This is a genomic window from Rhizobium sp. NPDC092011, assembly GCF_044756305.1.
GTDB lineage: Bacteria > Pseudomonadota > Alphaproteobacteria > Rhizobiales > Rhizobiaceae > Rhizobium.
Map to the genome: position 1 here is coordinate 1,121,727 of NZ_JBIVSO010000002.1, position 55,345 is coordinate 1,177,071.

The following is a 55,345-nucleotide window of genomic DNA, read 5'->3' on the forward strand; positions in this document are numbered from 1 at the left end:
ATGAGCAAATTGCAGCCGTTCAGGATGGCTGCTGCAATGAAGGGAAGCCGCAGCCAGTAGTCGCCGAGCAATCCGCCGAGAACTGGGCCGACGATGAAGCCAACGCCAAACATTGCACTGAGAAGACCGAAGCGGCGGGCCCGCTTGTCTTCCGGCGAAATGTCAGTGATGTAAGCCGTTGCCACGGAGATATTGGCGCTCGTCAGGCCGGCGACGGCGCGACCGAGTAGCAACATCCAAAGCTGCGGTGCAAACGCCATGATGACATAGTTGACGGCAGCGCCCGCCAGCGAAATGAGCAGCACAGGTCTCCGACCGAGATTGTCGCTGAGCGCACCGAGCACGGGCGCGAAGACGAACTGCATTGCGGCATAGAGCGCAGTCATGATGCCGATATAAGGCGCGATGTTCTGAGTGTGGGTCACCTGCTCGAGGAGCCGGGGAAGAATGGGGAAGATCAGGCTCATGCCGACTGCATCGAGGCAGATGGCGGCAAAGATGACGATAAGGGGCTTGTTCATGGTCAGTTTTAATCCGGTGAAATAATGAGCTTGCCCATCACGCGACCTCTGGCGCTGATGTCTTGCGCGAGCGCCGTCTGTTCAAGCGGGAAGGTCTGCTCCACATGCAGGCGGAAAAGAGCCTCCGAGCAAAGTCGGGCTACATCGGCGAAGATCAGCTCCGGATCCTTCGGAGGGCCGTGAGAAAATTTCGCGCCGTATTCCTCTGCCGAAAAATCGGCAACGGAGAGAACGCGCGCGGGGTTACCGACGATCGCGATCAATTCCGGGATCACCCCCGAGCCCGCCAGATCGAGCGCAGCATCGATGCCATTTGGCGCGAGTTTCTTGACGCGTTCCGCGATCCCCGGTCCGTACGTCGTCGGCAGAGCGCCGAGAGCGCGCAAATAGTCGTGTTTGGGTGCGCTTGCCGTGCCGATGACGGTAATCCCGCGCAGGCGAGCCAGCTGAACCACGGCCGAGCCAATTCCGCCCGCAGCACCGCTCACCAGAAGCGTTTGACCGGATGCGATACCGACCTCATCCAGGGCGCGCGTCGCCGTATCGACGATGACAGGCAGCCCACCGGCAACTTCGAACGACACGCCCTCCGGCTTATGCACCCAATGCGAGAGGATCGCATACTGGGCCATCGTATTCTCGCCAAAGCCGAAAACGGCGTCTCCGACCGAGACATTGGAAATGCCGTCGCCAATCTCGTCCACGATTCCCGAGGCCTCGACACCGAAGCCCGCGGGAAAGGAAACCTCCTCGAAATCGCGATATTGCCCATCCCGACGCTTCCAATCGGAGGGATTGACGCCAGCCGCGCGGACAAGGATGCGCACCTGGCCAGGGCCAGCATGCGGTTCATCGACCTCGACAATACGAACGACTTCCAGACCGCCGTATTCGTTGAACTGCACTGTTTTCATGATTCACTCCTCGTTTTCATGATTCACTCCTCCAGCCCGTCATTCGAGAAGGCGCTGAATTATTCGTATTAAGTCCAAATGTATATCCAGTACATATTTAAATATGACTGAACGCGACATAGGTCAATAAGAAATATGTATTCAGTACAAAAACGATGCTATCGATGCGGCATGACAACGACGATCGACCGCCGAACCCGCAAGCGCCTTGCCACACGGCAAAACATTTCCAATGTCGCCACCCGCCTCTTTTTCGAGCGTGGCTTCGATCACGTGACGGTGGACGAAATTGCCGCTGCCGCCGATGTCGGGCGGATGACGGTCTTCAATCATTTCCCCCGCAAGGAAGACATGTTCTTCGACCGCGACGAAGAGGCGAGGGAGATGCTGCGCGAGGTTTTGCGGCAGCGAGACGTCGATGTCGCGCCCATCGAGGCATACCGCTTGCTCGCACATCGGCTCGTTGCGGAGCAACATCCTGCCGTCAATTTCTCTGCCCGCAGCCAAGGCTTTGTCGAGACGATAGAGGGGAGCGAAACCCTCAAGGCCAGGGTGAGGGCGATACGCGACGAGATCGCTGATGTCGTCATGATGGCGCTATCGGAAAGTGTAGGGCGAAACCCTGCCGATCCCGATGCCAAACTGGCGGCGAGCCTCCTTCTGGCGACCTGGACCGTGGCCTTCATCCAGGCGCATCAGACGTTTCGGCAGGAGCGCGACACGAAGAGGGCCACGGATGCGTTCCTCGCCATCATCGACAAGGGCGCAATCGGCCAGAAAGCAGCTCTGAACGGCACGCCTTACGCCTGATGGCGCGACGCGGGCGCAATACATGCCTCTCGCATGAAGTATTATTGACAAAAGATAAGTCGGACTTATTGTTAGCATGCTTCAGTCAGCTTTGACCCCTGACCTGGCAAATGTGGCCTGACCGTCTCCAGCGGTCGGGCCACTCTATTTTTGCGCCTAAGACGTGTCGCACCGCCAAATACTAAAGCGCGCCGCGATCTTTCAGATCCGCTTCACGCGCTTTAGCTCTTTGATTTCACGCATGTCGTAGTCGCAAAACCGCTGCACACTTTTGCGCGACATGCTCTAGCCCCGATTTTGCAGATGATTGACCAGGGCTCGCAGCTTCGGCGCCATGTGACGACGGCTCGGATAGTAGAGGTAGAAGCCGGAAAAGCGTGGGCAGAAGCTTTCGAGAATGGCCACAAGCTCACCCCGTTCGATGTATGGACGGAAACTTTCCTCCATGCCGAAGGTGATCCCTGCGCCGGCGACGGCGAGCTTGGTCATCAACGCCATGTCGTTCGTCGTAATCTCCGGCGCAACGGCGACGCTGTAATCCTTGCCATTCTCGGCGAATTCCCAGCGATATGGCGCGACCTTCGGCGCGGGACGCCAGCCGATACAACGACGGGCGACAAGCTCGCGAGGATGAGCAGGCGCGCCGAAGCGTTGCAGATATCGTGGCGAACAAACGGCCAGTTGCCGCTCATCGCCGGCGACGGACAGCGCAATCATGTCCTGCTCGATCACTTCGCCAAGACGAACGCCCGCATCGTAGCCCTCGGCAACGATGTCGAACTCTTCGTCCGTTACCGTGATATCAAGCTGGACCTCCGGATTCGCCTCGGCAAAGCCCGCAAGCAAAGGGCCGGAGAGAAATCGCTCAGCAATGGATGAAACGGCGAGACGTAATTGTCCGCTTGGCGGTCCTCGCAAGTTTCCGGCGACTTCCGCTGCTGTGCGCATTTCCGCAATCGCGGGTGCGATGTCGCCAAAAAGTCTTTCACCAGCCTCGGTGAGACTTACGCTGCGGGTGGTGCGCAGTACCAGTGCGATGCCAAGCGTCTCCTCCAGCCGCCGGATCGTCTGGCTGACTGCCGATCTTGTGATGCCCATGCGTTCTGCCGCTGCGCGAAAACTTCTTTCTTCGGCGACGAGCGCAAACACGGCAAGCGTATTGAGATCCGGCTGCATTGGTTATTTCAGCTTTCCATTGAGGTAACGAATGGTCGTCTTATCATAACAATGGGGCGGATCTACCTTCCTGACAACTGCCACGGCAGTTCGAACAACAATCAGGAAGGAAATGATTATGTCCCTCAACAAAGTCGTCCTGGTCACCGGTGCATCAAGCGGCATCGGCGCCGGCATTGCCCGGGAACTCGGCAGGGCCGGAGCCAAGCTGATGCTGGGTGCACGGCGTACAGATCGTATCGAAGCGCTGGCAAAAGAGATCCGCGAAGGCGGCGGGGAGGCTGCAACGCAGCGCCTCGATGTGACCGACCGCCTGGATGTTGAAGCCTTTGCCGAGGCGGCGCGCCGAAACTTCGGCCGCGTCGACGTGATCGTCAACAATGCCGGCGTCATGCCGTTGTCGCTGATGGCGTCCTTGAAGGTCGACGAATGGGACCGGATGGTCGATGTCAACATCAAGGGCGTGCTCTACGGCATCGCCGCAGTCTTGCCCGAGATGACGACCCGAGGTTCCGGCCATATCATCAACATTGCGTCCGTGGGAGCGCTCTCCGTGTCGCCCACGGCTGCCGTCTATTGCGCCACCAAATATGCGGTGCGTGCCATCTCGGACGGCTTGCGGCAGGAGAATGAAAACATTCGCGTCACCTGCATTCATCCCGGCGTCGTGGAAAGCGAGCTCGCCGAGACGATCACCGATCCTGTCGCCGTGGAGGCGATGAAGACCTATCGCGCCATTGCGCTTCAGCCCGACGCGATCGGACGAGCGGTCCGCTACGCGATCGAACAACCGGACGATGTCGACGTCAACGAGATCGTCATTCGCCCGACCCGCACGCGATGAGGCGGAGGCAGCGGCGAGCCGTCGCTTGGTTTGCTTTCAGTGCCGGAATTCTTGCCGGCACCACTATCATATTCCCCATACAGAAAGGTCACGCAGAGATGAGCGTCGAACGAAATTCGGATACGCAAACGCCGGAAAACCACCCCTATGTCGGACTATGGGTTACCGCCGATGGCTATATCCGCCACAACCTGCTTGCGAATGGTCGCTATGACGAGGCGCGCGGCACGCGGGAGAGCGCCTATCAAGGGCGCTACGCTGTCCGGGGCAATCACATCGATTATTGGGACGACACCGGCTTCACTGCCGATGGAACATTCATCGATGACGTGCTCCATCATGCGGGCATGATCCTCTACCGGCGAAAGTAGACATAGCGCCGCCGACCGCCCAAGCCTCCAAGTTGAGCGTTCGGCTGCCCTCTCGACCTTGGTGGAAAAAAAACGACGGGGCATGTCACAGATGGATCTTCTGGCTTGTCTTATCCTTCGCAACACCATTTTCGAAGGAGACAACAATGGTCCGTCAACGTATCGCAATCGTCTATCACACGGGTTACGGACATACAGGCCGCCAGGCAGAGGCCGTCGCGGCAGGGGTCGAACAGGTCGCCGGTGTCGAAGCCATGCTGCTATCGGTCGACAAGGTGGAGCGGCATTGGGACGATCTTCATACCGCCGAAGCCATAATTTTCGGTTCGCCGACCTATATGGGCACCATCTCGGCGTCGTTTAAGGCGTTTCAGGAAATGACGTCGAGCGCAGTCCTCGCGAAAGGCTTTCTTTGGAAGGACAAGATCGCCGCCGGCTTTACCACCTCCGGGTCACGCTCCGGTGACAAGCTTTCGACCCTCATCCAGCTGGCGATTTTTGCCGCACAGCATGGAATGCACTGGGTCGGCCTGGATCTGCCGCCGGCAAACTGCTCGTCAACGGGCTCGGAAGCGGATATGAACCGGCTTGGTTTCTGGCTCGGCGCGGGTGCCCAGGCAAATGTCGATGAAGGTCCGGAGACGGCACCACCCGAGTCCGATCTTGCCACGGCGCGTTATCTGGGAAGACGCGTCGCGTTGACGACGCTACAATTCGTTCGCGGCCGCCAAGCCGTTGCCGCCTCTTCTCAATACGCTCTCGCGACCCAATGACCGAAACAAACGCCGATCCGACCCTCTCAGAGCTGCGACCGCGCCTTGTCCGGCTTGCCTATCGGATGCTCGGATCGGTGGCGGATGCAGAAGACATTGTGCAGGAAGCTTGGCTGCGCTGGCTTGCGACCGACCATGCGTCGGTTCGCGAGCCAGCCGCATTCCTGCGCACCATCGTCACCAGACTTTGCTTGAACGAACTGAAATCGGCTCGACGCCGGCGTGAGACCTATGTAGGACCTTGGCTTCCCGAGCCGATCTTCGATCCGCAGGACGATGATGCCGCAGATGACGTGACATTGCCGCTGATGCTTGCGCTTGAGCGCCTGTCGCCGCTGGAGCGCGCCGCGTTCCTGCTGCACGATGTCTTCGGCATGGATTTCGAAGAGGTAGCTCTGACGATCGATCGCGAGGCAGCTGCCTGCCGCAAGCTGGCGAGCCGGGCGAGGGCACATATCGTCGATGCCCGCCCTCGTTTTGCGATCGGACGGGAGCAGGGGCTCAAATTCGCCGCCGCCTTCTTCACCGCATCACGCACCGGCGACATGGCCGCGCTTCGCACCATGCTTTCGGAGGAAGTCATCGCCTATGCGGATGGAGGCGGCAAAGTGCCGGCGTCACGGCAGCCGCTCATCGGGCTCGACGCTGTCATGCGGCGTCATGAACAGATGGCGCGTGGCTTCCGAGTGCAGCCATCGCAACTCATTCGCTATGCTCTCATCGACGGCTTGCCGGGCTTCGTAACGATGGAGGGCGGCAATGTCGTGCAGACGACGGCGCTGCATGTCGAGCAGGATAAGGTGATTGCCATCTACTGCACGCGCAACCCCGACAAGCTGCAACATATAGCAGGCGCCACGACACATTGATTGTTGACCTGGCGAGGGGCGAGGTGCGAGATCGCGTCTCCACAGTCGTTATGAGCGCATTCGCCTGAAAGGAACAGCCATGCAGCGCTTCAGCATACACCGCCTGGAGCGTGGCGATGCATCCGCATTCCGCGATATCCGTCTCGAGGGACTGTCTCGCCATCCCGAGGCCTTCGGCGCCTCCTATGAGGACGAGCTGCAATATAGCGAAATGCAGATCGGTGACCGTATTGCCAACAATTTCATCTTCGGAGGCGTCTGTGAGGACAGAGCGCTTGCGGGTGTCATTGCCGTCAACAAATCCCACGGCGCGAAGATGCGGCATATCGCTTCGATCTGGGGGATGTATGTCCGGCCGAAAGCACGAGAGACCGGTCTTTCGCGCCTCCTGATGAGCGCGGCCGTCGATGAGGCGAAAACCACGTGTCGTTCGATACGTCTCAGCGTCGTTTCATCCAACGGGGCAGCTATCCGCCTTTACGAATCCTTCGGCTTCAAGGCGTGGGCTACGGATACCGAGGCGCTCAGAGTCGGCGATGTCTATCACGACGAAATACTGACGAAATACTGATGCGCCTCGATACGGGCAACTGAAGGACTGTCCCATTTCTTGCTTGCAGCATTGGGGCAACAGCAAGAATTCGGCTTCAACTGTCCCATGTTCGGACCGCGTCAACGATCGGGAGGCAGCGGAACCGCGCTATTCTAGGCGGTTCGCCGGATCTGTGGAATTTTACTTTGCATTAACCACGATCTTCAGAATTTTCCCAGTGCGCTCAATTTGCATCGCAAAATCGCCAAACTCCAATCATGATTAAAGTACCGTTAGGTGATTGAGGCGTAGCAGAATACCGGAACGAGGGAAGTACCGGTCAGCAGACCTCCGTCAAAGTAATGAGTAGCGGCGTGGGACAGATGAAATTCGAAAATCGTGCGATGACATACGCAACGGGTATGCGTTGGTTTGCTCTCTCACTGATGTGCGCAACCATCACGGCCTGCGGAACGACTCAGAAGGTCGCGACCAAGCGCCAGCACGGCAAGGAATATTTCTCCGAGAAGGAATATGGCGTCAAAGCCAGCCCTCGCGTCGTCAACAACGGTCCGGTGCCGAAGGGCGGCGGTCGCTTCATGGTCGGCAATCCCTACCAGGTGAAGGGCAAGTGGTATTATCCCAAGGAAGATTTCGGCTATAACAAGGTCGGCATCGCATCCTGGTACGGCTCGGCCTTCCACGGCCGCTTGACAGCAAATGGCGAAGTCTACGATCAGCAGTCGCTGACTGCTGCGCATCCGACTTTCCCGCTGCCCAGCTATGCGCGCGTCACCAACGTCGAGACCGGCTCTTCCATTATCGTTCGCGTCAACGATCGCGGCCCTTACCATCCCGGCCGCATCATCGACCTTTCCAACAAGACGGCGCAGATGCTCGACCTGCAGCACAGCGGCACGGGTGACGTGCGCGTGCAGTATGTCGGCCGCGCCCGCATGGACGGCCATGACGATCCCTATCTGATGGCGTCTTACATCCCGAAGGGTTCACGCCTGCCGAGCATCAATCCCGGCGGCCAGATTGCGAGCGGCGTGATGGTCGCGTCTGCTGGCCGGATGACGGCCGATCAGCTGCCGGATTCGGATTCGTATACACCAACCCCGACACGCGCCACGCGTGGGCAGCGTAGTTTCGAGTCGACGCCGGCGATTGCTCCTATTCCGCGCCAATCGCCTTATTCGGCAACGGCTTTCGCCGATGCTCCGAAAGCGGCCTCCAATGGCGACAAGCGCAACAATCTGCCCCCGATGACCTGGAACGGTGGCCCGATGCCGACAGCCGAATCCGCAGAGCCGGTCATGGTTGTTCTGCCGCAGATCGGACCGATCCCTTATGAGCGGCCGGGTTCCTCGCATCGCATGGCAAGCCTTGGTGATCAATCGCTTGGTTCTACGGTTGCTGCCTATCAGAATACCCCGGTCAAGACGGTCTATGTCGACCTGGCTTTCGATGCCGTCATGGTCCGCAACGACGGGCTGACTCAGGAATCGATCCTCTCGGCTTATCGCCGCCAGCATCAAGGCACGACGCAGACCGATTGATCGGCGTCATTGCCTGAATCTTCACCTATCACTAAAATAATGGTGCGGTGATCGGATTGCGGGGACGGTATGCCAAAGCGCTTGATTCTTTTGTTCCTTTTTGTCCTTGGCATCGGCCCTGCAGTTGCTGAGGCGCAGCCCGCTGTTCCCGGCGCTTTCGATACGAAGGCCGCGCAGGCTTTCATGATAGAGGGCTCGACCGGTACGATCCTCCTCGCCAAAAACGAAGATCAGCCGATCTCTCCCGCCTCGCTTGCGAAGCTGATGACGCTGGATGTCATCTACGATGCCGTCGGGCGAGGGGAGATTTCACTCGATACGGAGTATCCTGTCTCGGAAAACGCTTGGAGAACAGGTGGTGCGCCCTCGCGCGCATCGACGATGTTTGCGGCGCTGAAATCTCGTATCCGCGTCGGCGATCTCATTCAGGGTGTTGCGGTTCAGCAGGCAAATGACGCCTGCATCGTGCTGGCCGAAGGTATTTCAGTGAGCGAGCGTGAATTTGCCCGACGCATGACGGCGCGCGCGCGTGAGATCGGCATGTCGCGGGCGACATTCACGAATTCCACCGGCCTGCCCGACGCAAACGATCCGAACAGCGGCGGCAAAGTCTCGATGCGCGAACTGGTGACACTGGCGCAGGACCTGCAGCAGAAGCATGCGGACCTCTACAAGTATTTCGGCCAGGCGGATTTCACCTGGAACAAGATCTACCAGCGCAATAAGAACCCTTTGCTGCTGCTGAATATCGGCGTTGATGGCCTCGGACTTGGTTTCGCAGACGGCGAGGGATTTTCCATCGTCGCCTCGGTGGAGCGCGATGGGCGCCGGCTTTTTCTGGCGCTCGGCGGTCTGAAGAGCGACAAGGAACGTACGGAAGAAACCCGCCGCGTGCTCGAATGGGGTCTCAGCAATTTCAAGAGCCAGCGTATCTTCGCTCAAGGAGAGGCGATCGGCGATGCCAGTGTCTATGGCGGCGCCCAATCCACCGTCAGCCTTGAAGCGAAAGTTCCTGTCGATGTCTATGTGCCGGTCGATACGCCGGATCGCCTCTCGGCGCGAATCGTCTATCGCTGGCCGCTGAGCGCGCCTATCGCAACCGGCTACGAAGCCGGAACATTGCGTGTGTTCCTGGGCGCGCGACTGGTTCGCGAACTGCCACTTTACACAAAGGAATCAGTTGCTCAGGGCACGCTCAGCCGCCGGGCTTTCGACGCCTTCATGGAACTGGCCGAATCTCTGCTGTTCTCCTGGCTGTGGGATAAGCCCTTGCCAAGCTGATGGCTGTGCCGCTCGCGAAATCCCTGTTTACACCCCATATAGAGTGCTATGCGCCGATAGATGCACGGTTCCACCCCGGCACGTCTTGGGTTAAACAGGATAGGTATCGCAGGCTACAGCGCCGTGCGTCATATGTGACGTGCAAAGGTCGTCGTAGAGTTTCAGGTCTGCTGCATAATTCCTGAAATCGATTTCGATTTCAGGAATTATGCAGTAGGCAGGCGAAAAGTGCAGGACACGATCATTGGCTGATGCAAACGGACTATTCGTAAGCTTCGAAGGCGGGGAAGGGGCGGGGAAATCCACCCAGATCCGCCGGTTGGCCGAGCGCTTGCGTGAGCGCGGCCATGATGTACTCGTGACGCGCGAACCCGGTGGATCGCGCGGGGCCGAAGCCGTACGCCATGTTCTGCTTTCGGGGGCTGCCGAGGTTTTCGGCACCCGGATGGAGGCCATTCTTTTCGCCGCAGCACGCAATGACCATGTCGAGGAAGTCATTCGCCCGGCACTGTCGCGTGGCACTATCGTCCTTTGCGATCGCTTCATGGACTCGTCGCGTGTCTACCAGGGCGTGACCGGCAATCTCGAACCCGACTATATCGAGGCGCTGCAAAGGGTTGCCGTCAATGGCGTCATTCCCGATTGCACGCTTATCCTCGACATCCCTGCGGAAGTCGGGCTTGAGCGGGCGCGCAAGCGCGCCTCCACGCTCGCCACGCCCGATCGTTTCGAAAAGGAAGAGATGCAGACCCACGAGAAGCGCCGGGAGGCTTTTCTCGACATTGCCGCACGCGAACCGGAGCGCTGCCACGTCATTGATGCGCAGCGTTCGGAGGATGAGATTGCCGGTGAAATCGCTGGAATCGTCGACCGGCGGCTTGGACCTGCTGCAGAGGTTGCTGCCGAAAGATCGGAAGCGGCACAATGAGCGAGGAACGACCCGGTGTTCTGGACGGCGCAATCGCGCCGCAGGACAACCCCAGGCTCTTCGGCCATGAGGATGCGGAAGCCTTTCTCACGCAGTCCTACCGCTCCGGCAAGGGCCATCATGCCATCCTGATCGAAGGTCCGGAGGGGATCGGCAAAGCGACACTTGCCTTTCGCTTCGCCAACTATGTTCTATCGCACCCCGATCCATTGTCTGCACCCGAGATCATGCCGGATCCGGACTCCGCATCCGCCATCAGTCGGCAGATTTCGAGCGGCGCATCCCACAATCTTCTGCATTTGAGCCGGCCGGTCGACGACAAGACAGGCAAGGTGAAGTCTGCGATCACGGTGGACGAGGTACGCCGTGCCGGAAAATTCTTCTCGCAGACCTCGGGGACGGGCAACTGGCGTATCGTCATCATCGACCCGGCGGACGATCTCAATCGGAATGCAGCCAACGCAATTTTGAAAATCCTTGAGGAGCCGCCGAAACGCGCGCTGTTCCTCGTATTGTCGCATGCGCCGGGCCGGCTGTTGCCGACGATCCGTTCGCGCTGCCTGCCCTTGAAGCTAGCGCCGCTCGAGAACGAACCCTTGCGCTGGGCGCTCGAAAATCTCGGCGTACCGCCGGGGCAGGGGAACGAACTGCTTCCGGCAGCCAAGGGAAGTGTCAGCGAGGCGCTCAAGCTGCTGAACTATGGTGGCGGAGAAATCATCGATGCTTATCGGCAGGTGCTTTCGGCGGAGGGACCTGCAGCGCGCAAGGCCATGCACCGCCTCGCCGATGCGCTTTCCGGCAAGGACAGCGATACGATCTTCGGCTTCTTCCTGTCTCATATCGGTGACGATATCGTCGAACGGGCAAGGGCTGCCGCGCTTGATGGATCTCTCGCTACTGCCGAGAGGCTGGCGCGTCTCCATTCGGAGACAACCGAGCGGCTCAATATATCGCAAGCCTATAATCTCGATCGAAAACAGACGCTCATCACCATTCTGGGCGAACTCAAGCAACAGCTTTCGGCATAGATCGATTGTGCAGCGCAAGCTGGAAAGCCGCCAACAGGCGCTTCAGGCCCATTGCGGAGTTGCAAGCGCTGCTGAGCTGAAACAGCGCCTGTGGTGATGCTTGCGCGAAAGCAGTCACGTCACAAAAGGCATTACATCCACCCCGTCACCGGGAAAAATGGTGATGTGCGGGTGATCCTCGAACAGGCGGGCAGCGGCATCAGCGCTCTCCGCTTCGACCACCAGATAGCCGCAGAATGAATTCGTGGCATTTACGACCCCGTCCTTGGTCATGCGTGTCGTCTTGCCCACCATTCCGCCACGATCAAGGATGGATGAAGCATTCTTTTCCTCCCATGCTGCCCACTCTTTGACACCGGCGGCGTCCACCGCGTCCTGCTCGGCTTTAGGCCGGGTTCGAAACGACGCTAGATCCTCGGGATTCATGGTGTAAACAGCAAGAAAGCGGGGCATCGGCAGATCCTCCATGTGTCTTGAAGGCTGCCAACTTACACGCCTCACCTCGGAAATCACACTCCGACAAACAGCGTGGACATGGAAAGGCACCTTATGGTGCAACACAGCCGATCCGGCAATCGACCTAGCTGGCAGCGCCTCCTGCGTAACGTCGCGCTACGCATGGCGCTGTTTCAGGGGAAGATGAGCTTCCAGGCAACGACGGCCAGCGTTACCGCCAGGATGATGCGCACGGAGCGCTCATGCAGGCGCGGCGCAAGCAGACTGCCTGCCACGATGCCGGGGATGGAGCCCACCAGCAGGGCGAACAGCATCGTCCAGTTGATCTCACCGATGAACCAGTACCCCATGCCGCCAATCAGCGTCAGCGGCACGGCATGCACGATGTCCGAGCCGACGATCTCGCGAACATCGAGATGTGGATAGAGAACCAGCAGCACGGTGACGCCCAGCGCGCCGGCCCCGACCGATGTCATGGTGACGAGAACGCCGAGAGTGAGGCCCAGAATGATCGTCAGCAATGCGATGGTCCGCGGTGTCATCTTTCCGCGTTCACCGCGCCATTTCCTTATAGCATCGAGGATCTGGCCGCGAAAAATCAGCATCAACGCCGTCAGTAGCAGCAGACAGCCCAGCGAGAGGGTGATGGCATGTGCGACCGATGGGCTTTCGCGATTGACGCCGGCCATGATCCACAGCATGGCCAATGCTGCCGGGACACTGCCTGATGCCAGCAAGCCCACAACTTTCCAATTGACGCGCCCATGCATGCCGTGGACGGCAGTACCCGCCGTTTTGGTGATCGCGGCATAAAGCAGGTCCGTGCCCACTGCGGTCGCCGGATGCACGCCGAACAGCAGAACCAGCAACGGTGTCATCAACGACCCGCCGCCAACGCCGGTGATCCCGACCAGCATGCCGACGAAGAAGCCGGAAAAGGAATATAGCGGCTGAAAGGAACCGAATAAACTCAAGGCAGCGGCCCCTTGAAGCCCTCAGACAGGCCTACTAAAAATTCTTTGAAATTCACGGCCATCTCTGTCCTGCATTCCGGTCTTCGAAGGGGTAAAGGCGAGGCGGGAGCGAGTCAAGCAAGGCCCGCTTGTCGACATGCTATTGCTGCACCCGCGAAACTTGGTGTTTCGCTCCCGGCCAACATGCGCTAAAGCGAGCGGAGCACGCATAATGAAGACGCAACCGTAAAAACGGACCCTTGCCCGATATGACCGAAAAGACCCCATTCTACATCACCACCGCAATCGCCTATCCCAACGGCAAGCCGCATATCGGCCATGCCTACGAGCTGATTGCTACCGATGCCATGGCGCGTTTCCAGCGTCTGGATGGGCTCGACGTCTTTTTCCTGACGGGCACGGACGAACACGGCCAGAAGATGCAGCAGACCGCGCGAGCCGAGGGCATAGAGCCTCAGGATCTGGCAAATCGTAATTCGGACGAATTCCAGGCGATGGGCAAGCTCTTGAATTCGTCCAACGACGATTTCATCCGCACGACACAGCCGCGTCACCACGAAACCTCGCAGAACATATGGAACCTGATGGCCGATGCCGGCGACATCTATAAGGATTCCTATGCCGGCTGGTACTCGGTGCGCGACGAAGCCTACTATCAGGAAAACGAAACCGAGCTGCGCGCCGATGGCGTGCGCTACGGGCCTCAGGGCACGCCGGTCGAATGGGTGCAGGAGGAAAGCTACTTCTTCAAGCTCTCCGAATACCAGGACAAGCTGCTGAAGCATTATGAGGAAAACCCGGACTTCATCGGACCGGCTGAGCGGCGCAATGAAGTGATCTCTTTCGTCAAATCCGGCCTGAAGGATCTGTCGATCTCCCGCACGACGTTCGACTGGGGCATCAAGGTGCCGAACGATCCGGCGCACGTCATGTATGTCTGGGTCGATGCGCTGACGAATTATCTGACGGCGACCGGCTATCTCGAAGATCGGAGCAATCCGCGGGCGAAATACTGGCCGGCAGATCTGCACATCATCGGCAAGGATATCATCCGGTTCCACGCCGTCTATTGGCCAGCGTTCCTGATGTCGGCAAAGCTGCCGCTGCCGAAGCGCGTCTATGCCCACGGCTTCCTGCTCAACAAGGGCGAGAAGATGTCGAAGTCGCTCGGCAATGTGGTCGACCCGGTCAATCTGGTGAACCATTTCGGCCTTGATCAGGTGCGCTATTTCTTCCTGCGCGAAGTCTCCTTCGGCCAGGACGGCAGCTACAGCGAAGAAGCGATCGGCACGCGTATCAATTCCGATCTCGCCAACGGCATCGGCAATCTCGCCAGCCGCTCGCTGTCGATGATCGTCAAGAACTGCGACGGCCAGATACCCGAATGCGGGCCGCTGACAGACGAAGACAAGGCGCTTCTAGCACAGGCCGATGGCTTGCTGGCCTCGACCCGCGACGACATGGGCAAGCAGCTCATTCATCGCGCTCTTGCTTCCATCATCGCCGTCGTTTCCGAGACCGACCGCTATTTTGCAAGCCAGGAGCCTTGGGCTCTGAAGAAGACCGACCCGGCCCGCATGGCGACCGTGCTTTATGTCACGGCCGACGTCGTCCGCCAGATCGGCATCCTGCTGCAGCCCTTCATGCCGGAATCGGCTGCCAAGCTGCTGGATCTCATTGCTATTCCGTCTGACAAGCGTGATTTCGCAGCGCTCGGGGAGGCTGGTCGCCTTGTTGCCGGGACACCGCTGGAAGCACCAAAGCCGATCTTCCCGCGCTACATCGCACCGACTGCCGAATAAGGTGTTCCATGCTGATCGATACGCATTGCCATCTGGATTTTGCTGATTTCGCGGAGGAGCGCGATGCGATTGTCGCACGCGCTCACGAAATCGGCGTCAAGCAGATGGTCACCATCTCGACCAAAGTGCGGAAACTGGACGGTCTGCTCGAGCTCACCGAGCGTTATCCGTCCGTGTTCTGCTCGGTAGGCACGCATCCGAACAGCGCCGATCAGGAGCTGGATATCCAGACCGAGGATCTCGTGCGACTGGCAAACCAGCATGAAAAGATCGTCGCGATCGGCGAGGCGGGGCTCGACTATTTTTACGATACGGTCAAGCCGGAAGACCAGAAAACGGGCTTCCTGCGCCATATCGCTGCCGCTCGCGAAACGCAGCTGCCGCTCGTCATCCATAGCCGCAGCGCCGACGAAGACATGGCGGCGATCCTGACGGAGGAAACAGGGAAGGGGGATTTCCCCTTCATCCTTCATTGTTTCTCCGCCGGCCCTGCCCTTGCCCGCACGGGCGTGGAACTTGGCGGCTATATCTCCTTTTCCGGCATTCTGACCTTCCCGAAGTCGGAAGAGTTGCGCGACATCGCCAAGACGATCCCGCGTGAGCGGCTTCTGGTCGAGACCGACGCGCCGTATCTGGCGCCGAAGCGTTGGCGTGGCAAGCGCAACGAACCGTCCTATGTCGTCAACACAGCAGAGGTGCTGGCGGATACGATCGGTGTCAGCATGGAGCAGATTGCTGAAATCACCACGGCGAACGCTTTCCGCTGCTTCTCCAAGATGACAAGGGTCTGACGGCGTGACCTATCGGCGACGCTTCACCATTTTGGGCTGTTCCTCGTCGCCGGGCGTGCCGCGCATTACCGGCGATTGGGGCGCCTGCGACCCAAGGAACGCGAAAAACCGCCGCACGCGCGCGGCTTTTCTCGTCGAGCAGATCGCACCGGATGGCGGCATCACCACCGTCGTCATCGATACCGGTCCGGATTTTCGCGAACAAATGATTCACGCCGGCGTCAGCTTCATCGACGCGGTACTCTATACTCACGCACATGCAGACCATATTCACGGCATCGACGATCTGCGCGGTTATTTCCATATCTCGAATGAGCGCATCCCGATCTATGCCGACCCGCAGACGATGGATCGCATCCGCGAAGGCTTTCGTTACTGCCTGGAAACGCCACCCGGCAGCAGCTATCCGCCGATCGTCAGGCCGGTTCTGCTAGAAAATCTCGAGAAAAGTTTCACCATCGACGGGGCAGGCGGGCCGATCCGCTTCTGGCCGCACAAGCAACTGCACGGCGATATTCACTCGCTCGGCTTTCGCATCGGCAAACTCGCTTATTGCAGCGATATCAGCGACTTCCCGCCGGAATCGATAGCAAAAATCGAAAATCTCGACGTCCTCATCATCGATGCTTTGCAGTATCGGCCGCATCCAAGCCACCTGTCACTGGAACAATCCCTCGGCTGGATCGAAAGACTAAAGCCGAAACATGCCATCTTGACCCACATGCATACGCCGCTCGATTATGAAACCGTGCTGGCGGAGACGCCCGACCATGTCGAGCCAGCCTACGATCAAATGCAGATCGAGCTCGACGTGGAGGATGACGATCTATGAGCGAGGACAGCAAGAAGCTTTCAAGCCTGGAACGGGTCGAGCTTGCGGCACGAAACCTGGGTCTCGAAATCTCGATCAAGCGCATGGAGCAATCGACCCGAACGGCCGAGGAAGCAGCCAAGGCAGCCGGCTGTGCCGTGGGCCAGATCGTCAAATCGCTGGTTTTCGTCAATGCGGATACGCATGGACTGACGCTGCTTCTCGTCTCCGGTGCGCACAATGCCGATACAGCCTATATTGCAGCGACTTACGGGATTCGCCTGAAGCGTGCCGATATCGACCGCGTTCGCGATGAGACAGGCTTTGCCATCGGCGGCGTCGGGCCAATCGGCCATCTGGTCGATCTGCCCGTTTTCATAGATGAAAGCCTTCTTGCTTACGATCAGGTCTGGTGCGCAGCCGGACGACCGGACAGCATCTTTGCCTGCAATCCGACGCTGCTGGCGGAAAAGATCGCGGCAAAAGTCATCCGCATCAAGGCTGGCTGACCACGCCGCCGCACATGGTCCTTGGTTTGAAGCGCTGTAAGAGGCACCACCGTCACGGTAGCTTGGGAGAGCATACTCAGCAGTCTTAGCTGGAAAAATCCATGACGAGGGACTGGCGTCGTCTCTGGAGATTCTTTCTAACTATTTGAACTATAAGCATAAACTCACCAGGACCATCCAGCAACAATGCACATTTTAGTTCCATAATCTATCTTATCTGATATAGTTATGCGGCTGGGTATATTCTATTTCCAAGTACACCCTGCTGCTGATATCGCTGGAGACGCCGCCAGCGTTTTGTCCGCGCTGACAGACCAGAGATGAGCCGATGTCAGACCTTCGGCTGCTCATGCGTTGCGCAATGAATGCCGCCGCCGACCTGGCCGACATTATCGATGTTGAGCATGACAATCTTACGGCCCGGATAAAGATCGGCCAACGTCGCTTTGGCCTTTTCATCGGCTTCCTTGTCGCCGAATTGGGCGGCGATCACCGCGCCGTTGCAAACGTAGTAATTGACATAGGAAGAGACGAAGTCATCTGCATCGACGCGAATGTCGGAAGGTTCCGGCAAGACGACGAGGCTCAGCTTGCGGCCTTCCGCATCAGTCGCTTGGGCCAGAATATCATGCGTCTCGAAGGCCGAGACCGACCATGGGTCTTCCTTATCCACCTTGTCGCCCATCTGGATCAAGACGACGCCCGGTTTCACAAATCGCGCCAAGGCATCGATATGGTAATCCGTGATGTCGGCGCCCTTGATGCCGGGTGCCCAGACAATCTTCTTCGCGCCCATGGTTTCCAGCAGCATCGCCTCAATCTCGGCCTTGGATCCATGATTTCGGTTCGGATTGATGAAAGTGCTTTCATGCGCGATCAGCGTGCCGTGCCCGTCAGTTTCCACGCCGCCGGCTTCGCCCACCAACCCTGAATCAAAAACCCGGATACCGAGGCGCTCGGCAACTCGAGCGGCGATCTGACCGTCATTGTCATGGACCTGCTTGTTGCCCCAGCCGTTGAAATTAAACTGGGTGAGCGCAATGCTGCCCTTACCGTCGACGACAAAGGAAGGTCCGGAATCCCGGCACCATAGGTCGTCGGTCGGAATATCCCAAAGCTCCACCTTAGCGGAGATGCGTTTTCGAATGGCCGCGTGGTGCTCGGCGGCGGCCATCATGACGACCGGTTCGAAATCGACGATCGCGTTGGCGATCTTGGCGATCGTGCCCTGGAGATCGTAGAGGAAATCGGCGTCATCATAGACTTTCCGATTGTTCGGCCATTGCATGAAGGTGCGCTCATGCGGATCGGTTTCTTCCGGATACCAGAAACCGGCGCTATCGCTCGTCATCTTGGCCTCGGCAATACGGGAAAACATGGAGAGGCCACCAGCCAAGGCGGCAGCTCTTAGCAGTGTGCGGCGAGGCATCATCATGGCACCCTTCTCTGCAAGGTTGAATTAGACTATGCGACTTCACGGGAACTTAGGCAACATGGGCGAGTTTGCGGCACCGATATGACACCGCCCTCGCCTCAGCATTGGTCGGCGATCTCAAATTACCGAGGTCGAATGCTGGAAACGAGCCCAATGATGTTGCTGCGGGTGTAAAGCTCAGTTGGCCGAGGTTTGCTTGGGCGCGCCTTTGGTCACCGTTGCCGTCGTTGCTGCCGGATTGAGATAGCTGTCCAGGAGGTCGGCCATCTTGTCGTCGCGAATTTCGGCAGTCTTTTCGCCCATGACCACGCCAACGAGGCTGCGACCGTTCTTCGTTACCGATGTCACGAGGTTGTAGCCGGAAGCATCGGTATAGCCGGTCTTGATGCCGTTGGCGCCGGCATAGCGATACATCAGATTGTTGTGACCGCGCAGTTTCATGCCGCGGAACTTCATGCCGCGCATAGAGAAGAGCTTGAACTCCTCCGGAAAGTCTCGCATCAGCGCAACGCCGAGCGTCGCCATATCGTGGGCGGTCGTGACCTGTTCCGGATCCGGCAGGCCCGATGGGTTTTTGAAGACAGTCTTGCTCATCCCGAGACGACGGGCCTTTTCGGTCATCATCTTGCCGAAGCTGTCCTCGGAGCCGCTGAGCTGCTCGCCGATGGCAACCGCCGCATCATTGGCCGATAGAACGATGATACCTTCGACGGCCTCGCGCACCGTCACTTTGCGGCCGGCGCCGACCGCGAACTTGAAGGGCTCCTTGCTCTCGGCATTCTCCGACATGGTCAATTTCTGATCCCACTTCAGCCGTCCCTGGTGCAGGGCCTCGAAGGCGAGATAGAGCGTCATCATCTTGGTCAGCGACGCGGGAAAATTCAGCTCGTCCTGGTTCGTTGCCTCAAGCACCTGGCCGCTGTGGACGTCGACCACGTAGCTTGCCTGCCCTGCTGCTGCCGCCGAAACGATCCCGAGAAACGATACGGCCGAAATGGCGGTGGCAAGAAGCAAGGAAGTTGTCTTGAGCATGAAACTTTATGGTCTCTTTGATTGAGGTTCCGGACAGCTGCCGTCGCCGAACTGAGCGACGCAGCGACACACTTTCGAGCGAGATGGATTAGTCAAATCTATGGCGGAAAGAAGAACGGCGCCATAAAAAACGGGGCGGGCGCAAATAACCCCCTGCTCTTTTCAGTATCGTCTCGTCTCGATCCGGCCACTCGCTCGAACTGTGGCGGCATTGTTGTTCCGTGCCAGCAACCATGCGAGGTATTTGACCATCAGGTCCAGAACCATGACTTGCCGATTTCCTTGCGAGCTTCGCTTCTCGTGATGCCAATATCTTGAAGCTGATCGTCGGTAAGATCGCGCAGATCGCGACGGCTGTGCCGCTTTTCGAAATAAGACCAAACAGCCCAAAATGTGCGCGGCAGGAGCCTCGGCTCGCGCTTGCTCGCGCGCGTGCCTGACATTCCTACCGTCAATCTTTCCACATCGATCGCCATCTGCATGCTCCCAAGCTCGTCACATCGGACATGGCCTCAGGATGCACTGGAGATTACCTCGAATGAAGCTTATTATCCTGATGCAATTCATAAGGAATTCTTCTGATGTTTAGTCTGGATCAACTTGCCGCCTTCGTTAGCGTCGTCGATCTCGGCAGTTTTACCGCAGCGGCAGACAGGATTGGGCTCACCCAACCAGCCATAAGCTTGCAAGTGAAACTTCTGGAAAGACGCCTCGGCGTTCGACTGATCGAGCGAGTGGGGCGGCGGGCGCAGCCATCGCCGGCGGGGATCGAACTGCTCCCGCATGCTCGCCGGATACTCGACGATTGCGCAATGGCGGAAGAAGCGATGACACCCTATCGCGAGGGATCGGCTGGACGGGTAAGGATCGGTACAGGCGGCACCGCATCCATCCACCTGCTGCCTCGAGCGATCGCCGCTGCAAAGAAGCGCATGCCGGAGCTGGAGATCATCGTACGCGTCGGAAATACCGACGACATCCTGCGCGATATCGAAGCAAACAGGTTGGATCTGGCCGTGATCACCCTGCCCGCCTCCGGCCGCTCGCTGGAAATCGAACCGTTCTACGACGACGAGATCCTCGCGGTCGCGCCCAAGGGCAGCTCGATGCCGACTGCCGGTCCGGATGCAGAGTTCATGAGGGATAAGACGCTAATGCTCTACGACGGCGGCAATACGCGGCGCATGACCAATGAATGGTTCGCCGCCGCAGGAATCAGGCCCGATCCATCGATGGAATTTGGCAGCGTGGAAGCCATCAAGGAGCTTGTTGCGGCAGGTCTCGGGTGGTCGCTGCTACCAGGCATGGCCTTGAAGAGCGGAAACCTGGATGAACTGACGACATCGCCTGTCAGGCCACGGCTGGTGCGTCAGCTCGGCATGGCGATCCGCCGTGACAAGCATCTGACAAAGGGGATTCGCGAGATCATGAAATACCTTCGCGAATTCCGCGGCCATCGCCCGACCAGCCTCTAATTCGAGCCTGCCTGACAGCCGCCCTGCGCCCCCGCGCGGCATTGTCGAGGCCGATGCATGCAGCGGCCGCGATCTCGCCGATGCCGCTCACGTTTGCAAAAAGGCCGCTCGGAGCGCGTCAAGCGATTTCGATACCGACATGTCATCGGTAACATTTCGAACACGCAATCTAACGTTGACGCGGGACTTGTGACCGATTGACTCTTGAACGTCGCCACGGAATCGGCAAAATTCATCGTATCAATGTTTCCCCTGAGATACGAACCCGACTCCGGGCCCGCCTCTTTAGAAATTACCTGGATAAAAGCGTGAGCAGCGATTCATCAAGAAGCGCGGCGAAGTCCTTGGCTTCGCGCGCGCATGTCAATGCGGCCGGTTGGGGGCAAGGTCTCTCGACGATCGTGCGGATCACCCATATGACGCTGCGCCATCCCTGGCAGACAAGCTTCGCCATTGGGGCAACTTTTGTGGCTGCAACGTTGCAGTTGATGATACCCCGCATGCTCGGCCGCGCGGTCGACCAGACGCAGACGGCGGTTGCCGGCGGTGCGGCCGGCCAGATCGCGGAGGGCGCGTTGATGAGCACGGCGCTTCTGCTGCTTGTCATCAGTATCCTGCGCGGCCTGTTCACGATGGTGCAGAACTACTATAGCGAGTCCGTCGGCCACCATATGGGCTACGAGCTCCGGCTCGCCTGCTACGAAAAGATCCAGCAGCTCTCCTTCAGCTTCCACGACAAGGTGCATTCCGGCGATCTCATCACCGTGGGCCTGCTCGATCTTGAAGGCGTGCGCATGTATTTCTCCACTGCGCTCGTGCGCATGTTGCTGCTTGGCATGCTGATCGGCGTCGGCGCCTATATGCTGCTGTCGACGGATGTCGTGCTCGGCCTGCTCGCTCTAAGCTTCGTGCCTTTCGTGGCATGGCGCTCTTCGGTGACGCAATTGCGTCTCCGGGCAACCTGGCTCGACCTGCAGGAACGCCTTTCGGTGCTGACGCGCGTCATGGAGGAAAATCTCGGCGGCATTCGTGTCGTCCGGGCCTTCGCCGCGCAGTTGCATGAAATCATGAAGTTCGACAGGGCGTCGCAGAATGCCTTGCATCTCGCTCATCGGCGCGTCGGTATCCGCGTCATCAATACCAGTGCGATGAATCTTTCCTTCTTCATCTCCATGGGCCTCGTGCTCTGGATGGGCGGCCTGAAAGTGATCGCCGGTGAGATCAGCGTCGGCACCCTCGCCTCGTTCCTGACTTTCATGACCATCCTGCAGATGCCGGTTCGTCAGCTCGGGCTGATGGTCAATGCATTCGCGCGCGCCTCGACCTGCGGCTCGCGTTTGTTCGCTCTCCTGGATCTCGATATTCCGATCAAGGACGCTCCGGACGCCAAGCCGCTTGTCGTGACCGAGGGCACATTGCGTTTCGAGAATGTCAGCTTCAGCTATCCAGGACCGGAAAAACGACAGGTTCTGACCAACATCTGTTTCGAGGCAAAGCGTGGCGAGACGATCGGCATCGTCGGACCGCCCGGCAGCGGCAAGTCCACGATCGCACACCTGATCCCGCGCTTCTATGACGTCACCGGCGGCCGTGTCACGATCGATGGCCAGGATATCCGCAAAGCGACGTTGCAATCGCTGCGGCAGAACGTTGCGGTCGTGCAGCAGGATTCCTTCCTGTTCACGACGAGCATTGAAAACAACATTGCCTATGGCGACCCCTGGGCGAAGGAAACCCGCATCGAGCGGGCGGCAGAGTCGGCGCAGCTTCACAATTACATTCTTGGCCTGCCGGCCGGCTACACCACCGTTGTCGGCGAGCGCGGCGTGTCGCTCTCCGGCGGCCAACGCCAGCGCCTGACCATTGCGCGGACGCTGATGCTGAAGCCGGCTGTCATGGTGTTCGATGATTCCACCGCTGCCATCGATGCGGCAACGGAGCAACGCATCCGCAGCGCCATGAAACGCTTCGCCCGCGACCGCGTAACGCTCATCGTCGCGCACCGGCTGAGCTCACTGATGCATGCCGACCAGATCCTGTTCATCGAGGATGGCGAAATCGTCGAGCGCGGAACCCACGAGCAGCTTCTGGCCGCGGGAGGGCGGTACAAGGCGCTCTACGATCTGCAGGTTCGCCCGGAGGACGATGTCGTCAAGACATCGGGCGAGACGCTCGAAAGAGCGAAAAGGGAGGTCTGACGATGTCGGAAATTACGGAAACCGAGCGCAATGACGTACGCGAAGATGGGCGTCGCCCTCCCCGCGCCGTGGTCGGCTCGCATCGCGTCGAAGAAGAAATCTTCGGCAAGGTCTTCGACAGCAAGATCATCCGCCGCATCTGGGCCTTCGTCAGCCCCTATCGCCGCCAGATCTATATTTCTGTGGTCGCCGTGCTGCTCTTCACCGCGTCACAGATCGTCATACCGCTGGTCATTCGCCATGCGATCGACAACGCCATGGCGCCTGGCGCTATCGACTACTCGGCATTGTGGCTTTCGCTGGCGATCTTTGCAGTCGCGATCCTGGTCAATTACGGCGCGAGTTACGTGCAGGAGACTTATGTCGGCCAGGTCGCCGAAGAGGTTTTGTTCGACATACGCCGTGCGATGTTCGCTCATCTGCAGCGGGTGTCGCTCTCTTTCATGGACAAAACCGAAGTCGGGCGATTGATGTCGCGCCTACAAGGCGACGTTAACTCCATGCAGGAATTCCTTGAAACTTCTGTACTTTCTGTCGGCGACATCGCGCTACTTTTCGGCATCGTCATCGTCATGCTGTCGCTCGATTTCCGGCTAGGACTGCTGACGCTGTCCGTCATGCCGATCCTCTTTATCGTCCGGCTCTTCTGGCTGCCTAAGGCGCGCGTCGCCTTCATGAATGCGCACGAGACGAATTCCATTACCAACGGTGCTCTGGCCGAAGCGATCCATGGCGTGCGCGCGGTGCAGGGTATGCATCGGCAAGGGGTCAACTTCTCGCTCTTCGACGACAAGGCACATAACAATCTCCGGGCGCATCTGACCGCGGCGCGCTATGCGCAGATCATGGTGCCGATCGTCGACACGCTGACCGGCATGGCCATGGCGATCGTCATCATCGTCGGCGGTTCGATGGTTCTGAACCACAAGCTGGATGTCGGCATCATGGTCGCCTTCCTGTTTTACATCCAGCGCTTCTTCGACCCGATCCGGTCGTTGACCATGCAGTACTCCGTCATGCAGCGCGCTATGGCTTCGGGCCAGAGGTTGACGGAGGTGCTGGACGTTCCGATCGACATCAAGGATGCGCCTGATGCCAAGGAGCTTTCGCGCGACATGGACGGATCGGTCGAGTTCCGCGATGTCGTCTTCGGCTACAATCCGGAGCATCCGGTGCTGAAGAATGTCAACTTCAAGGTCAATCCTGGCGAAACGGTTGCGTTGATCGGCCCAACCGGTTCGGGCAAATCCAGTTCCATGGCGCTCATCCATCGTTTCTACGATGTCCAGCAGGGCCAGGTGCTGGTGGGCGGTCACGACGTGCGGTCCCTCACTCAGGATTCGCTCGGCAGGCAAATCGCCATGGTGCTGCAGGAGCCCTTCCTGTTCACCGGTTCGGTGCTGGACAACATTCGTTACAACAAGGACGAGGCGACCCGCGAAGAAATCATCGAGGCGGCAAAGGCGGTCGGGGCGCATGAGTTCATCATGAAGCTGCCTGACGGCTACGACACTATTCTCGGCGAGCGAGGCGGCGGGCTTTCGCTTGGCCAGCGCCAACTCGTGAGCTTTGCCCGCGCGCTCGTCGCCGATGCCAAGATCCTCGTGCTCGACGAAGCCACAGCGAACATTGACAGCTATACCGAGATGTTGATCCAGAAGGCGCTTGTGAAGCTGCTGGAGGGCCGCACGGGCCTCGTCATCGCTCACCGTCTGGCTACCATTCGCGAAGCGGACCGCATCATCGTACTGCAAAACGGCCAGCTGCTTGAAAGCGGCAACCATCATCAGCTGATGGCGAACGGCAAGCTCTATTCGAAGCTCTACAACCTCAACTACGCATCTTTTGACGACATTCCGGAGGAAGAGGTGTCCGCTTCTGTGCCAGTGGAGTCACGAACCTAGATCGTCATTTTACGGCGACGGTTTCATCTCGTTTGTTCGACCCATTGCGCTCGCGACGGTCCGGGTGCGAACGGGTCTGCGAAATATTGGGTTTCTTGTACCACCCTACCGTCCCGAAATTCCATTATGCTCACCGAGTAGGTTGGGTTGTTGTCATAGGAAAGGGTGAATTCCGTAACCCAGAGGTTCCCAGTGCCAACGATCCGCCGCACTTTGAAGCGTTTGGAATTGGGCTGCGCTATACGGGAGGCTTGAATGTTTTTGCGCCCGCTGATGCGTTCGCTCGACTGCGGATATTCGAGCAGCGCATCCTCTTCGTATATATCGTGCTCAACATCAAAATCATTTGCGTCGGAGGCAGCCCAATGCCGATCTAGCGCTTTTCGAATCTCATCGTCATCCATGTCTGCCATCCCATAATGCGGCCCTTGAAGCCGAAAGAGCACCACACCACGACTGCCTGTGAGAGCCGGCAATCGTCTTGAGCGCCTGTGAAAGCTCCGGAGTTGGACCTATATCACTTTTCGTGCGACGCTGCGTGTGCCTTTGACGGCTTGAATGTCATCGCGCCTGGGCTGCCTCGTTTCAGAGTTGGCTATGGAGGACATAATCAACAATGACCGACAATATTCTCGTTCTCTACGGCTCGTACCGCTCGGATCGCCATGGCATCCGCCTCGCCAATTATATCGTAGCCGGGCTCCGCGAGCGCGGAAACGATGTGGAACTGATCGATGCCAAAGAAGTCGGCCTGCCGATGCTCGATCGAATGTATAAGGAATACCCCAAAGGCTCGGCTCCCCCGGAAATGGAGAGGCTCGCCGCCAAAATCCGGGAAGCGGATGCCTTTGTCTTCGTCACGGGCGAATATAATTGGGGCATGCAGCCCGGTCTCAAAAACCTGACCGATCACTATCTTGAGGAGTGGTTTTGGCGACCGGCCGCCATCGCCAGTTACTCCGGTGGCCGTCTTTCCGGGGCACACGCGGCACCCGCCTGGCATGGCACTTTTTCCGAGATGGGAATGATCGTCATCTCGAGCACCCTCGCCGTCGCCAATATTTCGGCGGCATTGGATGCGGACAATAAGCCTCTCGGAAATGGAGGCGATGCGCTGGCAAGGGCTTTTCCCCGTTTTGCCGACGACCTCGCCTGGTGGACCGAAGCCGCAAAACGGCAGCGTGCCCGCAAGGCGCCCCCTTACTGAGCATCCAGGATCGCTTTGTTACAAATGGTCTGTCGCGAGTTTACGCGACGGCGCAGACTTTAGTGACTTGCATAATGATAGTTACTCATGCTATCCGCCTTGCCATGCAAAGAACCAGCTTCAGCACGTTCAAATGCCCCGCCGCTCGCGCGCTCGAAAGCGTCGGCGATTGGTGGAGCATTCTGATATTACGCGATGCCCTTCAGGGATTGAGCCGGTTCGATGAATTCCAGAAAAATCTCGGCGTCGCGCCGAACATATTGACCCGCCGTCTCAAGCACTTGACGGACGAAGGCTTGTTTGAACGACGGCTCTATAACGAGCGGCCGCCACGTTACGAATATGTGCTGACTGAAAAGGGACGCGATTTCTTCCCCGTGCTGATGGCACTTTTCACCTGGGGCAACAGCCATCTGCCCCCCGAAGAGGTCGCCATGCGGCTTGCCGACGCCAATACCGGCCAAGACCGCCAACCGCTACTCATCGACCGCGTCACCGGCCGAGCCTTTCAGCCGGAAGAGACGATCCTTTTGCCAGGCCCGGCAGCGGACGACGCGGTTCACGAGCGCATCGAGCAGATGAAAGCATGGTTTCTAGGCTTCGACGCCTGACCTCACAGGAGAAAGACATGGATCGTATCGTCGTTACCGGCATGGGACTGGTTTCGCCCTTGGGCGTGGGGGTCGATGCAAGCTGGAAACGGCTCATCGAAGGACGCTCCGGCCTCAGGCTCCTGCCCGAGGAAACGGTCGGCGACCTCGCGGCCAAGGTGGGCGGCGTTGTCCCCGACATCTCCGAGGATGCGGAGGCTGGCTTCGACGTCGATCGCTACGTCCCGGTCAAAGATCAGAAGAAGATGGATCGTTTTATCCTCTTCACCATGGCAGCCGCACAGGAAGCGATCCTTCAGGCCGGCTGGCAGCCGACGGAGACCACCGATCTGGAGCGCACAGCCACAATCATCGCATCGGGCGTCGGCGGTTTTCCCGCTATCGCCGATGCAGTGCGCACGGCTGAAACGCGCGGCGTAAAACGTTTGTCGCCCTTCACGATCCCCTCCTTCCTCGTCAATCTCGCGGCCGGTCAGGTGAGCATCCGTTATGGTTTCAAGGGCCCGCTCGGTGCGCCGGTGACGGCCTGTGCTGCAAGTGTACAGGCAATCGGCGATGCCGCGCGGCTTATCCGCGCCGGCGAAGCCGATATCGCCATTTGCGGCGGTGCGGAAGCCTGCATCGACAAGGTGAGCCTCGGCGGCTTTGCCGCAGCGCGCGCGCTTTCGACCGGTTTCAGCAATCGGCCGGAGGAAGCCTCCCGTCCCTTTGATAATGCGCGCGACGGCTTCGTTATGGGAGAAGGCGCCGGCATGCTCGTCATCGAGACGCTGGAACATGCACTCGCACGTGGCGCCACGCCGCTTGCCGAACTTGTGGGCTATGGAACGGCGGCTGATGCCTACCATATGACCGCTGGCCCGGAAGATGGCGACGGGGCTCGTCGGGCAATGCTCGCGGCCCTGTCTCAGGCACGGATATCGCCGTCCGAGGTCAAGCATCTGAATGCACACGCCACGTCGACGCCAGTGGGCGATCACGGAGAGATGGAAGCCATCAAGACGGTCTTCGGCCGCGAGGGCGCGATCGCCGTCAGCGGCACGAAGGCCGCAACCGGCCACCTCCTCGGCGCAGCCGGCGGCATGGAGGCAATCTTCACCATCATGGCGCTGCGCGACCAGATTGCCCCTCCGACGCGCAACCTGCAGGCTCCGGATGCGGCGGCCGAGGGTATCGATATCGTCGGCGCGACGGCCCGGCCCATGGCTATGGAGTATGCGATATCCAATGGCTTCGGTTTCGGTGGCGTCAATGCCAGCGCCCTCTTCCGCCGCTGGCAGTAATCACTTTCTTAGGGACGGGAAGCACGCTACTCTGATCTCCAAACAGCTGGAGATCGTCGATGCGTGCATTTCCCGTCGCCGCCATGCTTTGCTTTGTCTTCGCCTCGACAGCGCAAGCCGAAGACCCAGTGCAGGCGGCTCAAGCCCTGATTCAGGCGCAGATTGGCGCTTTCTTGCACAATGATGCCGCGACCGCCTATTCCTTCGCGGCGCCTGGCATCAAGGCGCTCTTTCCAGACAAGGACAGCTTCTTTGCGATGGTGAAGAAGACATATCAGCCAGTCTACCATCCCGGCAATTATGCTTTCGGCAAAAGCCGCGCGATCGACAATGGCGCGGTCGTCTATCAGGAGCTGATGATTACGGGCACAGACGGGAAAGATTGGACGGCAATCTACCAGATAACCCGTCAACCCGATGGCGGTTACAAGATCAACGGCGTGCAGATCCTCCGTAACACGACGAGCGAAGGTATCTAGAGCATGTCGCGCAAAAGTGTGCAGCGGTTTTGCGACTACGACATGCGTGAAATCAAAGAGCTAAAGCGCGTGAAGCGAACCTGAAAGATCGCGACGCGCTTTAGGCTGCCGTTACATACGAAAAGCGGCGCGTTCGTTATGATAAACGAGCGCGCCGCCGAAAGGTTTTATGCGACTTTTCTAGCCGCGAATTCTAGGAGACGTTGTTGAAAAATTGGTGTCCTGGAATTCCGGGCGCGGCTGCGGAACGACGACCGTCGAGGCCGGCATCGGCGTTGGAGCCGGAGCCACGAAAGCATTCGCGTCCGTAATCGGACCGGAAATCGCCATCGAGGTGGGTGCCGGCATCGGAACAGGAACAGCTGCCGGAATTGCTACCGCCGCAGGTGCTGCCGATATGCTGACCGTCGGGTTCGAAACCGGTGTAAACGCCGCAACGGCCATAGCCTGCGGCTGCGGTTGAGTTTCCGGCAAGACGAACGGCGATTGCGATCCGCCTTGGTTGGATACGTAATTCATCGCGACTTCATAGGCGGGCAGCGGCGGTGGCGTCTGCAATTCGCCATCACGACCGCGCTTCTCATAGAAGGCGTTTCCGCCGGCTACCGCGACATAATGCATGTTGTCGTAGGGGAAGCGCAGACCCTGGGTGTGGAAGAACATTGCGTCCTTCACCTGCGGGTGGCGTTCACCGCGCAGGAGCTTCGAAGCAGCAACATCCAGATCCTGCTTTGCCTGATCCTTGACCTCTCTGGTCATCACACCCGGCGCGAACTGCTTTTCCTGGCCGACGACACCACAGATCGTCGGAGGATAAGCCCCGGACGTCAACCGGTTCATCACAACCGTTCCGACGGCCATGTAGCCGCCCGGATCAGAGCGAAGTGACTCGAAATACATCGCACGTTCAAGGCAGTCCTTGTCCTTGGCGGTGTAATTATACGTCACCTTCGCGCCAGGGATAGCCTTCGTCGTATTGCGAGGGGTGGGTGTCGTCTTCTGGGTCGTCGTGCAGCTTGTAGCCGCTAAACCGACAACCAATAGCCCCGAAAGACATGCCCCGAATTTTCGTTGCGCCCTCAACGGCAAGTGCCTCCTATTTTCGGTAGTACAGCCCTTATCGATTAAGAGAATGCGTTTTAGCCGGATTTTTTCAAAATTCCAAGCGGTCACGCAATCAAATCAGCCAATGACATTTTTCAAAGGCGGATGGACCGTTTATTCCGATTCGCTATTTTTCCCAATGCTTTATTGTTGCAAAGTTCATTTCGGGGCATGCCTGGAGACAAATAAAACCTGGGGAACAAGCCTGTCCCAAGCAGCCCGAATGATGTTCTTTAGGAATAGCAATCAATCGATAATAAAAGATTTACCACATATGCAAGCTCCATGCGCCAACCCACCTCGACGAGGATTCGCCCAGGCGCGAAGCAATAAAACGACCAACTGCCGCGTATCTCAGCGGGCGGCTTCCAGATTTCGCAGCCTGCCGATCTCGCCCGTTCGAACAAAATATCGACCGCCTCACGAGAGGGCTGCATGAAGCCGATATGATAGGTGTTGCGGCCAACCGACACGCTGTCGGCGCCACCGAATTTCGCCACCGCTCGACTGATGACCAGCTCAAGCCCAGCATCATCTCGCAGAATAGCAAGGCCATTTGCGCCGCGCGTTTGGACCTCGGTGAGGCCGAAAACCGAAACAAAAAAATCCCGAGTCGCAGCAACGTCGGGAACGTGAAGATCTAAATGATTCAATCGCATCACAGCTCCAGGAGGTTTCCCCGCGGAGGCATGTCGGTCGAAACGGACTACGCCAACGCAGAGCACTCGACCACTATGGCCAAGTTCCGCGTCGCGGGCTCTCACGCCAATGGCGAGGAGCAGAGCTTCCGGATGGAAGGGGTCGGGCCTACCGAGACCGACCCTGCCTTTTTCGACAGGCTTTGATTAGCGCGAAATCGCGATGGGAGCAAGATTGCCCAACGACGCCTTCAGCCTCGCCGGATCATACAGGCTCGAGATCGCCCCTCGCCCAATTTTCCTGAGTCTCGGCCATGAAATCGGCAAAGCGGCCTTCGGCGATCGCCTGACGGATGCCCTGCATCAGTTCCTGATAGTAGGCGAGATTATGCCAGGACAGCAGCATGCCGCCGAGCGCCTCGTTGGCGCGGACAAGATGATGCAGATAGGCGCGGGAGTAATCACGCGAAGCCGGGCAGCTGGACTGGTCGTCCAAGGGACGCATATCTTCGGCGTGGCGGGCGTTGCGGATATTGACCTTGCCGCGCCGTGTGAAGGCCAATCCGTGACGGCCCGAACGCGTAGGCATAACGCAGTCGAACATGTCGATGCCTCGGGCGACGGACTTCAGCATATCGTCCGGCGTGCCGACACCCATCAAGTAACGCGGCTTTTCCGTCGGCAATTCCGGAAGCGTGATATCGAGCATGCGCAGCATGACTTCCTGCGGTTCGCCAACGGCGAGGCCGCCGACTGCATAGCCTTTCAGGTCCATGCCGCTCAATGCCTGCGCGGAGCGAACGCGCAGCTCAGGAACGTCGCCGCCCTGCACGATGCCGAACATCGCCTTGCCCGGCTGGTTGCCGAAGGCAACCTTGCAGCGTTCAGCCCAGCGCAGCGACATTTCCATGGCGCGCTCGATTTCCTTAGGCGTCGCCGGCAAAGCGACGCACTCGTCGAGCTGCATCTGGATATCGGAATCGAGCAAGCCCTGGATCTCGATGGATCGTTCCGGCGACATGTGATGCAGACTGCCGTCCACATGCGACTTGAACGTAACGCCCTTTTCGTCCAGCTTGCGCAGTCCGGAGAGCGACATCACCTGGAAGCCACCTGAATCAGTCAGGATCGGATGCGGCCAGCGGATCAGTTCGTGCAGTCCGCCGAGACGGGCAACACGTTCAGCGCCCGGGCGCAGCATCAGGTGATAGGTATTGCCAAGAATGATGTCGGCACCGCTCTCGCGCACCTGATCCAAATACATCGCCTTGACCGTGCCGACGGTGCCTACGGGCATGAAGGCCGGCGTGCGGATCGCGCCGCGCGGCATGGAGACTTCGCCGAGACGCGCACCGCCATCGGTCTTCTTCAATTGAAACTGGAAGCTTTCGCTCATCTCGTCCTAGTCTTTCCGGTGGAGCAGGCTGCCATCGCCATAGGAATAGAAGCGATAGCCCGTCTCGATAGCATGGGTATAGGCCGCGCGCATCGTATCGAGGCCGGCAAAGGCCGATACGAGCATGAACAAGGTCGAGCGCGGCAGGTGGAAATTGGTCATCAACATGTCGACTGCTTTGAAACGGTAGCCTGGCGTAATGAAAATGCCCGTAGCACCCTGCCAAGGCTGGATGGTGCCATCGTCAGCGGCGGCACTTTCGATCAATCTCAGCGACGTTGTCCCGACGCAGACAATGCGCCCGCCCCTCGCCTTGACGGCATTCAGGCTGGCCGCAGTCGCTGCATCGACATAGCCGATCTCGAAATGCATCTTGTGATCGTCGGTGTCATCAGCTTTGACGGGCAGAAAGGTGCCGGCGCCGACATGCAGCGTCACGAAATGCCGCTCGACACCCATGGCATCAAGCGTTGCAAACAGCGATGGCGTGAAATGCAGACCGGCGGTGGGGGCGGCAACCGCGCCCTCTTCACGCGCATAGATCGTCTGATAATCGGCGCGGTCGCGCTCGTCCTCCGGGCGCTTGGCGGCAATATAGGGCGGAAGGGGGATATGGCCGACTGCAGCGATCGCCTCATCCAGCGCCGGGCCTGAAAGGTCGAACTGCAGCGTGATCTCGCCGCCCTCGCCCTTTTCCTCTACCGTCGCGTCGAGAGTTCCGAGCGCACAGACGTTCTCGCCATGGCCAAACTGGATGCGATCACCGATCTTGATACGCTTGCCCGGCTTGCCGAAAGCCTTCCAGCGATCGGGTGCAACCCGCATATGCAAAGTCGCCGAGACCTGCTGGCCCGGCGCTCCTTCACGGTGACGAATACCTTCCAGCTGCGCCGGTATCACCTTGGTATCGTTGAAGACCAAGGCATCGCCAGGACGCAAGAAGGAAGGAAGATCGCGCACCTGATGGTCGCTCAGCGTGTTGGCGCCATGGTTCGGATCGACAACGAGCAGGCGCGCGCTGTCGCGCGGCTCGGCAGGCCTGAGCGCTATCAGCTCGTCCGGCAGGTCGAAATCGAAAAGATCAACACGCATCTAGTTCATCCAGGCAAAGTGAAACCCGCCCCTCACGCCTGAGGCGCAAGAGGCGGGTTTCAGGAATAATCACGATCAGACGTCGGCGGCAACCCGCGCGGATACGATCGAATCCGGATCCTTCACAGGCTCGCCGCGCTTGATCTTGTCGACATTCTCCATGCCGGAGATGACCTGGCCCCAAACGGAGTACTGCTTGTTCAGCCAGGGAGCATCGGTAAAGCAGATGAAGAACTGCGAGTTGGCCGAGTTCGGGTTCTGCGAACGGGCCATCGAGCAGGTGCCGCGGGTGTGCGAGGTGGCGGAGAATTCAGCCTTCAGGTCCGGCTTGGACGAGCCGCCCGTACCGGCGCGAGCCGTATTGCCGCCGACCTTGCCATGCTCGACATCGCCGGTCTGAGCCATGAAGCCATCGATGACGCGATGGAAAACAACGTTGTCATAGGCCTTTTCGCGCGCAAGTTCCTTGATGCGGGCGACATGCTCAGGCGCGACCTGCGGCAGAAGCTGAATGACAACCTGGCCCTTGGTGGTTTCCAGGATGAGGGTGTTTTCTGGATCCTTGATCTCAGCCATGTTCGTTTCCTCTTCTCTCTTCTTGATTGCAGATGATCCCGAAGGCCATTGTGCTTTCGGGGTCAAGTCCGTGAAGTTACTTCTTGGTGACAGTGACCTTGATCATCTTGTCAGGATTGCTCACTTCACCGTTCTGGCCCTCACCGCGCTTGATCTTGTCAACGAGTTCCATGCCGGAGATGACCTTGCCGACGACCGTGTACTGGCCGTTCAGGAAATCGCCGTTGGCAAACATGATGAAGAACTGCGAGTTGGCGGAATTCGGATCCTGGGCGCGCGCCATGCCGACGGTGCCGCGGGTAAACGGGGTCTTTGAGAACTCAGCCGGAAGGTTCGGCAGATCGGAACCGCCGGTGCCGGCCTTGTTCGCATCATAGCCCTTGGTGGTGTTGCCATATTGAACGTCGCCGGTCTGGGCCATGAAACCATCGATAACGCGATGGAACACGACATTGTCGTATGCACCCTTCTTCGCCAGCGCCTCGATCTGCGCGACATGCTTCGGAGCGACCTCCGGCATCAGCTGAATGACGACCGGGCCGTCCTTGAGCTGGATCGTCAGAAGATCGGCGGCCGCAGCCGAGATTGCGCTACCTGCGAAGGCAGCAAGGCTCAAAGCGCCTGCCATTGCGATATGAAAAAGTTTCATGGGTGCTCCGTTCGGAAATGAATTTGGGCTCAGCGTTTGATGCTGGTCGTATCTTTGAGTTTGCTCGTCAAGGCTTCCAGAACCGCCGGCGGCACGAAGGCGCTGACATTGCCGCCCATGGATGCGATCTGCCGCACCAATGTGGCGGTAATGGGCCGGGAAGCCGTGCCGGCAGGGAGAAACAAGGTCTGAATGTCCGGCGCCATCTGCCGATTCATGCCCGCCATTTGCATCTCGTAATCGAGATCGGTGCCATCACGCAGACCGCGCACCAGCAAGGAAGCTCCGTGGGCGCGCGCGGCATCGACGACCAGATTGTCGAAGGCAACGACGGAAATATCGGCTGCCTTCTGCGGCAAGGCATCCGAAAGCGATCTGCGGATCAATTCGGCCCGCTCGTCAAAAGAAAAAAGCGGCATCTTGCCCGGGTGAATGCCGATCGCGACAATAACCTTGGAGGCGACATTCAGCGCCTGCACGAGGACATCCAGATGTCCGTTGGTCATCGGGTCGAAGGATCCGGGATAAAAGGCTGTCGTCATACCAAGCCGGCTCGTTGTTTCGACGCCTTTTGTCACGGATGGGGCCGTATCGCAAGTCATTTACAACCCGAGGCTCACCGCTGAACCGCAGATGAACACGGTGTTCAAGCCTGTTTCAGATCGAAAATGCTTTAGTGGCACCAACATCGAGACGGGCTTGTTTCAGCGGCCCGTTACCACCGGCTCAAGGAATGTCCCGCCATGTTGGTCTTCATTATTACTGGCGCCATCGTCTGTTCATTTTTCGTCGAATACCTCGTTCAGCTTTTCGCCGAAAAATTCGAGGTCGAGTGGGTCGCCGCCGGAAATCCCGAGAAAAACATGGATTCCGCCCAAGAAATAATCATCGCCATGCGCAAAACGCATCGCGAATCTGAACGCCAGATGAACGAGGCATTCAAAGTCGCTTCAGGAGCGCATTGCTAGATACCCCTCAACATCGGCGGAACCATTTGCAAACCGCCGCGTTTAAACTTCGAACTCAGATTGCACAGTGCGGCAAGAAGGAAGATGAGCATGTCCCACAAGATCACCCTGATTAACGCTGTTTGGATGACCATGATTACGGGAATGCTCGCGGCTACCATCGCGCTCTACGATCACACACCAGACCAGTCGAAGGTCTATGGTCCCTTTGCTTCGGCTCGTAACTTCGTCGCTTCGAGCCAGTATTAAGGGATCTGAACGCTAATCCCACTAAAGGAGGGAGCGATCATGTTCACGATTTTGACGGTGCTTACGCTTTTCATCAGCATCATGTTTGTCGTCTCGGTTGCATCCACGATCTCGGCGCTCCATCGCGAGAGCGAAGAGAACAAGAGACTGCATAAGCATCACAAGACGTTCTGATCTCAGAGCGTCGGTCACCCCTCCCAAGTGCTTGGCCAAACTGAAGCCGGACGCCACAAGCGTCCGGTTTTTTTCGTTCAGCAAGTGCCCTGCCTCAATTTATGAGCCATCAAAAGATTTATGTTGCCGCAACAGCCTGATTTTGCGAGGTAAAGTGCACCACGCGCTGCGCTCGCGGCGCCGTTGCCGACACTCGCCGAGGAGCAGCATGCGCGTCGTTCTTACAGGCAGCTCTGGCCGGCTCGGCCGCTCCATATTCAATGCTCTCGCCGCAAACCACGTGGTCACGGGAATCGATCGATCGCCGTTCTCGACAACGCATCTGGTCGGAGATTTCACCGACAAATCCATCTTGCAAGAAGCGCTGAGCGGCGCCGACGCCATTATCCACTGCGCGGCGCTGCACGCGCCCCATGTCGGCGTCATCTCCGATGATGAATTTTGGCGCGTGAATGTCGAGGGAACGCGACTTCTGGCTGAAGCCGCGTTGTCCTGCGGCATTAGGCGGTTCGTCTTCACCAGTACCACGGCGCTTTACGGCCATGCTGTGACACCGGGCCGATGCTGCTGGATCGACGAACTGACGGTGCCGCAGCCAAAGAGTATTTATCATCGGACAAAGCTCGCGGCCGAACACGCCCTGGAGACTGTTGCTTTCACCGAATTGCAGGCACGCGTTTTGCGCATGTCTCGCAGTTTTCCGGAGCCAGCCAATGCAATGGCATCCTATCGCCTGCATCGTGGTATCGACATCCGTGATGTTGCCGCGGCCCATGCGATGGCCTTGACGAATGGCGGCGACCAGTTTCAGCGGCATGTCATTTCAGCCGGAACGCCCTTCAAGCCGGAAGATTGCAAAGGCCTTGCGACCGACGCGGCTTCCGTCATCAGGCTCCGCGCGCCCGCACTTGCCGCCGAATTCGACCGGCGACACTGGCCGCTGCCGAAAACCATCGACCGTATCTATACCTCTGCTTCCGCAGATCGCGTCCTCGGATGGCAGTCCCGTTTCGGTTATGATGAGGTGCTTGCGCAATTGGACCGAGAAAGTCTGGAAGTTTTACCGGCCTTTTCGCCGATCAACGGGCGACCGGAGTAAAGCGCCCTCAACTATCCCGGACCCCCCGCGATATCAGCGCATGATCAAAAAGAAATCGCAGAAATCCGCCTTTCAAAGCGAGTTTCTGCGATTGCAACAGCTTCATTCTAGGCAAACGGCGGACTTTTTGTCCGCCGTCATTCGATGCCGCGATCCTATTCCTCGCCAGCGCCCTCAGCTTCACCGGCTTCGCCGTTGATAGCCTCATCTTCGCCGCCGGTATCGTCATCGCTTTCCGGCTCGCTGATGCGCTCGACGGATACGACCTTCTCGTCCTTGGCAGTCGAGAAGATGGTAACGCCCTTGGTGGCGCGGCTGGCGATGCGAATATCGCCTACGGGAACGCGGATCAACTGGCCGCCATCGGAGACGAGCATGATCTGATCGGCGTCCTCGACCGGGAAGGCGGCAACGAGTTCGCCGATCTCGCCGGTCTTCGACGTATCGGTGGCGCGAATACCCTTGCCGCCACGGCCGGAGATGCGGAAGTCGTAGGACGAGGAGCGTTTGCCGAAGCCCTTTTCCGACACAGTCAGAATGAACTGCTCCAGTGCCTTCAACTCTTCATAACGCTCGTCGTTCAACTGTCCCTCTTCGGTGACTTCCTCGCCGACCAGCGCGATTTCCTCATCTTCGCCGGTCGCAGTGCGGCGCTCCGTAACGGAACGCTTGAGGTAGGCGGCGCGCTCCCAAGGCTCGGCATCCACATGGCGAACGATCGTCATGGAAATGATGCGGTCGCCGGAGGCCAGGCTGATGCCGCGGACACCGATGGAGTTGCGGCCGGCAAAGACGCGCACGTCCGAAACCGAGAAGCGGATGCACTGGCCAAGCGCCGTCGTCATCAGCACGTCGTCATGCTCGGTGCAGGTCTCGACGGAGAGGATTTCGTCGCCCTCCTCCTCGAGCTTCATGGCGATCTTGCCGTTGCGGTTCACCTGCACGAAGTCCGACAGTTTGTTGCGGCGCACGGTCCCGCGCGTCGTCGTGAACATCACGTCGAGATTATCCCAGCTGTCCTCATCCTCGGGCAGCGGCATGATCGTGGTGATGCGTTCGCCGGGTTCCAGCGGCAGCATATTGATCAGTGCTTTGCCGCGCGAGGTCGGTGTGCCGATTGGCAGACGCCAGACCTTCTCCTTGTAGACGATACCGCGCGACGAGAAGAACAGAACCGGCGTATGTGTATTGAGAACAAATAGCCGGGTAACGAAATCTTCATCGCGCGTCGTCATGCCCGAGCGACCCTTGCCGCCGCGGCGCTGCGCGCGATAGGTCGTCAGCGGCACGCGCTTGATGTAGCCAAGGTGCGAAACGGTGACGACCATGTCCTCGCGAGCGATCAGGTCCTCGTCGTCCATCTCGAGGCCGCCGTCGACGATTTCGGTACGACGCGGCGTGCCAAACTCGTCGCGAACAGCTGTAAGCTCTTCTTTTACAATGGCTTGGATGCGCAGACGCGACGACAGAATATCAAGGTAATCCTTGATCTCGGCGCCGATCTGATTGAGTTCCTCGTCGATTTCGTCGCGGCCGAGGGCGGTCAGGCGAGCCAGTCGCAATTCGAGGATGGCGCGGGCCTGCTCTTCCGAGAGGTTATAGGTGCCATCTTCGTTGATGCGGTGGCGCGGATCGTCGATTAGCCGGATAAGAGATTCGACGTCCGCCGCGTTCCAGCGGCGCGTCATCAACTCTTCGCGGGCCGATTGCGGATCCGGCGCCTGGCGAATGACGCGGATGACTTCGTCGATATTGGCGACAGCGATCGCCAAGCCAACCAAGACGTGAGCGCGATCGCGCGCCTTGCGCAGAAGGTATTTGGTGCGGCGGCTGATGACTTCCTCACGGAACGCCACGAACGCGCGCAGCATGTCCATCAGGTTCATCAGCTCGGGCTTGCCGCCGTTCAACGCCACCATGTTGCAGCCGAACGAGGTCTGCAGCGGCGTATAGCGATAGAGCTGGTTCAGGATGACGTCGGCATTGGCATCGCGCTTCAGCTCGACGACGACGCGATAACCCTGACGATCCGACTCGTCGCGAAGGTCCGAAATGCCCTCGATACGCTTCTCGCGCACGAGCTCGGCCATCTTCTCGATCATCGACGCCTTGTTCACCTGATAGGGGACTTCGGTGATGATGATCTGCTCGCGATCGCCGCGCATCGGCTCGATCGTGGCGACACCGCGCATGACGACGGAACCGCGCCCTGTCTCATAGGCAGAACGGATGCCGGCACGGCCGAGGATCTTGGCGCCGGTCGGAAAATCCGGGCCAGGGATGATCTGCATCATCTCGGGCAAATCGATTGCCGGATTGTCGATCAATGCGATACAGCCGTCGACCACTTCCGTCAGGTTGTGCGGCGGAATATTCGTCGCCATGCCGACGGCGATGCCGCCCGAGCCGTTGACGAGCAGATTGGGGAAGCGAGCCGGCAGAACCTTGGGTTCTTCCGAAGTGGCATCGTAGTTTTCCTGGAAATCGACGGTTTCCTTGTCGATATCCTCGATAAGCTCGTGGGCTACCTTCGTCAGGCGCGATTCCGTGTAACGCATCGCTGCCGGCGGATCGCCGTCGATCGAGCCGAAATTGCCCTGCCCGTCGATGAGCGGCACGCGCATGGACCAGTTCTGCGCCATGCGGACCAAGGCGTCATAGATCGAGGCGTCGCCGTGGGGATGGTATTTACCCATGACGTCGGCGACCGGACGGGCCGACTTCACATATTTGCGGTTCCAGTGATAGCCGCTCTCATGCGAGGCGTAGAGGATGCGTCGATGAACAGGCTTGAGACCATCGCGAACATCGGGAAGTGCGCGGCTGACGATCACGCTCATGGCGTAATCGAGATACGACCGCTGCATTTCCTCCATGATGGAAATCGGCTCGATGCCTGGCGGGAGCTTCCCGCCGCCGGGTGGTGTTTGCTCAGTCAAAACAGATCACGATCTCTTTTAGAATCACTGCGAAATTTATAGCCGAAAGGCCCGGCAAGCGCCAATTTGGGCCGAGGTTTTGAACAGGGTTTTGCCTCTTTAAGCCATGAAATCGAACATTTCCGTGGCGCAAGCTGCCTATAGCCGTGCATTGCGCTTTGCGAAAGCACATTCCTCGCATAACAATGACGGATAACAACCAAAGAACAGTCCCCGGGGAACATATGGCAAGTGCGGATACGCTGATCAATGCCTTCACGACTCTGCTCGTAACTGTCGATCCGCCGGGGCTAGCGCCGCTCTTCATCGGCCTGACGGCGGGCATGAACCGCTCCGAGCGCAAGCAGGTCGCCCTGCGCGGCTCGCTGATCGCCTTCTTCATTCTGGCGGCCTTTGCTCTCTTCGGCGCAAGCGTCCTCGGCGTCCTCGGCATCTCCATCGGAGCCTTTCGCATCGCCGGCGGTCTGCTGCTGTTCTGGATCGCCTTCGAGATGGTGTTCGAGCGGCGGCAGGACCGGAAGGAAAAGACGACGGAAGTCGCGATCACAAAGGATCACATCCGCAACATCGCAGTCTTTCCGCTTGCCCTGCCCCTGATCGCAGGTCCGGGCGCGATCTCGGCAACAATCCTGCTGGCGGGTTCGCTGCAGACGACACTCGATCGTGCCCAGCTGATCGGCGTCATCGCCGTCAATCTGGCCCTCGTCTTCGCTGCGCTTGCCATCTCCGACAGGCTCGACCGCATGCTCGGTGCCACCGGCCGCGCCATCCTGACCCGCCTGCTCGGCGTCATCCTCGCCGCGCTCGCCGCACAATTCGTCGTCGACGGCGCAAAGGCCGCGCTGGCCCTTTCATGAAAAAAGCCTGCCGTTGAAGGCAGGCTTTCAAAAAACCAACTGCTTGCGGTGAAATCTCAGAACGGAATGTCGTCGTCCAGATCGCGCGAGAAATTACCGCCGCCGGCGGCCGGGCTGCCACCGCCGCGGTTGCCGCCGCCGCTACGCGAAGCGCCTTGCGAGGACGACTGGCCGTAGTCGTCGCCACCATAATCGCCGCCGTAGCCGCCACCGAAGTCACCGCCGCCGCGACCACCACGGCTGCCGCCTTCCGAGCCGCCGCCTTCTCCACGTCCATCCAGCATGGTGAGGGTCGAATTGAAGCCCTGCAGCACGATTTCGGTCGAATACTTGTCCTGGCCGTTCTGATCCTGCCATTTGCGGGTCTGGAGCGCGCCTTCGATATAAACCTTGGCGCCCTTCTTCAAATATTGCTCTGCGACCTTGCAGAGGCCTTCATTGAAGATGACCACGCGGTGCCATTCCGTCTTTTCCTTGCGCTCTCCGGAATTGCGGTCGCGCCAGGTTTCGGAGGTTGCGATGTTCAGGTTGGCAATCGGGCGACCGTCCTGCGTGCGGCGGATTTCAGGGTCCGCACCGAGATTTCCAATCAGAATTACCTTGTTCACACTACCGGCCATGACATCACCCTATTTGCCGCCCATCGACGGCTGCTAAATTTTATCGGCACACCTTAGACCATTGCCGTCATCAGGTGTTGTTCCAGCACTGCCAGAGACATCTTCATCCACAAAGAAATGTCCAAAGGCAATTTTGTTCTTTCTTTGTTCTAATTTGTCTTTATGATCGTGTCAACGGAATCGAAAACCCGGCTCCAACCTTTCATTTCAGCCTCGACTTGCAGGCTGACATCACTAAATAAAGGCAGACTCCAAGGGACCTGCATACGACGATGAGCGAACTGAAGACTATTTCCATACGTGGTGCGCGCGAGCATAATCTCAAGGGCATCGATCTCGACCTGCCGCGCAACAAGCTGATCGTCATGACCGGGCTTTCGGGCTCCGGCAAGTCGTCGCTTGCCTTCGACACGATCTATGCCGAGGGGCAGCGGCGTTATGTCGAGAGCCTTTCGGCCTATGCGCGCCAGTTCCTCGAGATGATGCAGAAGCCGGATGTCGACCAGATCGATGGTCTGTCGCCGGCGATTTCGATCGAGCAGAAGACGACATCGCGCAATCCGCGCTCGACGGTCGGCACGGTTACCGAAATCTACGACTATATGCGCCTGCTATTCGCGCGCGTCGGTGTACCCTATTCGCCGGTTACCGGCCTGCCGATTGAGAGCCAGACGGTCAGCCAGATGGTCGACCGCGTTCTCGCCTATGAGGAAGGCACTCGCCTTTATATTCTTGCGCCGCTCGTGCGCGGGCGTAAGGGCGAATACAAGAAGGAACTGGCCGAGCTCGTGAAAAAGGGCTTCCAGCGCGTCAAGGTCGACGGGCAGTTCTACGAGATCGCCGACGTGCCGGCGCTCGACAAAAAGTACAAGCACGACATCGACGTCGTGGTCGATCGTATCGTCGTGCGGCCCGACATGGCGGCGCGCCTGGCGGACAGCTTCGAAACGTCGCTGCGGCTCGCGGATGGCCTTGCCGTCGCGGAATTCGCCGACAGGCCTTTGCCGCCCGAGGAAACCGCCGCCGGCGGCTCGGCCAACAAATCGCTGAACGAGACGCACGAGCGCGTCTTGTTCTCGGAGAAGTTCGCCTGCCCGGTTTCCGGCTTCACCATTCCAGAAATCGAACCGCGCCTGTTCTCGTTCAACAATCCCTTCGGTGCCTGCCCTTCCTGCGACGGCCTGGGCTCGCAACAGAAGATCGATCGGGATTTGATCGTGCCGGAACCGGAGCGCACGCTGCGTGACGGCGCAATTGCTCCCTGGGCTAAATCCAGCTCTCCCTATTACAACCAGACGCTCGAAGCGCTCGGCAAGCATTATGGTTTCAAGCTCGGTAGTCGCTGGAACGAGTTGTCTGAAAAAGCCCAGGACGTCATCCTGAACGGCACGGAAGACAAGATCGAATTTCACTATGCCGACGGTGCGCGCTCCTATACGACGCACAAGAATTTCGAAGGCATCGTGCCGAACCTCGAACGCCGCTGGAAGGAGACGGATTCCGCCTGGGCGCGCGAAGAAATCGAGCGCTTCATGTCAGCCGCGCCCTGCCCCGCCTGCAACGGCTATCGCCTCAAGCCGGAAGCCTTGGCTGTTAAGATCGACAAGCTGCACATCAGCCAGGTGGCGGAGATGTCCATCCGCATCGCTCGAGACTGGTTCGAGGCGCTACCGGGCACCTTCACCGACAAGCAGAACGAAATCGCGGTCCGCATTCTCAAGGAGATCCGCGATCGCCTGCGCTTCCTGAATGACGTCGGCCTCGAATATCTGAGCCTGTCACGCAATTCCGGTACGCTTTCGGGCGGCGAGAGCCAGCGCATCCGGCTGGCATCGCAGATCGGTTCGGGCCTGACGGGGGTTCTCTACGTTCTCGACGAGCCCTCGATCGGCCTGCATCAGCGCGACAATGCCCGCCTTCTGGAGACGCTGAAGCATCTGCGAGACATCGGCAACACCGTGATCGTCGTCGAGCATGACGAGGATGCGATCCTGACGGCCGACGACGTCGTCGATATCGGTCCGGCGGCCGGCGTGCACGGCGGCCAGGTGGTGGCGCATGGCACGCCGAATGACATCATGGCGAACCCGAAGTCACTGACCGGTAAATATCTCTCCGGCGAGCTTGGCGTGCCCGTTCCCGAAGAGCGGCGCAAGCCGAAGAAGGGCAAAGAAATCAAGGTCGTCGGCGCAAGAGGCAACAACCTCAAGAATGTCACGGCCTCCATTCCGCTCGGCGTCTTCACGGCAGTGACCGGCGTATCCGGTGGTGGCAAGTCCACGTTCCTGATCGAGACACTCTATAAATCGGCTGCACGCCGCGTCATGGGCGCGCGCGAAATTCCTGCCGATCACGACCGCATCGACGGTTTTGAGCATATCGACAAGGTGATCGATATCGACCAGTCGCCGATCGGTCGCACGCCGCGCTCGAACCCAGCGACCTATACGGGCGCCTTCACCCCGATCCGCGACTGGTTTGCAGGATTACCCGAAGCCAAGGCGCGCGGCTATCAGCCCGGCCGCTTCTCCTTCAACGTCAAGGGCGGCCGCTGCGAGGCGTGTCAGGGCGATGGCGTCATCAAGATCGAGATGCACTTCCTGCCCGACGTCTATGTCACCTGCGACGTCTGCCACGGCAAGCGCTACAATCGCGAAACGCTCGACGTTACCTTCAAGACCAAGTCGATCGCCGACGTGCTCGACATGACGGTCGAGGAAGGCGTCGATTTCTTTGCAGCCGTTCCCGCCGTGCGCGACAAGCTGCAGAGCCTGAAGGATGTCGGTCTTGGCTATATCAAAGTGGGACAGCAGGCCAATACGCTTTCGGGTGGCGAGGCGCAGCGCGTCAAGCTAGCCAAGGAACTGTCGAAGCGATCGACAGGCCGCACGCTCTACATTCTCGACGAACCAACGACCGGACTACATTTTCACGACGTCGCCAAGCTTCTGGAAATGCTCCACGAGCTGGTCAATCAGGGCAATTCGGTTGTCGTCATCGAGCACAATCTCGAAGTCATCAAGACGGCCGACTGGATCCTCGATTTCGGTCCGGAAGGTGGTGACGGCGGCGGCGAGATCGTTGCTGTCGGAACGCCAGAGACCATCGTCAAGGAGAAGCGCTCCTACACGGGGCAATTCCTGAAGGAGCTGCTGGAGCGCCGGCCGATGAAGAAGGTTGCTGCGGCGGAGTGAGTTTCACCCGATAAACGTCCATGGAGGAGAGAATGACCAAAGCGGGCGAAATCCGCACAGGCATCGGCGGCTGGACTTTTGAGCCTTGGCGCGGGACCTTCTATCCCGATACGCTGAAACAGAAGGACGAGCTTAATTACGCCAGCCGTCAGCTGAAGGTAATCGAGGTCAATGGCACCTATTACAGCACGCAGAAACCGGAAGTCTTCGCAAGATGGGCTGCCGACGTTCCTGACGGGTTTATCTTCTCGCTAAAGGCGACACGCTTCGTCACCAATCGCCGGGTTCTGTCCGAAGCCGGTGAATCGATGCAGAAGTTTCTGGAGTCCGGTATCAGCGAGCTTGGCGACCATCTTGGCCCGTTGCTCTGGCAGTTCGCGCCGACGAAGAAATTCGATCCGGACGATTTCGAGGCATTCCTCAAATTGCTGCCGACCAAACAGGATGGCCTCGCGCTGAGGCACGTCGTTGAGGTTCGGCACGATTCCTTCAAGGTGCCGGAGTTCATCGCACTGCTTGAGAAATACAATATCGCACCGGTCTGCGCCGAGCATTTCGAGTATCCGATGATCGCGGATGTCACCGCCAATTTCGTTTATGCCCGACTTCAGAAGGGCTCGGACGACATCAAAACCTGCTATCCGGAGAAAGATCTGAAGGCCTGGGCCGATCGCCTGAAAACATGGGCCGGCGGCAAGGTGCCGGACGATCTGCCGTTGATCGATGCAGGCCGCAAGGTCAAGGATGAGCCTCGCGATGTCTTCGCCTTCATGATCCACGAAGGCAAGGTAAACGCACCTCCGGGCGCGATTGCCCTGCAGCAAGAGGTCGCGAAATAACAACTAGAGCGTTTGCGTTTTTCTTTGAATCACGAAAACGCTCTATCTCTTTGTTTTTTACGCATTCCGAACGGAAAACCGCTGCGCACTTTTCCTGGAAATGCTCTAAAGCGGCCTGACGCTGGCGACAAGGTCTTCGGCCGTCAGCCCTTTGCCGGCATGCTGGCCAGCCAGCCCGTGCAGCCAAACGCCAGCGGCGGCGGCTTCAAATGCCGGCGCCCCTTGCGCCATAAGCCCGCCAACGATGCCGGCGAGGACATCGCCGGAGCCTGCTGTGGCAAGCCACGGTGGTGCATTGGCATTGATCAGCGCGCGTCCGTCCGGCGCGGCAATGACGCTATCGGCGCCCTTATAGATGATGGCTGCATGGGCGCGTGCCGCAGCCGCCCTCGCCTTCTCGACTTTGCTCAAGCTGGCATCGGCGGAGATATCCGGAAAAAGTCTCCCGAACTCGCCCTCATGCGGCGTCAGAACCAATCGCGTCGGCCCCTCGGCGAAAGCATCGAACAGCTGTTGCGGATTGTCGCGAAACGACGTGATGCCATCCGCATCCAGCACCAGATGGCGGTCGGCGAGTGCGAGGCAGAATTGGCGAGCCTTCTCGCCGGCACCAAACCCAGGCCCCAGAATGAAGGTCGAAAGGCGTTGATCGGCAAGCCACGTTCGCAATGATGCTTCGTCCTCGACGGCATGGAGCATGATTGCCGTGAGCAAACCCGCATTGACGCCCATTGCGTCCGCGGGGGAAGCGATGGTGACAAGGCCGGCCCCAGCCCTCAACCCAGCCATGGCAGACATACGCGCTGCACCCGTCGCGTTCGGCCCGCTGGAAAAAACCACCAGATGGCCGCGCTTGTATTTATGGGTCTCGGCTGAGGCCGACGGTATCTCTGTCTGCCACTGCGCCGGCGTGTTTTCAGCGATCAGGCCATCGGCATGGGCGAGGACGATACGGGCGGGAATGCCGATATCGAAGACTTCCAGCTCGCCACAACACTCGCGGCCCGGCAAAAGGAGATGGCCCGGCTTGCGCGTCATGAAGGTCACGGTGCGTTTTGCACGAAAGGCGGCTCCCAGGATCTGGCCGCTCGCCCCATCGAGGCCGGAAGGCAAATCAACGGCGATGACAGGAATACCCGCCTCGCCGACCTGCGCAATGACAGCGCCGACCTCACTCGGAACCGAACGGGACAGGCCGGCACCAAAGATGGCGTCGATCACAACATCGCCAGGGCGCGGTACATAATTCTCGATGCCCGCTCCCTCGACGGGGCAATCGGCAAAGGCGCGCGCCGCATCGCCCTTCAACCGCTCCGGTTCACCCGCATGAAAAAGCAGCACCGCGGCACCAGCCCGCTTCAAGGCGCGGGCCGCGACATAGCCGTCGCCGCCGTTGTTGCCCGGTCCGCAAAGAGCGACAAACCGCAGTGCTTCAGGGAAATGCCGAAGCGCGCTTGCGGCGACGGCTTGCCCGGCCTTTTCCATAAGTCCGTAGGAATCAATGGAGGAAGCAGCGGCTTCCCGATCGACAGCAGTCATATCGTCGGGAGAAAGAAGTAGATCGGCGAGCGGTACCATCATGGGAACATTATAGATGCGAAATCTGCCTGAAAAACAACCGCCATTCCGGCGGTGCATTTGACCAATAAATATGCATTTGCACACTGATTGAACAAAGCCACCCAAAGCCTTGTACGAGCACGAATATGACGCAGATTGCACTTTTTTGCGAAATTTTGCTTATCCAACCCATTTCGATGCGAAATCGCTTCCATTTTTCCGAAAAATCCTCATCAATTCATCGTCTCGGTGCAAATTTGCCGGGATTTCTTACGGAGGTCGTTCCCCAATTGGCACGATACGTGCATGCGTTGGTCGAGCGGGGAGTAGTCCTGCTGTAACAGGAGAAGCGGAGAGACATTTTCTCATGAAAAAGATCGAAGCGATCATAAAGCCCTTCAAGCTCGACGAAGTGAAGGAAGCCCTTCAGGAAGTCGGCCTGCAGGGTATCACCGTCACGGAAGCAAAGGGCTTCGGTCGTCAAAAGGGTCACACGGAGCTTTACCGTGGCGCCGAATATGTCGTCGACTTCCTGCCGAAGGTGAAGGTCGAAGTCGTGCTGGCAGACGAAAACGCGGAGGCGGTGATCGACGCCATTCGCAAGGCCGCCCAGACCGGCCGTATCGGCGACGGAAAGATTTTCGTCTCCAATGTGGAGGAAGTCATCCGAATCCGCACCGGTGAAACAGGCATCGACGCCATCTAACCCGCCCGGCCCAAGCGGCCGAGGCTCGTAATCGTCATCCAAGTCAAGGGAAGCAGTTTAATGACGACCGCAAGTGATATTCTGAAACAAATCAAGGACAACGACGTGAAGTTCGTTGACTTGCGTTTCACCGACCCCAAGGGCAAGCTGCAGCACCTCACCATGGACGTGATCTGCGTCGATGAAGACATGTTCGCAGACGGCGTCATGTTCGACGGCTCCTCGATCGGCGGCTGGAAGGCCATCAACGAATCCGACATGGTGCTGATGCCCGATCCGGACACGGTTCATATGGATCCGTTCTTCGCGCAGTCCACGATGGTCATCCTCTGCGACATTCTCGATCCGGTCTCCGGCGAAGCCTATAACCGCGATCCGCGCGGCACCGCCAAGAAGGCCGAAGCCTATCTGAAGGCCTCCGGTATCGGCGACACCGCCTTCTTCGGCCCGGAAGCCGAATTCTTCGTCTTCGACGACGTCAAGTACAAGGCCGATCCGTACAACACCGGTTTCAAGCTCGATTCCAGCGAACTGCCGTCCAACGACGACACCGATTACGAGACCGGCAACCTCGGCCACCGTCCGCGCGTCAAGGGCGGCTACTTCCCGGTTCCGCCGATCGACAGCTGCCAGGACATGCGCTCTGAGATGCTGACGGTTCTGACCGAAATGGGCGTTACCGTCGAAAAGCATCACCACGAAGTCGCTGCCGCCCAGCACGAGCTCGGCATCAAGTTCGACACGCTGGTCCGCAGCGCAGACGGAATGCAGATCTACAAGTATGTCGTTCATCAGGTCGCTAATGCCTACGGCAAGACGGCAACCTTCATGCCGAAGCCGATCTTCGGCGACAACGGCTCTGGCATGCACGTTCACCAGTCGATCTGGAAGGCCGGCAAGCCCACGTTCGCCGGCGACGAATATGCAGGCCTTTCCGAAAGCTGCCTCTACTACATCGGCGGCATCATCAAGCATGCCAAGGCAATCAACGCCTTCACCAACCCGTCGACGAACTCCTACAAGCGTCTCGTCCCAGGTTACGAAGCTCCGGTTCTGCTCGCCTATTCGGCTCGCAACCGTTCCGCTTCCTGCCGCATCCCGTTCGGCTCGAACCCGAAGGCCAAGCGCGTCGAGGTTCGCTTCCCCGACCCGACCGCCAACCCCTATCTCGGCTTCGCCGCCATGCTGATGGCCGGCCTCGACGGCATCAAGAACAAGATCCATCCCGGCAAGGCCATGGACAAGGATCTCTACGACCTGCCGCCGAAGGAGCTGAAGAAGATCCCGACCGTTTGCGGCTCGCTGCGCGAAGCACTAGAGAGCCTCGACAAGGACCGCAAGTTCCTCACCGCCGGCGGCGTTTTCGACGACGACCAGATCGATTCCTTCATCGAACTGAAGATGCAGGAAGTCATGCGTTATGAAATGACCCCGCATCCGGTCGAATACGACATGTACTATTCGGTCTGATACACGATACGAAAGCCCCGGCTCGCCGGGGCTTTCTCCATAATGGGAAGCAGGTGGCAGGCCTCCCTTCGCATGGAATTTTCGCGATCTGCGCCCGTCTGACACTCCAGATGGAACCAAATCGTGAATATGACAGTTGAATGAAGGAACGGGGGCAAAATCCTTGATATCAGTGGTGAAAGTCACCACATGATTACCCGAAAGGAAGTCGTGCCATGAAACAAAGAGACGCAAAATTCAATATTGGCGACGTGGTTCGGCACCGGAGTTTCCCCTTCCGCGGAGTCATCTTCGATGTCGATCCGGAATTCGCAAACACCGAGGAATGGTGGAATTCCATTCCGGCGGAGGTGCGGCCCAGCAAGGACCAGCCCTTCTATCACCTTCTCGCCGAAAATGACGAGACGGAGTATGTCGCCTACGTATCGGAACAGAACCTGGTCAGCGATGAGAGCGGCGTTCCGCTTCGCAATCCGCAGATCGCCCAGATTTTCGACCAGGCGCCGACCGGCCAGCTCAAACCCAAGATGAGCCTCGCCCACTAAGCGCAGACGATTAAAGCTGTTTCGAAGGGAAGGCTCTCAACGCCTTCCCTTTTCATTTGAGCTCCTCACGAAACGGCCAAAAAGAAAAAGCCCGGATCGCTCCGGGCTTTTTATTCGATAAATGAGCCTGAGTGGCTTACTGCTGCTTGGCAGCCTTCTGAGCGTCTTCGAGCTTCTTGCGAGCTTCCTCAGCCTTCTTCTGCATGCTGTCCTGCAGGCTCTTCTGGCTTTCAGCGAGCTTTGAGTCGGAAATTGCGGGGCCGTCAAAGGCTGCGGCAAAGCCGGTCAGCGAAATCTTGATCGGGTTTGGCGCACGACGGAAGTTGATCGAGGTGAAGGTGACGTCGGTGCCCTTCTTCAGCGAAGCGACCATCGCATCCGTTACGGGGATTTCGGCGGTGCACTTGTCCGGAAGGCAGACGGCGTAATCGAGCTTCTGGCCCTTGCCACCATCGACCTGCATGGTGATGCCGGGCGGGATCAGGCGAGCCGTCGGAACGGAAATCTGCAGGATCTTGCGGTTGACCTTGCCATCGACGGAAATAAGGCCGACCGCCGTTACCAGCTGGCCATTGTTGGCCATGATCAGGTTCTGAACGATGCAGATATCGGCATCGTCCTGCTTGGCGCAGGTCTTGTACCAGCCGAGACGCGGCTGGTTGGGATCACCACCGCCATCGGCAGGCGCTGCGTTGGACGCATCCTGAGCAAAGGCAGCTGCCGGCATGGCCGCGCCGATCATGAGAGCCAGAGCAGAGAGACCTGCCCGCATTTTGTTGTCAGTCTTGAACATCATAGCGAAACCGCCTCCTGAAATCCGCCGCGGGACGACAGCGCGCCGTCCCATGCAATTCGGGTCAAACCGTCGTCCACCTGTCGAATGAATAAGGCAAATACATGACCCGAGAAACCCGGCCCCCCTGTTACATCGCACCGGCGCGGATATCCAGCATTTCTTTGGCCTTTTCTGTTGAGTCTCAAGAATTCCGCAGTCGCGTGTTGAATTCGGCACGCTCATGATAAGGTTCGGGCGAATCGTACCCCTTACCGGAAAGGATGCCATGCAAGCGCTCCGGATCGCTGTTTTCCTGTTCTTCGCAACATTGTGCAACGCCGTCGCGGCGCAACCGCTCTATGGCATCGCCATGCACGGAGATCCGGCGCTGCCGGCAGACTTCAAGCATTTTCCCTACGTCAATCCGAATGTCAAAAAGGGCGGCCGCATCAATTACGGCGTCGTCGGCACGTTCGACAATCTCAATCCCTTTATATTGAAGAGCATGCGCACGACGGCGCGCGGCATGTGGGATCCGGAATACGGCAACCTCTCCTACGAGTCGCTCATGGTGCGCTCCCGCGACGAGCCGTTCACGCTCTACGGCCTGCTGGCGCAGACGGTCGAATGGGACGAGAGCCGGAGCTATATCCAGTTCAACCTCAATCCCGACGCCAAATGGTCGGATGGACAGCCGGTAACACCGGACGACGTGATCTTCACCTTCCAGCTGCTGCGCGAGAAGGGCCGCATCCCCTTTTCTTCCTGGCTGGAAACAATCGCCAGTATGGAGAAAGTCGGCGAGCATGGCGTTCTGATCCGCTTCAACGAGAGAGCCAATCGCGAAACACCGCTGATCATCGCGTCGTCGCTGCCCATCTTGCCGAAGCATGCAATCGATCCGGACAATTTCGACCGGACCACACTCAGCATCCCGATCGGCTCCGGCCCTTATCGGGTAAAGAGCATCGATCCCGGCCTGCGCATCGTCTTCGAGCGCGACCCCAATTATTGGGGAAGGCAGCTGCCTTCGAAGATCGGGATCGACAATTACGACGAGATCGCAGTCAATTATTTCCTCCAGGACACTGCGCTGTTCGAATCCTTCAAGAAGGGCGATATCGATATTTATCCGGACGGCAGTCCTGGCCACTGGCGACAGGCCTACAATTTCCCGGCAGTTGATTCGGGAGCGATCGTAAAGGAGACGTTCACGCCGAAAACGCCAAGCGGCATGCTCGGTTTCGTCTTCAACACGCGCCGTCCGATGTTCGCGGACAAGAAGGTTCGAGAGGGGCTAACGCTCGCTTTCGACTTCGAATGGCTCAATCGCAGCCTGTTCTCCAGCGCCTATACGCGTACGCAAAGCTATTGGCAGAATTCCGATCTGTCATCTTTCGGCGTTCCTGCCGATGCGCGCGAACTCGCCCTGCTCGGTCCGATCAAGGGTCGCATCGACCCGGACGTGCTTGATGGCAGCTACAAGCTGCCCGTCAGCAACGGTTCCGGCCGCGACCGCTCCATCCTGCGCAAGACAGTGAAGCTGCTGAGGGAAGGCGGCTACACGATCCAGGGAGAAAAGATGGTCGATAAGAACGGCCGGCAGCTCAGCTTCGAAATATTGACACAGAATGCCGAACAGGAGCGCTTGGCGATCCCCTATCGCCGATCCCTGGCGCTGCTCGGCATTGCGGTCACCGTTCGCACGGTCGATGATTCGCAATATCAGCTGAGGACGATCAACTACGACTACGACATGGTGATCAAATCCTACCCTTCGTCGCTATCGCCAGGGATCGAGCAGGTCGGGCGCTGGGGTTCGATCGCGGCGAAGACGCCGGGCAGCAACAACTTCGCTGGCGTCGCCGATCCGGACGTCGATACGTTGATCAATCACTTCCTCACCGCGCACTCATCCGAAGATTTCCGCGACGGCGTGCGATCCTTCGACCGATTTCTGATCTCCGGCTACTACATCGTGCCGCTCTACCATATTGCGCAGCAATGGGTGGCGCGTCGAAACCGCATCGACCATCCCGATACATTGCCGCTCAATGGCTACTACCTGCCAACCTGGTGGGACGCGTCCGCGCAAAAATAGGCGCCGCGTCCACGTCGGTTCCCTTTCGGTAACCGGTTGAAGCCATCGGCGCAAAAGCCTAGATGGTGGAGACAAACCGAAAACCGAAAGGAAAAAGCCATGGAACGCATCACGATCGACATCGTCTCGGACGTCGTCTGCCCATGGTGCTATGTCGGCAAGGCCCGCCTCGAACTGGCGATTGCCGAGGTGCAGGATACTGTCGGCGTCGACCTCAACTGGCGTCCCTATCGCCTGAACCCGGACTATCCGCCCGAGGGCGTCGACCAGAAGAAGGCGCTTGAGCAGAAGCTTGGCGGCGCAGAACGTGTCGCGCAGGGCCACAAGATGCTGACGGATCTCGGCCGCGAGGTGGGAATCAAGTTCGATTTCGACGCCATCAAGATCGGCCCCAACACGCTCGACGCACACCGTCTCATCCATTGGGCCGTCACCGAAAGCCGCGAGAAGCAGGACAAGGTCGTCAACGCGCTGTTCAAGGCCAATTTCGAAGAAGGCCGTAACGTGGGCGATCACGCGGTTCTGCTCGATATCGCCGAAAAAGCCGGCCTCGACCGCTCGGTCATTGCGACACTGCTCGCCTCCGATGCGGACCGCGACCTCATCGTCGGCGAGATCGAAGCTGCCCAGAAAATCGGCGTGACCGGCGTCCCCTTCTTCATCTTCGACCAGCAATATGCCGTCAGCGGCGCGCAGACGCCGGATGTACTGGCTGAGGCCTTGCGTGATATCGCCAAGATGAAGGCCGAGGCGCGCGCCGGGATGAACTGAGCAACGCTTGGTAGCCGCCTGATCGCATATCTAGATCGGCGACACCGCCAGCATAAATAATGCGATGCCGTTGGCGGTCGTTGCGGCATAGATAGAAACCTCTATTTTGCATCATCGACTGAGCCACGGGATATCGACGATGCATACTTCCAGCCGTCCGGACCTAAGCGACATAAAACTCGGAGATTGGGTGGACCGTCATTTGCCGTCGGGATGGCGACCCTATGCTCGGCTCGCCCGTCTCGATCGGCCCGTTGGCACATGGCTCACGCTTTTTCCCTGCTGGGCAGCGCTTATCCAGGCGTCGCATGCTTTTCCAGACTTCCGGCATCTATTGATCTTCTCTCTCGGCGCCTTGCTGATGAGAAGCGCAGGTTCGACCGTCAACGATATCGCCGATCGGAAGTTCGACGGTCACGTCGAGCGCACCCGCTTACGGCCGCTGGCGAGCGGCCAGATCGGCTTGCCGCAGGCCATAGCGTTTCTGGTAGCGGAACTCGTCCTTGCCGCGTCGCTTCTCCTTTTTCTGACGCCCTTCACGCGCCTTGTCGCAATCTGCGTCCTGCCGCTCGTCTTCCTCTATCCGCTCTGCAAGCGCTTCACGCATTGGCCCCAAGCGGTACTCGGTGCGGCGTTCAATTGGGGGATGCTGATGGCTTGGTCGGAAGTTGCCGGAGAGATTCCAACCGGCGCGCTTCTGATGTGGCTCGGCGCGATTACCTGGCAGATTGGGTACGATACCGTTTATGCCTATGTCGACGTTCGAGATGATACAGGTCTGGGCTTGAAGTCCACGGCAATTTTATTCGGTGAGCGCGGCAAGACATATATCGGTCTGTTCTACGCTCTTACGCTGGCGACATGGTCGGTTGGCGGGTGGATGGTTGGCATGTCGCCAGCCTACGGCATCGGAATGCTTGTCATTGCTGCACACCTTGGCTGGCAGACATGGCGGCTCGATATTTCCCGCCCCGAAATCAATTATCGGCTGTTTCTGGCAAATATCCTGACGGGCGCTTTGCTGGCAGCCTCTGCTTTCGCCGGTACCCTCTAAAGAAAGCGGTCGCAGGGAGAGACGCGTCGATAGATCCTTATCGCTCAGAAGCTTGAGGCGCGAATGGCTCGCCAATCTCATTCCGCAGCGAGCAATCCGGACGCTATCGCCCGGAACGCCTCTATCGCCTTGGGAAGCACTTCCTCGGGATTGTCGCTGGCCGCAACCCAAAGGGCGGCATTGAGTGCTGCGCCGGAGAGGAGCCGAGCGGCGGCTTCCTCATCGAGCGGTTTGACGACTTTGCGTTCCAGAAGCCTTGAAACAGTCTGGCGAGTGGCGGCGAGACAGCTATTCTGGCTAGGCCATTTCGAAGGATCACCCAGCACTGCCGGGCCGTCGAGCAGGACGATGCGCTGGACCTCCGGGTCGAGAGCCATTTCGATATAGGCTTCGCCTTCCGCCAACAGTCTTTGCCAATCACCACCTGCTTGCTCAGCGATCTCCTTGGCGCGCAGCGCCATTTCACTATCGATCTGATGAACGACAGCGGCGAGCAATCCCTTCTTGTCGCCAAAATTATGATAGAGCGCGCCTCTCGTCAGGCCGACATCCGCCGTCAGCTCATCCATCGACGCGGCGGCAAATCCCTTGTCCGCGAAAGCCTTTCGCGCGGCGGCAACGAGCTTGTTGCGGTTCTCTTCCATCGTTTCCAGGCGCTTTGCCATTTCATCCTCAAATTTCATATACGCTTCGTATTTGAATTGACACGCGACGTACACGACACTACTTCACATACGGTCCGTATATCAAATAAAGTGGCGTTGCGAAACACCGCGCGAGATTGCGGCCATTCAATTTCTTCCGATCAACGCAAGCGAAAGCAGCCAGTAATGACGAAACGCAATGCGATCTTTCCCGCGGATAGGCACGCTCTCTACCAACAACATGGCTATTCCGCCGCAATCCGTTCCGGCGATCTTCTATTCGTCTCCGGCCAGGTTGGCAGCCGGGCAGATGGAAGCCCAGAACCCGATTTTGAACGCCAAGTCCAGCTCGCGTTCGACAATCTGCGTGCAACTTTGAAAGCAGCCGGCTGCACGTTCGACGATATAGTCGACGTGACCACATTCCACACCGATCCTGAGCAGCAGTTCGGCACAATCATGGCCGTGAAGAACCGCATTTTCAACGAAGCGCCCTATCCGAACTGGACGGCGCTCGGCGTCAACTGGCTGGCGGGTTTCGACTTCGAAATCAAGGTCATCGCCCGCATTCCGGAAGCCGGGGACGTCCACCGACCACAAGCGGCTTGAAGGCTAGGCTAAATTTCGGCCCCGCGCAGCACCACCGCTGCCGGGGCCGAAAGTGATCTCCGACAAAGTACCGAACGAAGCAGCGTGTCCCTACTTCGCCAACTCCGCCAGTTGCGTCATGACCACGGCGGCCCCCTGCA

Annotated in this window: 58 protein-coding genes (2 of these 58 only partly in view); 36 read left to right on the forward strand and 22 right to left on the reverse strand. The window is 58.7% G+C overall.

Going from position 1 to position 55,345, the window contains the following annotated elements; genetic code table 11:
• Positions 1–521: the start of a TCR/Tet family MFS transporter gene (locus ACIQJ2_RS13810; protein ID WP_400669478.1), read on the reverse strand. 676 nt of this gene lie to the left of the window's left edge; only the first 521 of its 1,197 coding nucleotides appear in the window; its start codon is at positions 519–521; its stop codon lies off the left edge, out of view.
• A gap of 8 nt (positions 522–529) precedes the next feature.
• Positions 530–1,435, reverse strand: a complete 906-nt coding sequence (locus ACIQJ2_RS13815) for an NADP-dependent oxidoreductase (protein WP_400669481.1) — start codon at positions 1,433–1,435, stop codon at positions 530–532.
• Positions 1,436–1,606: 171 nt separating this feature from the next.
• Between ACIQJ2_RS13815 and ACIQJ2_RS13820 the strand changes: the two genes are divergently transcribed.
• Complete coding sequence (locus ACIQJ2_RS13820) at positions 1,607–2,245, forward strand: TetR/AcrR family transcriptional regulator (protein WP_400669484.1); 639 nt, start codon at positions 1,607–1,609, stop codon at positions 2,243–2,245.
• Between the two features lie 285 nt (positions 2,246–2,530).
• On the opposite strand, the gene ACIQJ2_RS13825 is transcribed toward ACIQJ2_RS13820, so the two are convergent.
• Positions 2,531–3,421 carry a LysR family transcriptional regulator gene (locus tag ACIQJ2_RS13825; protein WP_400669487.1) on the reverse strand — a complete coding sequence of 297 codons (891 nt, stop codon included), beginning with the start codon at positions 3,419–3,421 and terminating at the stop codon, positions 2,531–2,533.
• 118 nt (positions 3,422–3,539) lie between these two features.
• Between ACIQJ2_RS13825 and ACIQJ2_RS13830 the strand changes: the two genes are divergently transcribed.
• The 9 genes from ACIQJ2_RS13830 (at position 3,540) to ACIQJ2_RS13870 (ending at position 11,609) form a co-directional block, all read left to right on the forward strand.
• Positions 3,540–4,265, forward strand: a complete 726-nt coding sequence (locus ACIQJ2_RS13830; protein WP_400669490.1) for an SDR family oxidoreductase — start codon at positions 3,540–3,542, stop codon at positions 4,263–4,265.
• Between the two features lie 98 nt (positions 4,266–4,363).
• Positions 4,364–4,636, forward strand: coding sequence for an Atu4866 domain-containing protein (locus tag ACIQJ2_RS13835; RefSeq protein ID WP_400669493.1), 273 nt, complete (start codon positions 4,364–4,366; stop codon positions 4,634–4,636).
• A gap of 146 nt (positions 4,637–4,782) precedes the next feature.
• Positions 4,783–5,409, forward strand: a complete 627-nt coding sequence (locus ACIQJ2_RS13840; protein WP_400669496.1) for a flavodoxin family protein — start codon at positions 4,783–4,785, stop codon at positions 5,407–5,409.
• Positions 5,406–6,278: a sigma-70 family RNA polymerase sigma factor gene (locus ACIQJ2_RS13845; protein ID WP_400669499.1), complete on the forward strand. Its 873-nt coding sequence runs from the start codon at positions 5,406–5,408 to the stop codon at positions 6,276–6,278. The genes ACIQJ2_RS13840 and ACIQJ2_RS13845 overlap by 4 nt, the downstream gene beginning before the upstream one ends.
• Positions 6,279–6,357: 79 nt before the next feature.
• Entirely contained in the window at positions 6,358–6,849 is a 492-nt protein-coding gene (locus ACIQJ2_RS13850; RefSeq protein ID WP_400669502.1) for a GNAT family N-acetyltransferase, read from the forward strand.
• Between the two features lie 344 nt (positions 6,850–7,193).
• On the forward strand, positions 7,194–8,372 hold the full coding sequence (locus ACIQJ2_RS13855) for a septal ring lytic transglycosylase RlpA family protein (protein WP_199149045.1): 1,179 nt from the start codon (positions 7,194–7,196) through the stop codon (positions 8,370–8,372).
• Positions 8,373–8,441: 69 nt separating this feature from the next.
• On the forward strand, positions 8,442–9,653 hold the full coding sequence (locus ACIQJ2_RS13860) for a D-alanyl-D-alanine carboxypeptidase family protein (protein WP_400669505.1): 1,212 nt from the start codon (positions 8,442–8,444) through the stop codon (positions 9,651–9,653).
• 244 nt (positions 9,654–9,897) lie between these two features.
• On the forward strand, positions 9,898–10,581 hold the full coding sequence (gene tmk, locus ACIQJ2_RS13865; RefSeq protein WP_400669508.1) for a dTMP kinase: 684 nt from the start codon (positions 9,898–9,900) through the stop codon (positions 10,579–10,581).
• Positions 10,578–11,609: a DNA polymerase III subunit delta' gene (locus tag ACIQJ2_RS13870; RefSeq protein WP_400669511.1), complete on the forward strand. Its 1,032-nt coding sequence runs from the start codon at positions 10,578–10,580 to the stop codon at positions 11,607–11,609. Before tmk ends, ACIQJ2_RS13870 begins: the two co-directional genes overlap by 4 nt.
• 114 nt (positions 11,610–11,723) lie before the next feature.
• On the opposite strand, the gene ACIQJ2_RS13875 is transcribed toward ACIQJ2_RS13870, so the two are convergent.
• Together ACIQJ2_RS13875 and ACIQJ2_RS13880 are read right to left on the reverse strand one after the other, a co-directional pair.
• Positions 11,724–12,062 carry a hypothetical protein gene (locus ACIQJ2_RS13875; protein WP_400669514.1) on the reverse strand — a complete coding sequence of 113 codons (339 nt, stop codon included), beginning with the start codon at positions 12,060–12,062 and terminating at the stop codon, positions 11,724–11,726.
• 176 nt (positions 12,063–12,238) lie between these two features.
• The gene (locus ACIQJ2_RS13880) at positions 12,239–12,982 is read right to left on the reverse strand and encodes a sulfite exporter TauE/SafE family protein (protein WP_400669620.1); all 744 of its coding nucleotides are present in this window, start codon (positions 12,980–12,982) and stop codon (positions 12,239–12,241) included.
• 305 nt (positions 12,983–13,287) lie between these two features.
• Between ACIQJ2_RS13880 and metG the strand changes: the two genes are divergently transcribed.
• The 4 genes from metG to ACIQJ2_RS13900 are packed head-to-tail and all read left to right on the forward strand — an operon-like array spanning position 13,288 to position 16,952.
• Positions 13,288–14,841 (forward strand): methionine--tRNA ligase, encoded by a 1,554-nt coding sequence (gene metG / locus ACIQJ2_RS13885; RefSeq protein ID WP_400669516.1) that lies wholly within the window; start codon positions 13,288–13,290, stop codon positions 14,839–14,841.
• 8 nt (positions 14,842–14,849) lie between these two features.
• Entirely contained in the window at positions 14,850–15,632 is a 783-nt protein-coding gene (locus tag ACIQJ2_RS13890) for a TatD family hydrolase (RefSeq protein WP_400669519.1), read from the forward strand.
• Between the two features lie 4 nt (positions 15,633–15,636).
• Positions 15,637–16,464, forward strand: a complete 828-nt coding sequence (locus ACIQJ2_RS13895) for an MBL fold metallo-hydrolase (protein ID WP_400669522.1) — start codon at positions 15,637–15,639, stop codon at positions 16,462–16,464.
• The gene (locus ACIQJ2_RS13900) at positions 16,461–16,952 is read left to right on the forward strand and encodes a YbaK/EbsC family protein (protein WP_199149036.1); all 492 of its coding nucleotides are present in this window, start codon (positions 16,461–16,463) and stop codon (positions 16,950–16,952) included. The genes ACIQJ2_RS13895 and ACIQJ2_RS13900 overlap by 4 nt, the downstream gene beginning before the upstream one ends.
• Positions 16,953–17,283: 331 nt before the next feature.
• On the opposite strand, the gene ACIQJ2_RS13905 is transcribed toward ACIQJ2_RS13900, so the two are convergent.
• From ACIQJ2_RS13905 to ACIQJ2_RS13915, 3 genes are all read right to left on the reverse strand, one after another.
• Entirely contained in the window at positions 17,284–18,387 is a 1,104-nt protein-coding gene (locus ACIQJ2_RS13905; protein WP_400669525.1) for an agmatine/peptidylarginine deiminase, read from the reverse strand.
• Between the two features lie 177 nt (positions 18,388–18,564).
• Complete coding sequence (locus ACIQJ2_RS13910) at positions 18,565–19,419, reverse strand: D-alanyl-D-alanine carboxypeptidase family protein (protein WP_400669528.1); 855 nt, start codon at positions 19,417–19,419, stop codon at positions 18,565–18,567.
• A 251-nt stretch (positions 19,420–19,670) separates the two neighbouring features.
• Complete coding sequence (locus ACIQJ2_RS13915) at positions 19,671–19,895, reverse strand: DUF1127 domain-containing protein (RefSeq protein WP_400669530.1); 225 nt, start codon at positions 19,893–19,895, stop codon at positions 19,671–19,673.
• Between the two features lie 105 nt (positions 19,896–20,000).
• Between ACIQJ2_RS13915 and ACIQJ2_RS13920 the strand changes: the two genes are divergently transcribed.
• The 3 genes from ACIQJ2_RS13920 to ACIQJ2_RS13930 all read left to right on the forward strand — a co-directional run bounded on the left by ACIQJ2_RS13920 (position 20,001) and on the right by ACIQJ2_RS13930 (position 24,996).
• A complete protein-coding gene (locus tag ACIQJ2_RS13920) occupies positions 20,001–20,894 on the forward strand; it encodes a LysR family transcriptional regulator (protein ID WP_400669533.1) in 894 nt (297 codons plus the stop codon).
• Positions 20,895–21,202: 308 nt separating this feature from the next.
• Positions 21,203–23,092, forward strand: coding sequence for an ABC transporter ATP-binding protein (locus ACIQJ2_RS13925; RefSeq protein ID WP_400669535.1), 1,890 nt, complete (start codon positions 21,203–21,205; stop codon positions 23,090–23,092).
• 2 nt (positions 23,093–23,094) lie between these two features.
• Entirely contained in the window at positions 23,095–24,996 is a 1,902-nt protein-coding gene (locus tag ACIQJ2_RS13930; protein WP_400669538.1) for an ABC transporter ATP-binding protein, read from the forward strand.
• Positions 24,997–25,019: 23 nt separating this feature from the next.
• Here the strand turns inward: ACIQJ2_RS13930 and ACIQJ2_RS13935 are convergent, their stop codons facing one another.
• Complete coding sequence (locus tag ACIQJ2_RS13935) at positions 25,020–25,400, reverse strand: nuclear transport factor 2 family protein (RefSeq protein WP_400669540.1); 381 nt, start codon at positions 25,398–25,400, stop codon at positions 25,020–25,022.
• A 212-nt stretch (positions 25,401–25,612) separates the two neighbouring features.
• On the opposite strand from ACIQJ2_RS13935, the gene ACIQJ2_RS13940 reads away from it, so the two are divergent.
• The 4 genes from ACIQJ2_RS13940 to ACIQJ2_RS13955 all read left to right on the forward strand — a co-directional run bounded on the left by ACIQJ2_RS13940 (position 25,613) and on the right by ACIQJ2_RS13955 (position 28,576).
• A complete protein-coding gene (locus tag ACIQJ2_RS13940) occupies positions 25,613–26,203 on the forward strand; it encodes an NADPH-dependent FMN reductase (protein ID WP_400669543.1) in 591 nt (196 codons plus the stop codon).
• A gap of 104 nt (positions 26,204–26,307) precedes the next feature.
• Entirely contained in the window at positions 26,308–26,814 is a 507-nt protein-coding gene (locus tag ACIQJ2_RS13945; RefSeq protein ID WP_199147901.1) for a helix-turn-helix domain-containing protein, read from the forward strand.
• Positions 26,815–26,831: 17 nt separating this feature from the next.
• Positions 26,832–28,097 carry a beta-ketoacyl-ACP synthase II gene (fabF, locus tag ACIQJ2_RS13950; RefSeq protein ID WP_400669546.1) on the forward strand — a complete coding sequence of 422 codons (1,266 nt, stop codon included), beginning with the start codon at positions 26,832–26,834 and terminating at the stop codon, positions 28,095–28,097.
• A gap of 59 nt (positions 28,098–28,156) precedes the next feature.
• Positions 28,157–28,576, forward strand: a complete 420-nt coding sequence (locus ACIQJ2_RS13955; protein WP_400669549.1) for a DUF4864 domain-containing protein — start codon at positions 28,157–28,159, stop codon at positions 28,574–28,576.
• Positions 28,577–28,756: 180 nt separating this feature from the next.
• Here the strand turns inward: ACIQJ2_RS13955 and ACIQJ2_RS13960 are convergent, their stop codons facing one another.
• Entirely contained in the window at positions 28,757–29,659 is a 903-nt protein-coding gene (locus ACIQJ2_RS13960; protein ID WP_199147846.1) for a cell wall hydrolase, read from the reverse strand.
• 254 nt (positions 29,660–29,913) lie between these two features.
• On the reverse strand, positions 29,914–30,339 hold the full coding sequence (locus ACIQJ2_RS13965; RefSeq protein ID WP_400669551.1) for a VOC family protein: 426 nt from the start codon (positions 30,337–30,339) through the stop codon (positions 29,914–29,916).
• A gap of 30 nt (positions 30,340–30,369) precedes the next feature.
• Here ACIQJ2_RS13965 and ACIQJ2_RS13970 point away from each other — a divergent pair, with 30 nt between their 5' ends.
• Complete coding sequence (locus ACIQJ2_RS13970; protein ID WP_199147850.1) at positions 30,370–30,525, forward strand: hypothetical protein; 156 nt, start codon at positions 30,370–30,372, stop codon at positions 30,523–30,525.
• Positions 30,526–30,583: 58 nt separating this feature from the next.
• On the opposite strand, the gene tgt is transcribed toward ACIQJ2_RS13970, so the two are convergent.
• From tgt to coaD, 5 genes are all read right to left on the reverse strand, one after another.
• Positions 30,584–31,714 carry a tRNA guanosine(34) transglycosylase Tgt gene (gene tgt / locus ACIQJ2_RS13975; protein WP_199147852.1) on the reverse strand — a complete coding sequence of 377 codons (1,131 nt, stop codon included), beginning with the start codon at positions 31,712–31,714 and terminating at the stop codon, positions 30,584–30,586.
• Between the two features lie 6 nt (positions 31,715–31,720).
• Positions 31,721–32,806, reverse strand: a complete 1,086-nt coding sequence (gene queA / locus ACIQJ2_RS13980) for a tRNA preQ1(34) S-adenosylmethionine ribosyltransferase-isomerase QueA (RefSeq protein ID WP_400669554.1) — start codon at positions 32,804–32,806, stop codon at positions 31,721–31,723.
• Between the two features lie 75 nt (positions 32,807–32,881).
• A complete protein-coding gene (locus ACIQJ2_RS13985) occupies positions 32,882–33,382 on the reverse strand; it encodes a peptidylprolyl isomerase (protein ID WP_199095516.1) in 501 nt (166 codons plus the stop codon).
• 76 nt (positions 33,383–33,458) lie between these two features.
• Entirely contained in the window at positions 33,459–34,031 is a 573-nt protein-coding gene (locus ACIQJ2_RS13990) for a peptidylprolyl isomerase (RefSeq protein ID WP_199095517.1), read from the reverse strand.
• 29 nt (positions 34,032–34,060) lie between these two features.
• The gene (coaD, locus tag ACIQJ2_RS13995) at positions 34,061–34,573 is read right to left on the reverse strand and encodes a pantetheine-phosphate adenylyltransferase (protein WP_400669557.1); all 513 of its coding nucleotides are present in this window, start codon (positions 34,571–34,573) and stop codon (positions 34,061–34,063) included.
• Between the two features lie 201 nt (positions 34,574–34,774).
• Between coaD and ACIQJ2_RS14000 the strand changes: the two genes are divergently transcribed.
• The 4 genes from ACIQJ2_RS14000 (at position 34,775) to ACIQJ2_RS14015 (ending at position 36,521) form a co-directional block, all read left to right on the forward strand.
• Positions 34,775–34,999 carry a hypothetical protein gene (locus tag ACIQJ2_RS14000; protein ID WP_400669559.1) on the forward strand — a complete coding sequence of 75 codons (225 nt, stop codon included), beginning with the start codon at positions 34,775–34,777 and terminating at the stop codon, positions 34,997–34,999.
• Positions 35,000–35,089: 90 nt separating this feature from the next.
• The gene (locus tag ACIQJ2_RS14005) at positions 35,090–35,248 is read left to right on the forward strand and encodes a hypothetical protein (RefSeq protein WP_199095520.1); all 159 of its coding nucleotides are present in this window, start codon (positions 35,090–35,092) and stop codon (positions 35,246–35,248) included.
• Between the two features lie 39 nt (positions 35,249–35,287).
• Positions 35,288–35,422, forward strand: coding sequence for a hypothetical protein (locus ACIQJ2_RS14010; protein ID WP_281414716.1), 135 nt, complete (start codon positions 35,288–35,290; stop codon positions 35,420–35,422).
• Positions 35,423–35,630: 208 nt separating this feature from the next.
• On the forward strand, positions 35,631–36,521 hold the full coding sequence (locus tag ACIQJ2_RS14015) for an NAD-dependent epimerase/dehydratase family protein (protein WP_400669563.1): 891 nt from the start codon (positions 35,631–35,633) through the stop codon (positions 36,519–36,521).
• 155 nt (positions 36,522–36,676) lie between these two features.
• Here the strand turns inward: ACIQJ2_RS14015 and gyrA are convergent, their stop codons facing one another.
• Entirely contained in the window at positions 36,677–39,460 is a 2,784-nt protein-coding gene (gene gyrA, locus ACIQJ2_RS14020; protein WP_199147860.1) for a DNA gyrase subunit A, read from the reverse strand.
• A gap of 224 nt (positions 39,461–39,684) precedes the next feature.
• Here gyrA and ACIQJ2_RS14025 point away from each other — a divergent pair, with 224 nt between their 5' ends.
• Entirely contained in the window at positions 39,685–40,317 is a 633-nt protein-coding gene (locus ACIQJ2_RS14025) for a MarC family protein (protein ID WP_199094325.1), read from the forward strand.
• Positions 40,318–40,373: 56 nt separating this feature from the next.
• On the opposite strand, the gene ACIQJ2_RS14030 is transcribed toward ACIQJ2_RS14025, so the two are convergent.
• Positions 40,374–40,937: a single-stranded DNA-binding protein gene (locus ACIQJ2_RS14030; RefSeq protein WP_199147862.1), complete on the reverse strand. Its 564-nt coding sequence runs from the start codon at positions 40,935–40,937 to the stop codon at positions 40,374–40,376.
• A 272-nt stretch (positions 40,938–41,209) separates the two neighbouring features.
• On the opposite strand from ACIQJ2_RS14030, the gene uvrA reads away from it, so the two are divergent.
• Both uvrA and ACIQJ2_RS14040 read left to right on the forward strand, forming a co-directional pair.
• Positions 41,210–44,131, forward strand: a complete 2,922-nt coding sequence (uvrA, locus tag ACIQJ2_RS14035; protein ID WP_400669566.1) for an excinuclease ABC subunit UvrA — start codon at positions 41,210–41,212, stop codon at positions 44,129–44,131.
• A gap of 32 nt (positions 44,132–44,163) precedes the next feature.
• Positions 44,164–44,970 (forward strand): DUF72 domain-containing protein, encoded by an 807-nt coding sequence (locus ACIQJ2_RS14040; RefSeq protein WP_199147865.1) that lies wholly within the window; start codon positions 44,164–44,166, stop codon positions 44,968–44,970.
• Between the two features lie 105 nt (positions 44,971–45,075).
• Here ACIQJ2_RS14040 and ACIQJ2_RS14045 read toward each other — a convergent pair whose 3' ends face one another.
• Positions 45,076–46,551 (reverse strand): NAD(P)H-hydrate dehydratase, encoded by a 1,476-nt coding sequence (locus ACIQJ2_RS14045; protein WP_400669569.1) that lies wholly within the window; start codon positions 46,549–46,551, stop codon positions 45,076–45,078.
• 346 nt (positions 46,552–46,897) lie between these two features.
• Between ACIQJ2_RS14045 and ACIQJ2_RS14050 the strand changes: the two genes are divergently transcribed.
• From ACIQJ2_RS14050 to hspQ, 3 genes are all read left to right on the forward strand, one after another.
• Positions 46,898–47,236: a P-II family nitrogen regulator gene (locus ACIQJ2_RS14050; protein WP_003539626.1), complete on the forward strand. Its 339-nt coding sequence runs from the start codon at positions 46,898–46,900 to the stop codon at positions 47,234–47,236.
• Between the two features lie 60 nt (positions 47,237–47,296).
• Complete coding sequence (gene glnA, locus ACIQJ2_RS14055; protein WP_184708359.1) at positions 47,297–48,706, forward strand: type I glutamate--ammonia ligase; 1,410 nt, start codon at positions 47,297–47,299, stop codon at positions 48,704–48,706.
• 215 nt (positions 48,707–48,921) lie between these two features.
• Positions 48,922–49,251 carry a heat shock protein HspQ gene (hspQ, locus tag ACIQJ2_RS14060; protein ID WP_199147869.1) on the forward strand — a complete coding sequence of 110 codons (330 nt, stop codon included), beginning with the start codon at positions 48,922–48,924 and terminating at the stop codon, positions 49,249–49,251.
• Positions 49,252–49,387: 136 nt separating this feature from the next.
• On the opposite strand, the gene ACIQJ2_RS14065 is transcribed toward hspQ, so the two are convergent.
• Positions 49,388–50,047: an invasion associated locus B family protein gene (locus tag ACIQJ2_RS14065; protein WP_184708363.1), complete on the reverse strand. Its 660-nt coding sequence runs from the start codon at positions 50,045–50,047 to the stop codon at positions 49,388–49,390.
• 265 nt (positions 50,048–50,312) lie between these two features.
• Here ACIQJ2_RS14065 and ACIQJ2_RS14070 point away from each other — a divergent pair, with 265 nt between their 5' ends.
• The 3 genes from ACIQJ2_RS14070 to ubiA all read left to right on the forward strand — a co-directional run bounded on the left by ACIQJ2_RS14070 (position 50,313) and on the right by ubiA (position 53,952).
• Positions 50,313–52,127 carry an extracellular solute-binding protein gene (locus tag ACIQJ2_RS14070; protein ID WP_400669579.1) on the forward strand — a complete coding sequence of 605 codons (1,815 nt, stop codon included), beginning with the start codon at positions 50,313–50,315 and terminating at the stop codon, positions 52,125–52,127.
• A 99-nt stretch (positions 52,128–52,226) separates the two neighbouring features.
• Entirely contained in the window at positions 52,227–52,898 is a 672-nt protein-coding gene (locus tag ACIQJ2_RS14075) for a DsbA family oxidoreductase (protein WP_400669580.1), read from the forward strand.
• A 139-nt stretch (positions 52,899–53,037) separates the two neighbouring features.
• Entirely contained in the window at positions 53,038–53,952 is a 915-nt protein-coding gene (gene ubiA / locus ACIQJ2_RS14080) for a 4-hydroxybenzoate octaprenyltransferase (RefSeq protein WP_400669582.1), read from the forward strand.
• A 77-nt stretch (positions 53,953–54,029) separates the two neighbouring features.
• Here the strand turns inward: ubiA and ACIQJ2_RS14085 are convergent, their stop codons facing one another.
• On the reverse strand, positions 54,030–54,635 hold the full coding sequence (locus ACIQJ2_RS14085) for a TetR/AcrR family transcriptional regulator (protein WP_400669584.1): 606 nt from the start codon (positions 54,633–54,635) through the stop codon (positions 54,030–54,032).
• Between the two features lie 147 nt (positions 54,636–54,782).
• Here ACIQJ2_RS14085 and ACIQJ2_RS14090 point away from each other — a divergent pair, with 147 nt between their 5' ends.
• On the forward strand, positions 54,783–55,205 hold the full coding sequence (locus ACIQJ2_RS14090; protein WP_400669586.1) for a RidA family protein: 423 nt from the start codon (positions 54,783–54,785) through the stop codon (positions 55,203–55,205).
• Between the two features lie 90 nt (positions 55,206–55,295).
• On the opposite strand, the gene mfd is transcribed toward ACIQJ2_RS14090, so the two are convergent.
• Positions 55,296–55,345, reverse strand: partial view of a transcription-repair coupling factor gene (gene mfd / locus ACIQJ2_RS14095; protein ID WP_400746534.1) — the 3' portion only. It continues 3,451 nt past the right edge of the window; the window shows 50 of its 3,501 coding nt (coding positions 3,452–3,501); its start codon lies off the right edge, out of view; it ends in the stop codon at positions 55,296–55,298.

What these genes read in the sequence shown, in the direction of transcription:
- ACIQJ2_RS13955 (WP_400669549.1), top strand. Translation starts at nt 28,157, where the DNA reads ATGCGTGCATTTCCCGTCGCCGCCATGCTTTGCTTTGTCTTCGCCTCG.
- ACIQJ2_RS13905 (WP_400669525.1), bottom strand. Translation starts at nt 18,387, where the DNA reads ATGATGATGCCTCGCCGCACACTGCTAAGAGCTGCCGCCTTGGCTGGT.
- ACIQJ2_RS13860 (WP_400669505.1), top strand. Translation starts at nt 8,442, where the DNA reads ATGCCAAAGCGCTTGATTCTTTTGTTCCTTTTTGTCCTTGGCATCGGC.
- ACIQJ2_RS14040 (WP_199147865.1), top strand. Translation starts at nt 44,164, where the DNA reads ATGACCAAAGCGGGCGAAATCCGCACAGGCATCGGCGGCTGGACTTTT.
- ACIQJ2_RS13910 (WP_400669528.1), bottom strand. Translation starts at nt 19,419, where the DNA reads ATGCTCAAGACAACTTCCTTGCTTCTTGCCACCGCCATTTCGGCCGTA.
- uvrA (WP_400669566.1), top strand. Translation starts at nt 41,210, where the DNA reads ATGAGCGAACTGAAGACTATTTCCATACGTGGTGCGCGCGAGCATAAT.
- ACIQJ2_RS14065 (WP_184708363.1), bottom strand. Translation starts at nt 50,047, where the DNA reads ATGATGTTCAAGACTGACAACAAAATGCGGGCAGGTCTCTCTGCTCTG.
- tgt (WP_199147852.1), bottom strand. Translation starts at nt 31,714, where the DNA reads ATGAGCGAAAGCTTCCAGTTTCAATTGAAGAAGACCGATGGCGGTGCG.
- ACIQJ2_RS13880 (WP_400669620.1), bottom strand. Translation starts at nt 12,982, where the DNA reads ATGCTGGTCGGGATCACCGGCGTTGGCGGCGGGTCGTTGATGACACCG.
- ACIQJ2_RS13840 (WP_400669496.1), top strand. Translation starts at nt 4,783, where the DNA reads ATGGTCCGTCAACGTATCGCAATCGTCTATCACACGGGTTACGGACAT.
- ACIQJ2_RS13935 (WP_400669540.1), bottom strand. Translation starts at nt 25,400, where the DNA reads ATGGATGACGATGAGATTCGAAAAGCGCTAGATCGGCATTGGGCTGCC.
- ACIQJ2_RS13970 (WP_199147850.1), top strand. Translation starts at nt 30,370, where the DNA reads ATGTCGGTCGAAACGGACTACGCCAACGCAGAGCACTCGACCACTATG.
- coaD (WP_400669557.1), bottom strand. Translation starts at nt 34,573, where the DNA reads ATGACGACAGCCTTTTATCCCGGATCCTTCGACCCGATGACCAACGGA.
- ACIQJ2_RS13990 (WP_199095517.1), bottom strand. Translation starts at nt 34,031, where the DNA reads ATGAAACTTTTTCATATCGCAATGGCAGGCGCTTTGAGCCTTGCTGCC.
- ACIQJ2_RS14090 (WP_400669586.1), top strand. Translation starts at nt 54,783, where the DNA reads ATGACGAAACGCAATGCGATCTTTCCCGCGGATAGGCACGCTCTCTAC.
- ACIQJ2_RS13855 (WP_199149045.1), top strand. Translation starts at nt 7,194, where the DNA reads ATGAAATTCGAAAATCGTGCGATGACATACGCAACGGGTATGCGTTGG.
- ACIQJ2_RS14085 (WP_400669584.1), bottom strand. Translation starts at nt 54,635, where the DNA reads ATGAAATTTGAGGATGAAATGGCAAAGCGCCTGGAAACGATGGAAGAG.
- ACIQJ2_RS14025 (WP_199094325.1), top strand. Translation starts at nt 39,685, where the DNA reads ATGGCAAGTGCGGATACGCTGATCAATGCCTTCACGACTCTGCTCGTA.
- ACIQJ2_RS13835 (WP_400669493.1), top strand. Translation starts at nt 4,364, where the DNA reads ATGAGCGTCGAACGAAATTCGGATACGCAAACGCCGGAAAACCACCCC.
- ACIQJ2_RS13915 (WP_400669530.1), bottom strand. Translation starts at nt 19,895, where the DNA reads ATGGCGATCGATGTGGAAAGATTGACGGTAGGAATGTCAGGCACGCGC.
- ACIQJ2_RS13870 (WP_400669511.1), top strand. Translation starts at nt 10,578, where the DNA reads ATGAGCGAGGAACGACCCGGTGTTCTGGACGGCGCAATCGCGCCGCAG.
- ACIQJ2_RS13845 (WP_400669499.1), top strand. Translation starts at nt 5,406, where the DNA reads ATGACCGAAACAAACGCCGATCCGACCCTCTCAGAGCTGCGACCGCGC.
- glnA (WP_184708359.1), top strand. Translation starts at nt 47,297, where the DNA reads ATGACGACCGCAAGTGATATTCTGAAACAAATCAAGGACAACGACGTG.
- ACIQJ2_RS14075 (WP_400669580.1), top strand. Translation starts at nt 52,227, where the DNA reads ATGGAACGCATCACGATCGACATCGTCTCGGACGTCGTCTGCCCATGG.
- ACIQJ2_RS13965 (WP_400669551.1), bottom strand. Translation starts at nt 30,339, where the DNA reads ATGCGATTGAATCATTTAGATCTTCACGTTCCCGACGTTGCTGCGACT.
- ACIQJ2_RS14050 (WP_003539626.1), top strand. Translation starts at nt 46,898, where the DNA reads ATGAAAAAGATCGAAGCGATCATAAAGCCCTTCAAGCTCGACGAAGTG.
- ACIQJ2_RS13945 (WP_199147901.1), top strand. Translation starts at nt 26,308, where the DNA reads ATGCAAAGAACCAGCTTCAGCACGTTCAAATGCCCCGCCGCTCGCGCG.
- ACIQJ2_RS14030 (WP_199147862.1), bottom strand. Translation starts at nt 40,937, where the DNA reads ATGGCCGGTAGTGTGAACAAGGTAATTCTGATTGGAAATCTCGGTGCG.
- ACIQJ2_RS13875 (WP_400669514.1), bottom strand. Translation starts at nt 12,062, where the DNA reads ATGCCCCGCTTTCTTGCTGTTTACACCATGAATCCCGAGGATCTAGCG.
- ACIQJ2_RS13920 (WP_400669533.1), top strand. Translation starts at nt 20,001, where the DNA reads ATGTTTAGTCTGGATCAACTTGCCGCCTTCGTTAGCGTCGTCGATCTC.
- ACIQJ2_RS13820 (WP_400669484.1), top strand. Translation starts at nt 1,607, where the DNA reads ATGACAACGACGATCGACCGCCGAACCCGCAAGCGCCTTGCCACACGG.
- ubiA (WP_400669582.1), top strand. Translation starts at nt 53,038, where the DNA reads ATGCATACTTCCAGCCGTCCGGACCTAAGCGACATAAAACTCGGAGAT.
- ACIQJ2_RS13850 (WP_400669502.1), top strand. Translation starts at nt 6,358, where the DNA reads ATGCAGCGCTTCAGCATACACCGCCTGGAGCGTGGCGATGCATCCGCA.
- queA (WP_400669554.1), bottom strand. Translation starts at nt 32,806, where the DNA reads ATGCGTGTTGATCTTTTCGATTTCGACCTGCCGGACGAGCTGATAGCG.
- hspQ (WP_199147869.1), top strand. Translation starts at nt 48,922, where the DNA reads ATGAAACAAAGAGACGCAAAATTCAATATTGGCGACGTGGTTCGGCAC.
- ACIQJ2_RS13900 (WP_199149036.1), top strand. Translation starts at nt 16,461, where the DNA reads ATGAGCGAGGACAGCAAGAAGCTTTCAAGCCTGGAACGGGTCGAGCTT.
- ACIQJ2_RS14045 (WP_400669569.1), bottom strand. Translation starts at nt 46,551, where the DNA reads ATGATGGTACCGCTCGCCGATCTACTTCTTTCTCCCGACGATATGACT.
- metG (WP_400669516.1), top strand. Translation starts at nt 13,288, where the DNA reads ATGACCGAAAAGACCCCATTCTACATCACCACCGCAATCGCCTATCCC.
- ACIQJ2_RS13940 (WP_400669543.1), top strand. Translation starts at nt 25,613, where the DNA reads ATGACCGACAATATTCTCGTTCTCTACGGCTCGTACCGCTCGGATCGC.
- ACIQJ2_RS14070 (WP_400669579.1), top strand. Translation starts at nt 50,313, where the DNA reads ATGCAAGCGCTCCGGATCGCTGTTTTCCTGTTCTTCGCAACATTGTGC.
- ACIQJ2_RS14005 (WP_199095520.1), top strand. Translation starts at nt 35,090, where the DNA reads ATGTCCCACAAGATCACCCTGATTAACGCTGTTTGGATGACCATGATT.
- ACIQJ2_RS14000 (WP_400669559.1), top strand. Translation starts at nt 34,775, where the DNA reads ATGTTGGTCTTCATTATTACTGGCGCCATCGTCTGTTCATTTTTCGTC.
- ACIQJ2_RS13985 (WP_199095516.1), bottom strand. Translation starts at nt 33,382, where the DNA reads ATGGCTGAGATCAAGGATCCAGAAAACACCCTCATCCTGGAAACCACC.
- ACIQJ2_RS13830 (WP_400669490.1), top strand. Translation starts at nt 3,540, where the DNA reads ATGTCCCTCAACAAAGTCGTCCTGGTCACCGGTGCATCAAGCGGCATC.
- ACIQJ2_RS14010 (WP_281414716.1), top strand. Translation starts at nt 35,288, where the DNA reads ATGTTCACGATTTTGACGGTGCTTACGCTTTTCATCAGCATCATGTTT.
- ACIQJ2_RS14015 (WP_400669563.1), top strand. Translation starts at nt 35,631, where the DNA reads ATGCGCGTCGTTCTTACAGGCAGCTCTGGCCGGCTCGGCCGCTCCATA.
- ACIQJ2_RS13825 (WP_400669487.1), bottom strand. Translation starts at nt 3,421, where the DNA reads ATGCAGCCGGATCTCAATACGCTTGCCGTGTTTGCGCTCGTCGCCGAA.
- ACIQJ2_RS13890 (WP_400669519.1), top strand. Translation starts at nt 14,850, where the DNA reads ATGCTGATCGATACGCATTGCCATCTGGATTTTGCTGATTTCGCGGAG.
- fabF (WP_400669546.1), top strand. Translation starts at nt 26,832, where the DNA reads ATGGATCGTATCGTCGTTACCGGCATGGGACTGGTTTCGCCCTTGGGC.
- ACIQJ2_RS13815 (WP_400669481.1), bottom strand. Translation starts at nt 1,435, where the DNA reads ATGAAAACAGTGCAGTTCAACGAATACGGCGGTCTGGAAGTCGTTCGT.
- ACIQJ2_RS13930 (WP_400669538.1), top strand. Translation starts at nt 23,095, where the DNA reads ATGTCGGAAATTACGGAAACCGAGCGCAATGACGTACGCGAAGATGGG.